We start from the raw sequence: 57,671 nt of genomic DNA on the forward strand, positions 1-57,671 counted from the left end.
AGGAACTGCTGTTCGTATTGGAACCGTCAAAATGTTCCGTCTGTAAAAAGTTCGGCACCGATAGGCCCGCATAGAAATGGTCCGTGTGGTAGTACACCCCCGCCCCGATATTGGGCGAGAACTTGTTATCGATATTGGGAAGGTTGCTCTCCGCACCGTAGTTCCTCAGCTTAGAGAAATCAACGTTCAAAAGATGGCCACCGGCCTTTAGACCGAAGGACAGCTTACCTTCGTCAGACGTCTTTACCGTATAGGAAAAGGCCGCGTCCACGTAGGTGTCCTGGTTCGTCCCGTTACCGATCTCATCGTTGACCACCGACAGCCCCAGGCCTACACGCTTGGAGACCGGCGTATGGAAATTGAGCGTCTGCGTCGTGGGCGCGCCGTCAAGGCCCACCCACTGAGAACGGTGCAGCGCAGCGATACTGAATACCCCGCGCGAACCCGCATAAGCTGGGTTCACAGAGATCGTGTTGTACATGTACTGCGTATACTGCGCGTCTTGCTGGCCGAAGACAGAGACGAGCCCCGCAAACATCGATACGACTGTTATGATTACTTTTTTCATGGTTATTTGGTTTTTTGGGAAACGTTTTTTTATCTGTTGATGTATAAGTAGCCTGCCTTGTTTAGGTTATCTCCTTTGTTCTCATATTTGATCACATAGAAGTATACACCAACCGGTAGTTTCGAATCTGTTTGAATTGTTACTCTTCCGTTAGAAACTCCTCTAAAGGTGTTCGTAACATTATCGTAACCGTTCATTTCATAAACTATGATACCCCATCGGTTATAAATCTGAACCGTGTTATTAGGGTAAGACTCAATATTATCTATTAAGAACTCATCATTTGTACCGTCTCCATCTGGAGTAATGACTTCGTTGATAACAGAAATACCTGTCTCTACCAATTCTGGATCACAACCAGCTTCTAACGTTGGTACACCGTTCAATGAATCACAAGGATTAAGAGGATCTGTTCCGTCTTCTATTTCCTGTCCGTCTAGAATGGTATCGCCATCCGTATCTGCAACATCTGGATCAGTACCTATAGCCTCTTCTTGAGAAGTGGTTAAACCATCTTCATCACAATCAGAGATTAAATAATCACCACCTTGTTCTAAGGTTATGCTACGCTCAATGTAATCACAAGGATCTTCTGGGTTGGTATCATCATCAATCTCTTGACCATTAATTACACCATCACCATCACAATCAGCAACTAAGTAATCACCAGAGAAAGCCAAAGTAACATTCTCTATTACGTAATCACATGGGTCATTCTTATCTGTCCCGTCTGCTTCTTCTTGCGTATCTAATACACCGTCTCCATCACTATCACCTATTTCTCTAAAGTTTACTTCTGGTGTAGTATCATCGTCATCATTATCCGTACCATCGGCACCTGTATCTAAATCATTGTTTACATCTAGACCTGGTGTATCGTCAAAGCCGTCATCTAATCCGTCATTATCAGAATCGACACCTGTAAAGGTACCTTGACCAGCTTCATCAATATCTAGAACACCGTCATCTTCAGAATCAAGGTCTAAGTAATCTGGAGTTCCGTCACCGTCCGTATCTTCTGGAATCAATCCACCTGGGTAGTTTGTATCCAAGCCTACTTCATCAAAAGCATCTGCTGGAACAACATACGCTAAGGTAGGCTGCGCTTCTACGTTATCTGGAATACCATCATCATCAGCATCAATATCTAAGTAGTTAGCTCCACCAGTTCCATCTGTATTTGGTGGTACTGTTCCTTCTGAACTATCTGCTTGACCATCAGTATTTGCATCTGCAAAACCAGTATCATCAGCGTCAATAACACCATCACCATTTGTATCAAGTGCACCGTTACCGGCTTCCACTACATCTGTAATACCATCATTATCTGCATCAATATCAAAGTGATTAGGAATTCCGTCACCGTCAAAATCAAACGCTGGTTCTGTTGTTCCGTTTACATCACCTACTAATGGATCGTTAGGATCATCATCAGAATGGTTAGGAACACCATCATTATCATCATCTGCACTTGGGTCGATTCCGTTGGTCTCCACTAAATCAGCTATACCATCATTATCGTCATCAAGATCTATTGTATCAGGAATACCATCTTTATCGAAATCTAGGATATCTCTAAAATCTACCTGAGTTATATCAGCATCATCTTCGTTATCCGTTGCAATGGCACCTGTATCCAAATCATTGTTTACATCGTTACCAGGAGTATCATCATAGGCATCGTTAAGACCATCTCCGTCAGCATCTGCCAATGGATCAGTCATTGTACCTTGACCTGCTTCTAAAGCATCTTCTACTCCATCAGCATCTGAGTCAGAATCGATATAATCAGGAATACCATCCATATCTGTATCTGCTGGCTCTATACCACCTGGATAATTAGTATCCAATCCGGTTGCATCAAAAGCATCTGCTGGTACTATATAAGCATCAGTAGGTTGTGCTTCCACATTATCTGGAATACCATCATCATCTGCATCTATATCCAAGAAGTTAGCTTCACCTGAACCATCTGTATTTGGTGGTACTGTTCCTTCTGAACTATCTGCTTGACCGTTTCCGGTTGTATCTGCAAATCCGTCATCATTACTATCAATAACACCGTCATTGTTTGTATCAAGATCTCCGTTACCTGCTTCCACTACATCTACGATACCATCATTATCAGCATCAATATCAAAGTGGTTTGGAATACCATCACCGTCAAAATCAAACGCTGGTTCTGTTGTTCCGTTTACATCACCTACTAATGGATCGTTAGGATCATCATCAGAATGGTTTGGAACCCCATCGTTATCATCATCTGCACTTGGGTCGATCCCGTTAGCCTCATCTAAATCTGAGATACCATCGTTATCGTCATCAAGATCTATTGTATCTGGAATACCATCTTGGTCAAAATCTAACATTGACCTGAAATCTACCTCAGCCACATCTGCATCATCTTCGTTGTCAGTAGCAATTGCTCCTGTATCCAAATCATTGTTTACATCTATACCTGGTGTATCATCAAAAGCATCGTTCAATCCGTCATTATCCGCATCGGCTAAAGCATCTGTTAAAGTACCTTGACCAGCTTCTAACATATCAGATATACCATCTGCATCAGAATCATCATCTATATAATCTGGAGTACCATCGTTATCTGTATCTTCTGGCTCTAATCCGCCTGGATAATTGGTATCTAATCCTGTTAAGTCAAACACATCTGCAGGAACTATATAAGCTGCTGTTGGTTGTGCTTCTACATTATCTGGAATACCATCATCATCTGCATCAATATCCAAGAAGTTAGCTTCACCTGAACCATCTGTATTTGGTGGTACTGTTCCTTCTGAACTATCTGCTTGACCGTTACTGGTTGTATCGGCAAAACCAGTGTCGTTACTATCAATAACACCGTCATTGTTCGTATCAAGGTCACCGTTACCAGCTTCCACTACATCTACGATACCATCATTATCAGCATCAATATCAAAGTGGTTTGGAATACCATCACCGTCAAAATCAAACGCTGGTTCCGTTGTTCCGTTAACATCACCTACTAATGGATCATTAGGATCATCATCAGAATGGTTTGGAACACCATCGTTATCATCATCTGCACTTGGGTCGATCCCGTTGGACTCATCTAAATCTGAGATACCATCGTTATCGTCATCAAGATCAACCGTATCTGGAATACCATCTTGGTCATGATCTAATACAGATCTGAAATCTACCTCAACCAAATCAGTATCATCTACATTATCGGTATCTATTGCACCAGCATCTAAATCATTGTTTACGTCATTACCTGGCGTATCATCATAAGCATCGTTAAGTCCGTCTCCATCAGCATCTGCTAAAGGATCTGTTAACGTACCTTGACCAGCTTCTAACATATCCGATATACCATCATCCTCAGAATCCAAGTCTAAATAATCTGGCGTTAAATCACCATCTGTATCTTCAGGAACTAAGCCTGTTGGATAGTTGGTATCTACACCGTCTCTGTTGAAAGCATCCGCAGGAACTATATAACCTGTTGTAGGTTGTGCTTCTACATTATCTGGAATACCATCATCATCTGCATCAATATCCAAGAAGTTTGGATTACCTGCAGTGTCTGTATTTGGTAACGGTAATGGATTTGCTGCTGTATCATCATCAATACCATCATCATTAGCATCTGTAAAGCCATCAACACGACCGTCATTATCCGTATCGGTTCCACCAGCTTCAACAATATCAAGAATACCATCATTATCAGAATCTAGATCGAATGGATTTGGTATACCGTCACCATCAAAATCACATGATTGCGTTAATGTAATACCATCAATTCCAAAATCGTTTCCGATACCTCCGCCTGTGTTATTATCAATAGCGAAAGTCATATTTGTATCCGTAGCCACGAAGACTAAAGAAACTTCTTTCCATTCACCATCGTTAGGAATATCTCCCGAATCAAACTGATCCGCAACAATACCTCCACTATTTAGTACTATCATTGAAACATTTGGTGCAATAGGCGTGTTGCCTAAGAATTGTTCCGTACCGTTATCTGCATATCCAGGATTGAATAAGTTGATAATTGCCGTTTTAAACTCATAGGTTTCTCCTACCGTTAAACCTGTTATGGTTTGTTCGTAGAAACGACCTGCTGTACCATCTGCGTTGAAAAGAGCAAAGTACCCTATCTCTCCAGGAGCATCAGTTGTGTAGTCTTCTATATCTAACCAGAAGTTAGGAATAGGCTCACCTGCTACATATGAAAGACCCATTGAGTTCGTAACCAATGCATAGTTACCATCTGATGGTCTAGGCGCATCATTACCATATGTAGTAGTAATACTAGCTGGCATTGATTTGGTATACGTGTTATAATTATCTGGGTTACCAGCACCGTCTCCAGCACCGTTAAAATAAGTGTCGTTAGCAATATCTGCTACTCCAAAGTCTCCATCAGGAATTAATGATACACTTCCCATACCGCTACACTCTTCCAAATCTGGAATTCCGTCGTTATCATCATCAAGGTCAACGATATCCATAATACCATCTTGGTCACGATCTAGTATAGATCTAAAATCAACCTCAGCAGTATCAACATCATCTTCGTTATCCGTAGTGATGGCACCTGTGTCCAAATCATTGTTCACATCATTACCAGGAGTATCATCAAAAGCATCATTCAACCCATCTCCGTCAGCATCTGCTAAAGGATTTGTAATTGCACCTTGACCAGCTTCCACTACATCTGTAGTACCGTCACCGTCAGAATCTGAATCTATATAATCTGGAGTTAAATCACCATCTGTATCTTCTGGTCGTAAACCGTTAGGGTAATTTGTGTCTACTCCATCTCTATTGAAAGCATCCGCAGGAACAATATAAGCTGCTGTAGGTTGTGCTTCTACATTATCTGGAATACCGTCATCATCTGCATCTATATCTAAGAAATCTGCATTACCGGTAGTATCTGTAGTTAAAGGTATTGTACCTTCTGAACTATCTGCTTGACCATCGTTATTAGCATCTAGAAAACCAGCATCAACACTATCAATAACACCATCGTTATTAATATCCAAAGCATCGTTTCCGGCTTCGTATACATCAAAGATTCCGTCATTATCCGCATCTATATCAAAATGGTTAGGAACACCGTCACCATCAAAATCAAAAGCTGGCTCAACCGTTCCGTTTACATCACCAACAAGTGGATCAGTAGGTGCATCATCTAAATAGTTTACGATACCATCGCCATCATCATCGGCACTTGGATCAACTCCGTTGGACTCATCTAAATCAGAAATACCATCATTGTCATCATCCAAATCAACAATATCCATAATACCATCTTGGTCACGATCTAAAATAGATCTGAAATCAACCTCAGCAGTATCAACATCATCTTCGTTATCTGTAGTGATTGCACCTGTATCCAAATCATTGTTTACATCAGTACCCGGTGTATCTTCAAACGCATCATTTAAACCATCTGCATCTGCATCAGCTAAAGGATCTGTGATTGCACCTTGCCCTGCTTCCACTACATCTGGCGTACCATCATCATCAGAATCTGGATCCAAGTAATCTGGAATTAAATCACCGTCTGTATCTTCCGGTGTTATACCACCTACATATTGAGTATCTAAACCTTCAGCGTCAAAAGCATCATCTGGAGCAACATAAGCTGCCGTTGTTTGTGCTTCTACATTATCTGGAATACCATCATCATCTGCATCAATATCTATGTAGTTTGCACCACCTGTTGTATCTGTATTTATTGGCGCCGTACCTTCTGTAGCATCTGCTTGACCATTGTCATTTGCATCTACAAAGACATCATCATCACTGTCAATAGCTCCATCATTGTTTGTATCTAAAGCACCTGTACCATTTTCAACTACATCTAGAATACCATCATTATCAGCATCTATATCTAAGTGGTTAGGATTAGCATCACCATCAAAATTATCTATTGGTAAAGCTGTACCTGGACCATCTGTAGCTGTTGGTGTTGTATTATCATCTGTATCTACGATATCTGAAAGTCCGTCACCATCTGCATCTATAATAAGTCCTGTACCAATAACACCATCGTTATCTGGGTCTGAACCACCAGCTTCAGTTACATCTGGAATACCATCATTATCAGAATCTGTATCTATTCTATCATCAAATCCGTCACCATCAGTATCAGGATTCTCTAAAGGCGTACCAGGAGTTGTAGCATCTGCAGGATCTACACTATCTGCCAAACCATCACGGTCTGTATCTGTAGCGAAAGTATCTATAACACCATCGTTGTCTGCATCTGGACCACCAGCTTCTGTTACATCTGGAATACCATCATTATCTGAATCTAAATCTATTCTATCTTCGATACCATCACCATCTGAATCTTCATCTGGTAAAGGAGTCGTTGCAATTTCATCTGCAAGACCATCATTATTAGTATCCGTCATAGAAGTTGGGTCACCCGCAATTGGGTAGTCTATATGACCATCACCATCTGTATCCGTACCACCAGCTTCTATAGAATCTGGAATACCATCATTATCTGAATCCAAATCAATACTGTCTGGAATACCATCACCATCTGTATCTCCTGTTTCATCAACATCTAAGATTCCGTCATTATCATCATCAATATCAACCGTATCCATGATACCATCATTATCAGAATCTAATATGGATCTAAAATCAACCTCTGCAGTGTCTAAATCATCTACATTATCTGTAGCAATTGCACCTGTATCTAGGTCATTGTTTACATCATAACCAGAAGTTGTATCATCAAAAGCATCGTTCAAGCCATCAGCATCAGCATCAGCTAAAGGATCTGTGATTGTTCCTTGACCAGCTTCCTCAACATCACTAACACCATCGGCATCAGAATCTGCATCCAAGTAATCTGGAATTAAATCACCATCTGTATCTTCTGGAGTTAATCCAACAGGATAACTTGTATCTAATCCGTTAGCAGCTTCAGCATCTGCAGGGGCAATATAACCCGCTGTAGTTTGTGCTTCTACATTATCTGGAATACCATCATCATCTGCATCTATATCTAAGTAATCTGGACCACCTGTGGTATCTGAGTTAGGAATTGGAAGCGGAGAAGCAGCTGTAGCATCATCCCAACCATCTGTTGTAGCAGTATCATCAAAACCATCTACTATACCATCTCCATTAACATCAAGACCACCAGCTTCTGTAGTATCTGTAATACCATCATTATCTGAATCTATGTCTAAGTGATTTGGAACACTATCTCCATCAAAATTATCTATTGGTAAAGGTGTACCTGGACCATCTCCTAAGGCAGGATCTGTATTGTCATCTGGATCTACAATATCTGAAAGTCCGTCACCATCTGTATCTGTAATTAAACCAGAACCAATTCTACCATCGTTATCTGGATCAGTACCACCAGCTTCTATAACATCTGGAATACCATCGTTTTCAGAATCTAAATCTATTCTATCATCCAAGCCATCATTATCCGTATCCGGATTTGGAATTGGCGTACCAGGAGTAGCAGGACCAACTGGGTCAACGCTATCTGCAAGTCCGTCATTATCGGTATCAGTCATGAAAGTGTCAATAATACCATCACCGTCACCATCCATACCACCAGCTTCAGTAGTATCTGTAATTCCATCATTATCAGAATCTAAATCTAATCTATCTAGAATTCCGTCATTATCAGAATCTTCATCTGGTAAAGGCGTAGCATCAACACTGTCGGCAACACCGTTACCATCTGCATCAACAAAACTATCTACAGCACCATCGCCATCAGCATCTTCGCCGCCAGCTTCTAAAGTATCTGTGATACCATCATTATCTGCATCTAAATCTAAGTAATCTGGATTACCATCACCATCAGTATCAATTGGATCAATACCATCTGTATCTGCACCAACTGCAGGTATACCTGTTAATGGATCAATAGCACCAGGAGCAATAAAGCCACTTGTAGTTTGTGCTTCAACCGTATCTAAAATACCGTCATTGTCACTATCTAAATCGTAAGCATTAATTATTCCGTCGCCATCAAAATCTCCACTATCATCAGTAGTACCATCACCATCTGTATCAAAAACATTTGAAGTTGAATTAATTTGTACACAACCATTCTGTGGTGTACAAGGTGCACTACCTTCTGGACCATCTGTAGTATCATTATCTACTACATCTGCAAGTCCGTCATTATCTATATCTGTAATATTATCAAGAACACCATCACCGTCTGCATCTATATTACCAGAACCACTCTCAACAATATCAGTAATACCGTCATTGTCAGAATCTAGGTCTAATTGATTTGGAACACCATCACCATCTGTATCAAAATTAATACAGATACCGTTAGCATTTAATCCCCCACAAGTTGGGAAATCAGCATCATAATAATTTGGAGTACCATCGCCATCTAAATCATCATCTGGATCAGGTAAGCCCATTGTTGCACAATCCCATCCGTTAACACCATCAAAGGTTGCAGCACAGAAATCTGGATCTTCATAATCTAAAGTTCCGTCACCATCTGCATCGCCATTATAAACTTCAATAACATCCGGTATACCATCATTGTCATCATCTAAATCTAACGGAGCTCCTGAAGCTACAGCAACGGGAATTAAGATAGCCTCGCACTGACAATTGGTACTAGAAGGTAAAAACTCTACTATAAAATTAGTGCCTGAACAAGCAGCACCAACAGTAGTGAATATAATTTCATCTGTAATTGTAGACGAATTAGGAATAGCATCAGCTATAGTACCTGTTGAGATAGCAACACCATCAATATCTCCATTTACATCTGCACAGTATACACTATAAGCATAACCGGCATCTGCATCTACAAGAGCTGTATTTTCAATATCTAACGATAAATGATATTCGTAATTATTACTAGTATCTACCGAAAAGAAACTATCATTTGGCGTTCCAACCAAAATTGGTTTTTCTAATGGCATTATCTCATAAGAAGAACCTGTAGCTACTTGAAAATCTGAACAGCTAGCAGCGGAACAAGTTACCCCAGAAACCGTTACATAGTTTACTATCTGAACTTCTGCCTCATCATCACAAATACCTTCATTGGTAGTGATAAAATCAAAGTCAAAAGTTATAGTAGACCCTGCAGTAACACCTGATGGATAGTTTAATATAAGCTCTTCGTGGTCTCCCACAGTAGCTATACTATTAAACGTTGCTCCGTCTGCACTAGCAAAAGAAGAAGGTACATATTCTATACCCGATCTTAAAGTTACCTTACCAAAATCAGAACCTCCTGTGGTACCGCCAGTAATTGTAGTAACTACATTAATATTATCTGTAACACCACACCCTTGAATTGGCGCACCAAAACCAGGTAAGTTAATTGTGCTTAAAGCATTGTAAGGCGATACTGCACCTTGCGCTTCTATAGAATTAGAAACTATTCTAGAACCATTACCCGCGGCAATATCGCCACACGGTTCTTCTCCGTAAACCTTAAAGGTGAATTCAGAATTGGATATAAAATCGCACTCCAATTGAATTTCAAGATCAACATGTGCGGTTCTTTCATCTATAGAGTTCACAGCAGGATTACCAGCAATACCCTTTAAAGCAAGAATAGCCGTATGTTCCAATAAATTTACTTTAGCTATACCATTTTCTATGGTTACAGTTACTGGCTGAGTATCAGCAGACCCTTTAGGATAAGTAACATCTGTACTTACTATAGTAATACCACCAGCTCCACCAGGAATGGCAAACTGTAAGGAAGGGTTTATTAAATCTCCCAATTGTGCACTAATAACATCAACTCCTATATCAAACGGAGTACATAAATCTTGTGCCGTACTAGGTTGATTCGTAATGCCTACCTGTACTTGTGAACCTTTTGGCTCTAATGTTATAGAAGTAGAATTCTGATAACAGGTAGCTCCCACTCCTAGAAAATCTGAAGTATCTATACTTGCATCTGGATAGCCAGGGTAACCTGAACAATCCCAACCATGCTCAACAAGTACGGTCAAATTTTCACACTCATCAAAATCTGCTTTGAATCGTATAGATTTTGTGGCACCTGAAGCAACAGAACCTGCTTCAATCCACGTTTTATCTCCAGATTGATAAAAATTAACTGGAGTTTCTAAGCCACCAGATACACTAGACGCGCTTGTGATGTTTATACCAACTGGAGCAGTAACTTGCAACCAGTTAAAATCTACTGCTTCTGGACTGGTGTTACTTATATTCGTATCAAAATCTACCGTATAGGCATCACCATTAATAGTAGGTAGTGGTGATTGTACAATAAATGTAGGTTGTGTATAACTAAAGGTATTCTTATAGCTATAACTTGAAGGTACAGGCGTTGCATATGCAAAATCGTCATAATTAACGGTAAAGTCATATTGCGTTGACGCAGGTGACTCACAAGTTCCCATAAATTCTACATATAATCGTGGTATTATTGTACCACTTTGATCTCTATTTCTAAAATTAGGACCAGGAGTAATGGTTATTTGACCACCACTTTCTGTCGCTATAAATTCGCCAGTAGTTGTTGAATATGCACCTTGAAATTGTATTGATGTAACATTTCCTGTAAATCTAGCCCCTTCAGGAATATCTATTACAGTAGAAGTCCATAATGTCAAAGGTCTGTATTCATCAGCATGCATATCAGCCGGTGCCATATTTTTTACCATATTATATATGACTCCATTAGATGGCGTACAACCATTAGTAGCATGAGCTAGGTTACCTCCATAAATTCTAGGTCTAGAATAATAGGCTCGATCTCCCCAAGTGTCGCACCCTACTCTATTAGGTGCAGTGTTTGCCGGGTAATCAGTAAAAGCAAAGAATTCACCTCTTAAATTGGTAAGTTCAAAGTAAGCTATATCTTGAAAATCTTTACTAAACTCAAAAGTCAATTCAACTTCAACAATATCTCTATTTGTAGCGTCTCCTTCAAATAAGTATGCTGCGCTTATTAAATCTTTTTCATCGCTCAAATCAAAACTTAACATATGCTCTGTAGAGCCATTGGTAGTTAAAACCGGTGCTGCATTAATTACACCAGAACTAGAAGTGCCAGCACTATTATCATTAATAGTAATTTTAGTATCTATCAATGTAATGATATCCGAACCACCAGCAGCTAAACTAGCTGTATCATAAGTTAAATCGAAATAAAGGTTATCTAATGAAATACTATTTATAGAAGCTGTAGTGGTAATCTTCATTTGATCACCTGCTAAATATTTATTGATACCATCTGTATTATCATCTAAGACAACTTTAGTGGTCATGGTATCATCTGTCCAACCAGCGGTAAGTCTTCTGGCAGTAAAGCCTTCAATTGCAGGACCAACACAACCACCTGGGCAATGCGTATATATATTTACTGTACCGCAATGAATATCTTGTGTCCAACAAACACCAGCAGCACTTGTTGCCGTATAGTTCGTTTTATAAGGTATTGCTTGATTACCATTTGGACCACATGTAAAAGTCATAGGAAAATCTACCCATTCTTTAAATCTTCCTGCATACATGTCTGTTGTTGAATACGTTACTTCGTTCCCGCTTTGCGTAAAACCAGCTGGTAATGGTGTTTGTAACGCCATACCTGTAGGTACTGTAAGGGTTATACTCCATACTGAAGAGGCATCATTAGAAAACATAGCAGTACCGTCTATAGTAGGTAAACCTGCTCCACCCGCATAGAATGCCGGGGCAATACTCACAACAAAATCCTCATTATTTACGATGTCCGTTGGTGCTTCAACTTCTGTAACATCTTGGTAATCTCTAATAATATTGAAATATCCAATATCGATACGTTCAGGAATGCGATCACTTTTACATTGATCTTTAAAATACGTATCTATATAGGTATGCTCCCAAGCCATGTAATCAAATCTAGCCACACCACAATTATCTTTAGGTGTTACTGTAAAATCGAACGAAAACTCTGTAGCTTCCCCTGGTGGTAAATCATCAAACCAACCATCATTATCTAAATCATCAAAACCTCCCGGTCCATCAGGATCGGAAGCAAAAAAGTTTGGTGGTATAGAAACTGTATTACCAGAACCTCTTGTAGCATATACTGTACTTGGTCTATCTTGAGGTGTAAAAGAAATACCGGAAGCAAACCTAAAATTAGAAACATCTCTGGTATCATAGAAGTCAAAATCCCAAAGCGGGTTTGTAGCAGCAGTACTCACAGGAGAAGCATTTGCGCCACTACCAATATTAACACCTAAATCTAAGGCCATAGAGCCTACAGTAGTATTCGTATTTTCTATTCTAATCGTATAGGTAACTGCACCACATAAATCTGGTGTAGTAGAACCTACTTTTGAAATGGCTATATCCGGTACATTGGCACCAAAATTTAAAGAACCTGTTTGTGGTTCTGCCGCTTGGCACGTTTCGCCAGGGCTACAACCCCAATAGGTATTGTGTACTATAGCGGTATCTAAACAGTCATCTACCCTAAAGGCTTCTTGAAGAATAATTACTTCGCCATTATCAAAGCAATTATTTCCATCACCAACAGTCCCTGCAAAAGGAGCTGCGTTTAAATCTATATTATAAGTCAAAACCTGACCTGTTGTGTTAACTGGCGTTAAAAGCGTACCATTATAAGATAAGGTATACAGGTCATCTACATCTTCACCTAAATCTACATAATAGGTAAATGTTTCCGTACAACCATTACCACCTTGTGCTAGAGTAATATCTCTAGTGTACGATTCGCCAACATTTGCATCTACAGTTGGTATGGCAGAAATATTTAAAGAAGCGGCCAATAACGGATAAGAAGCTATAGTTACTTCCGTATCCGAATCTGAGTTAGCTCCACCGGCATCTTGAAAATTAATAGTATGTGCATCTTTGAATAACCCACCTGAGTTAGAATGCGCCACCGCATCACAATTTGCACTACGTTCAAAAGTAAAAGTTACTTCATCACCAACATCCCAATTTGCATCACTAGGACGCAAAATAGTAAAAATAGGGTCAGAAGGCGTACCACCCTCCCCTATTGAGTATTGATCTGAAGCAATTGGATTACCAAATGAATCTGTTTGCGAAGTTATACTTGCCGTCCCTGAGACATATTCCACACCGGGCGGAAGGTCAAAAGTAATACTGAAGTCATGACAAGTAGCATTCTGACCTCTAATAAGGACTTCTTCAAGAGAATTGTTGACTCCTCCACAGGTAGCCAAATTTTGAGGTGTCAATAGAACCGTGTATCGGTTACTATCGATTTGTGCGTTCGAATTGATAGCATAGAATAGTACAGCAATCAAGGTAAGAACACTGGTTTTAATGGAAAAATTCATAGTGCGGTGGTTAGTGTTAAAAATATAGGTTTACCTTAAAAGTAGGTAAAAGACTACATATAAATAGTTAATGTTATCAAATATATCATTAGAAGAAAAAAAAAACCACTATTTGTTGTCTGCCAAGTGATCATTGTATGTGAAAACCACTTTTTTGTATATGAGATAACGAAGGAATCGTGCACTTAATCGATAACCCCAATAATAACAATACTTTCAAGAGTGTGTATTTATAAAAAAAAATGAGAATCAACTATAACGTTGTAGTAACTTACTTTATAATTCTAACTTTAAGTCCATAATTTGCGTTATTATTTAACAGTGAAAAAGTCTGTGAGCAAGTGTGAACGTCAGGCTGGGCAATAAATTAAGTTTTAAATAAAATGTAAGAATTTTTAATGCGATAATAGCCATATCTGCCCACCTCCTTTTAAAATAATTCTATACATTTACTTCTCTTATATTCCCACAATTGTATTATTTGTAGTTATGACCACAAGCTATCCTAGTGTACTTACCATAGCCGGAAGCGATTCTGGTGGTTGTGCCGGTATTCAGGCAGATATTAAAAGTATTAGTGCCAATGGCGCTTTTGCAGCATCTGTCATTACAGCTACTACCGCTCAAAACACGCAGGGCGTTTTTGATATTCACCCCATTCCTGTTACCCATATACGCAAACAATTAATTGCGGTTCTTGAGGATATTGATTTTGGCGCTATTAAAATAGGAATGCTCCACTCTGCAGATGTTATAGAATTGGTACAGAAGACCCTTAGGGAATACCCTATTAAGAAAATAGTTTTGGATCCTGTCATGGTGGCTACCTCTGGAGATAGACTTCTCAATAAAGCTGCACTAGGGAATTTGAAATCTTTTTTAAGCGATGCTTACCTTATTACTCCTAATATTCCAGAAGCTGAGATTTTAATCGATAAAAAAATAGATGCTCAGAAGCTTGGTGAGGCCGCAAAAGAAATAGGGAATACATTTAAAACTTCTGTTTTATTAAAAGGAGGGCATTTGGAAGATTCCGAACAAATGACCGATACCCTATTTTTATATGACACCCAAAAAAGCATTTCCATTTACAACAAAAGGGTACAAACAAAGAATACCCATGGTACAGGATGCACTTTATCTTCTGCCATAGCCGCACAATTAAGTTTAGGTCTTCCCTTAGAAGAGGCCGTAAAGAAAGCCTGCTCCTATTTAAATAAATCCATTACACAGGGTAAAGACAAAACTTTGGGTAAAGGCAACGGTCCGGTACAGCATTTTCCTAAATAAAAAAATGTTAAATCTTAAACTACATATCGATAAATACCGATATTTGCATCTATGGATGTAAAAGAAGCAGTTGAAATTAGTAAATGTTTATCTAATCAGACTCGAATGCAGATAATGGAATGGCTGAGAGAACCTGAAAAGAATTTTCCTCCTCATATTAGCATAGACCATTTTGATGATGGCGTCTGTGCTACATACATTCACGAGAAGTCTAAACTATCGCAATCTACCGTTTCAAATTACTTAACCAATATGGAAAAGTGTGGGTTATTGGTTATGACCAAACACGGAAAATGGTCTTATTATAAAAGAAATGAGGCTATAATTACTGATTTTGCAAAATATTTATTATAAAATTATTAACCTACAAATCGATATATACCGATATTACTATTTAAGATGAAGTTATTAATTGATGTTTTCGGATGGACGGGCTCGGGGCTCATCATCTTGGCCTACGCCATCACAATGATGGAGAATAGAAAGTATTTAGGCTACAGTAAGTACTTAAACCTACTTGGTGGATTATTAATCGCGGCAAACTGTTATTACTACAGTGCCATTCCCCCATTTGTATCCAACTTGTTGTGGAGTATTATAGCTACCCTTACTATTTATAAGACTCGAAAAAAAAGACCAAAGCAGAATAATAGAAAACGTTTGACCTAAAACAAAAGAGCTATGAGAATCTTGATTATTGGAGGACACGGAACCATCGGAAAAAAAGTAAGTGCTCATTTTTCTGAAGATAATGAGGTACTAATTGCCGGCAGAACCAATGGTGACTTCTTGGTAGATATAGAAGATATTTCCTCTATTTCTAAAATGTTTGAGAAAACCGGCCAATTAGATGCTATTATTTGCATAGCCGGCGAAGCCAAATGGGCCAATTTCAACGACCTTTCTGAAGACGATTTTCATATTGGATTAAATAGTAAATTAATGGGGCAAGTAAACCTTGTTCGTCTAGGTCAAAATGTTCTTAACCCTAAAGGTTCCATCACCCTTACTACTGGTATTTTGGCAGATGACCCTGTGGTTATGACTACCAGTGCAGCTATGGTAAATGGTGGCATTCATAGTTTTGTACAGGCGGTAGCTTTAGAATTAGAAAATGAAATTCGAGTCAACGCTGTTTCTTCCGGTATGGTAGAAGATGCTTACGAAAAGTATAAAGATTATTTTCCTGGGCACAATCCTATTCCCATGAAAAAAGTAGTTAATGGATACGTTCGCAGTGTGAACGGAAAAGGCAATGGCGAGGTCATTCGCATCTACGATTAAAACACCTTTTTTTTTATTACCCCCTATTTTGGCAACTAAACCTCGTTTATTTGCCAAAATCAACTCGTTTAAAACATATGTGGTAGTTTAAAAAATGTCTGTTGTCCTAGTTAAGGCTATAAATTTAGAATTTACGGCCTCATTAGAACATGAGAACAGATGAAAACTAAAATCACTCCCGTTGTAACATTACTGCTTTACTTTTGTGCCTTTTTTTTATTTTCTTCTCAAAAAAATGCACCCGAAAAACCATCTTCAAATTGGGTAAATCCTTTTCCTAAAGATGGATTAGGCAAGAGTTATTCAATTACTCCAAATGACCTGCCCGATAATCAACAATTATTCAATATAAAAAAGAATAAAATAGAGGTTCTCTATGCTTGGAAAGGAGACGAAGCTCCCTTTGGAATGATTACCACTAATAAAGAATACAGCCACTTTAATTTTGAGCTAGAATACAAGTGGGGAGAGCGCAAATTTGCCCCTCGCTTAGAAGCAAAAAGGGACGCTGGTATCGTCTTTCATATTAAAGGAGAAAAAGTTGTCTGGCCCACATGTCTTGAATGTCAAATTCAAGAAGGTGACACTGGTGATTTATGGGTTATTAAAGGCCCAAAAGTTAATTGGTTCCAAAAAGATGGTTCTACTTTATTATTAGATTCTAGTGGTGAAAAAGACTATCTAGAAGGTGATAAATACAGTAATCATGAAGTTGATGGTTGGAACAAAGTACGCGTAGAAGTAAGAGGTTCAAAAAGTGCCAAATTCTTTGAAAACGGACAATTGGTTAATGAGCTAAAGGACTTTTTAAATGCAGATGGCACTCCGTTAGGAAAAGGAAACATTGCACTGCAAGCAGAAGGCTCTGAAATAATCTATAGAAATATCAGGATTCAAGAAGTAAAATAAGAACAAGCATACTTTATTCAAATGAAAAACAAGATTGCCCTTCTTTTGGTATTGGGCCTTATAGGTGTATCCTACGCTCAAGAAAAATTTGAGCCAGAATGGGAAAACCTCAAACAACATAAAGCTTCTCCTGAATGGTTTGCAGATGCCAAGTTAGGTGTCTATTTTCATTGGGGCGTATACAATGTTCCTGCCAACGGAAATGAATGGTACGGCCGTTTTATGTACGAGAATGACCGGGCAAAGACTTGGGGTAAAGATGTCTATGATTACCATACCAAAACCTATGGAAGAGATGTAGATTATCATGATTTTATACCCCAATGGAAAGCCGAAAAATTCTCTGCTAAACGTTGGGTGGATATGTTCGAAAACATGGGTGCCAAATTCATAGGAACCATTGCAGAGCATCACGACGGATTTTCCCTTTGGGAGAGTGAAGTCAATCCTTGGAACTCCTTTGATAAAGGCCCTAAAATTGACGTGGTAAAGCAAATTGGTGACGAAGTAAAGAAGCGCAACTTAAAATTTATGACTACTTTTCATCATGGATTTCACATGCATTTTTATCCTAAAAAAGAGAACAGTTTTCTTCGTCCTGTAAGCATGCATGCCGTAACTTATGATAACCCAGAAGTTCCTCAGGAAGATGAATACCGCATTCTTTACGGAAATACTACCTATAAAGAAGAATGTGATATCTGGCTAGGAAAATTGAATGAAGTAATAGATACTTATTCTCCTGATTATATTTGGATGGATTTTGCCCAAGGATATGTTCAAGAAGAGTATCGAAAACAATTTTTGGCCAACTATTTTAATAAAGCGAAAGAGCAAAATAAAGAGGTGGTAGTAAATACCAAAGGGTCATTTTTTCCAACGGATTTGGCTGTGGTGAATTTAGAAAGAGCTACGGTAAAAGATATTGCTCCAGAAGTTTGGGTAACGGATTTTCAGTTGGGTAGCTCATGGGGCTATAATAAAGATAAACGTACTGCTTTAGACCCTAAAAAAGCCATTCGGATTTTGGCCGAAGTGGTGAGTAAAAACGGAGTAATGATTTTAGCCGCTGCCCCAATGGCAGAAGGTATTATTCCTGAAGAACAAGCCAAGGCAATGGAGGGAATTGGAGCTTGGTTAAAACTATACGGAGAGTCTATTTACAAAACACGTCCGTTTGTTGCGTATGGTCAAGGACCAACCGAATTGCAACGAAATCCAGAAGACGAGTGGAATGATTATGGAGCCATAAAAGCTGGTTTATATGACTTGAATTCAGCTGATATTCGCTACACCAAAAAGGACAAAACAGTCTACGCCATTCAATTGGGTTGGCCGGGTGAGAATACAGAAACGGTGCTGACAGTTTTTGCTAACAAAGCCAAGGATATGGAAGTTAAATCGGTTTCTGTATTGGGTAGCAAACAAAAAATAAAATGGAAAAAAACAGCAGAAGGCCTTTTGGTTACTTCTCCAAGAAAAATGCCTGCCGAAGCGGAAGCTGCACTAGTCTATAAAATAAATTTAAAGTAATAAGAACACAGATACAACTATGAATACAAAACTCATCTTTACATTAGCCATGGGTCTTATGACCACTTTACCGAGTATGGCACAAGAAAAAAAACCTAACATTATAGTAGTCTTAACGGATGACCAAGGTTGGGCAGATGTAGGCTTTAACGGAGCTACGGATATTCCCACTCCAAATCTAGATAAATTGGCCTCGCAAGGGGTAATTTTTGATAATGCTTACGTATCACATCCTTATTGTAGCCCGTCTAGAGCCGGACTTTTAACGGGCCGTTATCAGGCGCGTTTTGGTCATGATTGTAACATGCCTTACAAATCTGAAAATGATGCTACCGTTGGTACACCACTTTCTGAAAAAATGATTCCAGAGGCCTTAAAAGAGCAAGGTTACCGAACTAGTGCCATTGGTAAATGGCATTTAGGCGATCACCCTAGCCTTCATCCTATTCATCAAGGTTTTGACCATTGGTTCGGTTTTGCTGGTGGTGGAATGAACTATTGGGGTATACCAGATGGTCCTATCAAGACTATCGTAAGAAATGGCAAACCGGTTCCTCAAAATGAATTACGGTACCTAACCGATGATTTTACAGATGAGGCAATCGATTTCATTACTAAGAAAGATGATAAGCCCTTTTTCATGTATTTAGCTTATAACGCGCCACACGCACCTGACCAAGCTACTAAACAATACCTTGAGCACACCAAACATATAGAATATGGTGGGCGTAGCATTTATGCCGCTATGGTAAATGCAGTAGACTCTAATGTTGGTAGAATAGACTCTACGTTAACGGCAAATGGTATGAAAGAAAATACAATTTTGGTTTTCTTAAGTGATAACGGAGGTCGCGTGGAACACGCAGATAACAGACCGTACCGTGGTCATAAAGGCATGTTGTTTGAAGGAGGAATTAAAGTTCCTTTCTTTATTACCTGGCCAGAAAAACTAAAGGCTGGGCAACATTACGAAAAGCCTATTAGTTCATTAGACCTTTTCCCTACATTTTTGCAAGCTGCAGGAGGTAATATAAAAGATGAATCTCAATTAGACGGCACCACTCTCCTACCCTATATTTTAGATGGCAAAACAGATACACCTCATGAACAATTATTCTGGCGTTCTGTTGGCGGATTTGAATATGCAGTTAGAATTGGAGATTTTAAACTTTACAAAAGTGCCTACAAGCAAAAAACACTACTTTTTAATCTTAAAAATGACCCTTGGGAAAGAACGGATGTAGCTGACAAACACCCTGATGTAATTGCTCAATTAGAAAAGGCTTACACAGCTTGGGATTCTAAAAACCTTGTACCAGGTTGGTTTGATCCTCATAGCGAAAATGTACTCAAAGAAGAAAAAGCTTTTGAGTCTATGCGTAAAAAAGCTGAAGGACCAACTGGTAAATAAGACTAAAAAGAAAGTATTAAAATTCTTATAGAAGATAAAATGAAACAATCCAAATGGTTTAAATCTTGGCTCATTGTACTGGCTATTTATGCCTATCCAACGGTTCAGGTTTTAGCCCAAGAGCAACCCAACTTCATATTCATTTTAACCGATGACCAACAGTATGGGCTTATGGGGTGCACGGGCAATACTATAGTTCAGACGCCTAATCTTGATAAATTGGCTGCAGATGGTGTATTGTTTACCAATGCACATATAACCAGTGCTATCTGTACGCCAAGCAGAGCCAGTATTCTCACTAGTCAATTTGAGCGGAAACATGGGGTTAATTTTAATTCCGGCACCAGTATGTCTGAAGAAGGTTGGGCTAATACCTACCCAATGGTCATGCGAGAAAATGGTTACTATACAGGATGGGTCGGCAAGAACCATGTTCCTGTTGGCAAAGGCGGCTATGATAGTGGCCTTATGGAAAAAAGTTTTGATTATTGGTATGCCGGACACGGCCATTTAGGCTTTTACCCCAAAGACCGTCATGAGATTTTTAAAGATGCTAAATATGATACTCAAGTTGAAGTTGTAGACGAGGGAATCCAAGACTTTTTATCTAACGAGCAAAAGTTGGGCGGTGCCATAAAATTCCTTGATCAAAGACCAACGGAGAAGCCTTTTATGCTTTCCGTTTGTTTTAACCTTCCTCACGGTGCGGGTACCGGTTCTATGCAAATGCGAGATTCTGACGATGAGATTTACAAAACGCTTTATCGCGACCAAAATATTCCGTTACCAGAAAATTATATCGCTAGAAAAGATATAAAAACTCCAAAGCTACCGGCAGAACTGCTTCACGCAGAAGACCGTCAACCAGGTTATGATTATGTAGATACACCTGAAGGTTTCAGAGAGCGATACATAAGGCAAATGGAAGCCATGACAGGGATAGACCGTCTTTTAGGGAAGCTTAGAAAAACCTTGAAAGACCAAAAATTAGATAAGAATACGGTAATTGTATTTACTTCTGACCATGGTCTTTTTATGGGGCAATTCGGTCTTGGCGGAAAAGCTTTGTGCTATGAAGAAACTACCCATGTACCCATGATTATCTTTAACCCAAACACCAAAAAATCTAAGAGAGGAAAAACATCCGATGCTTTGGTACAGAGTATAGATATTGCCCCAACTATGATGGCCATGGCCGGCGTAGCTATTCCTGACAGTTACCAAGGCAAAAACTTAACCGGACTTTTAGCTGGTGAACAAGAAGCTGTGCGCCCATACCTTTACACTGAAAATTTATGGTCTACCCAATTTGGAAATCCAAGATGTGAAGCTGTCCAAGACCATGAATGGAAATACATTCGCTATTATAAAAACGAGAATTTCTCGGCATTGAAAAAAATAGCTACTGCTAAAGAAATGGGTATGAATACCAGCGCAATGTTGTACAAAGTTCACGACCCAGATATAGCTGTTTACAGAGATTATGCAGACGGACCACTAAATGGCGAACCAGCTGTCTATGAAGAGCTTTTTAATCTTAAAAATGACCCCAAAGAAACGACAAATTTAGCTATAGACACTGCAAACACTAGTAAACTAGAAGAATTAAGAAAAATATGGAAAACAGAAATCACCAATGCTAGAGGCACAGATTTTCCAAAAGTTCTTAGGTATACATCAGATAGTGAAGTAGAAAGAGGGGTTATAATAGAGCCTAAATAATAGGTTATATTTTATTTAAAAGAGGGTACAAAAGGCAAAAATACTATTGCCTTTTGTACCCTTCTTCAATTGAACGCTCTTCAAAATAGCCCAGTTGGAGTTGAAACCCAACACGTTCGAAATACACGGAATCATGAGAATTTTCCTTCGACTTTACTACTTACTGGTAAAAACATGATGAAACCGCAATTTTCCATTTTGGTATAACGGAATTTGTATTGGTTATCCATTAGCGGTAAAAACCAAAATAATCAGATAGTTGTAATACCTAGAATTATTAAAGTTAGGCCGATAGTTAGGTGTAGATTATCAATTACAAGTCCCCTACTGAGTGCAAACATGCGCACATTCAACTTTTTATCAATTCATTTTCTGTGCTTCTCATTGAATTCCACTAAGTGGTCAATTTAAACTATAGACCGGACAGATTTATTATAGACACTCTGTAACCTATGTTCTCATTAACGGTTCGTTCTAAAAAAAAGAAACCGCCTCAATTTACCAGTTTGAGGCGGTTTTACTAAACAATCAAAACACTACTAACAATTTTAATTAAGGCCGATTATCATCTATTTGAATGGTATAATCGTCATAATAAACATCACTTACACCAGCTGGTACTGGTTGAATACGTACGGTTCCGTTTGAAGTTGCTGCGGCGATAAAGGTAAATTCTACCAATTGCCATTTGCCCAACTCGTCTTCTGGATCGTTCCACTGATCATTTATATTTTGATCACCAAAGAAGTGTTTGGCGAAAGCTGTAGACGTCGTGCTACCTAAATATCTTTTATATTTTACCCTGTAGGCAGTTCCCGCTTCAAAAGCAAATGTACCGCTGGTAATAGTATTAGGCTTATTGCCATCAGGAGCAAACAAATGCATAACGTTACCAGAAGGCACTACATCAGAAACTATATCTGGTATTGGTGCCGCAACTATTTCTGCTGCTCCGGCTCCGTTAGAACCCGTATTTAACCAATCCGTATCAAGGGCGTTTTCAAACATCCCTACATCACCTAATATATTATCCTCATCAGGTACCACGGTAACCGGACCAAAATCTACCAACTCTCCCGCTCCTATGGAAAGAATGTCTCCTGGGCCAACATAAGAAATAGTAATCTCATCATCTCTATACAATTCTTCGCTAAGCATTATTCTTAAAACAGTAGCATCCGCAGCATCTACCTCAACAGAACTTACTACCGAAGCAACACCATTAACCATTGCAGAAAAGCCCATAGTGGCATCTGCAGAGGCCATAACCGAAGCAGGATCTAACTCTTGATCAAACATTACTAAAATGGCATCATCTTCAGTCACTTTTTGAACAGTTCCCACATTATTAACCGGAATTGGAACGTATACCTCAACAGGCACAGCGCTAAAAGCTTCAAGAACACGCTCATCTACTGATTTTAATGTGGTGCTACCACCATCATAAGAAACCGTGACCGTATTGGCTGCATCCGTACCTTCTAATTGCGTTTCTAATACAAGTATTAGCTTATCTACATTAAGTTGATTTTGAGATACAGAAGCAACTGGTCTTGCCACACCGTTAACTTCTACCATGAAATTGGAAGACACATCTTCCGTAAGTTCTACCAATTTTGAGCTTAAAGAAACTTCAATTGAATTATCTGCCATTTCAATCACATCACCTGCTTGCTCCAAGGCCTCGTCCAAAGCGGTAACATTAAATGTTACAGGAATCTCATACGTCTCTTCGTCTGCTTGTACAGCTTCGGTTCTATCTCTTTTGGAAACCAAACGACCTTGAAACTTTCCTATCCGCTTGTTGAAAACCAACGTATCTATTGTCTTTTCTTCGTTGACATTTATGATGTTTTCCTCATCTTCTTCATTTTCCTCAATAGTATGAATTGTCCATACGGTAGAGGTTGGTCTAGATGTATTATTCTGGCGACTCAAGTCTTCAAAAACAAGTGCATCACCAAACTTTAAATCAATTACATCTTGACTTTTAAAATCGATTTTACTTCCGGCCAAGTTTCTGATTTCCATATCTGCCACGATAGTATCGTACACATCCACAATAATGGTATAATCCAAAACCCAAGCTGCACCTTTTTGAACCGTTCGCAGGGTGTCAAAAATGGATGAGTTGGTTTCTGTGTCCCATCCTGTTGGCAAAACAAACTCCGTATATTCTTCATACTCGTTATGCAACTTTATAGGCGTAAGTGAATCCCCTTTCGTAAACAATACATGTACCGTTCTTTCGTCAGATACCATACCGGCACCCTCAATAATACTAGATTCAAAACTATCTGCTTTTGTAGGCAGAGGGCCCTCTAGAAAAAACGTTCCTTCCGGAATGGTCCACTCATGTTTAGTAGTACCATTGGATAAGTCCATAAAGGACCCATAATTGTTTATATCTACATCTTTATCTACCGATGTACCCCAAGTTGTGGTAAAAGCGGCATCAACAAAGGTGTTTGGTGCTACGTACTCGTCATCATCTTCACAGCCAACAATAATCAGCAGTAAAAAAAGAAACCTAATACTATATTTTATATCTCTCATGTTCTTTTATTTAGGTTTGATTTATTGAACGAACTCGTCCCAGTTAAGGTTGGAATCGATTTCACTTTGTGGCATTGGCAGGTATGCATGTAAGCTTTCATTAAATTTCTGAGCTCCTACCGTTGCATCTTGAATTTCTGGCGGCTGATTGAAAACCTTTACACCATCATAAGTTGTTGGCTCTTCTCCTGAAACGGTTAGATAGCACTTGTACCTTGTACCATGCTTACCGTTCAAGTTTTTTTCATAATGCCAGTAATCATACTTAATAGATGCCAAGTTTTCCAATTGCTCTTTGAACTTACCCCAACGTCTTAAATCAGTAGCACGATCACCTTCTAAAGCCAATTCTAAAGGTCTTTCCGTAAAACGTAAATGTTCCATCAAATTCTGAAGAGTAACGGGCTGTGTGCCATTTGAGGCATCAAAATCTATATCATCCATATACGTGGTTTCTAGATTATTGAACTCCGCTCCCGCTTCAGAAGCTTTTCCTAGTAAAATTAAGTGCGAACGTTTTCTTACCCTGTTAATGTATTTTAAACCTTCGGAAAGATTACCAGATTCAAGCATACATTCCGCATACATTAAATACACGTCTGCTAGACGAATAACAGGAATATTAATTCCCGATCTGTTGTTCATTAAAGTTGACCTATCTTCTCCTGCTCCACCACCAATGGTGTTCCAATGCAAGAATTTTTTGAACATAGTAACCCGGTTTCTAGCGAATGGGGCTACTCCTGTAGCGTTACCATACTCTCCATTAACTGCTCCGTACATAGGTGAATCTGGATCATCTACTTGACCCATACAATCTCCCATTCTTTTGCTGTACAAACGCATTCTATCTTCAGTACCTATTATTTCTCCGTTCTCATTGTATGCATCTGCACCAATGTTCATATTAGCAGGGTCTGCAGGGTCTGGCTTCTCTGCTCTATACTTCATGGACAACCATGAACTTGGCTGAATATTAGCATTAAAAACTAGGTAGGTAATATTCTGTGCCAATGATTCCTCTCCCGAAGTTTCTAAATTGATATTAGTAGTATAGTTGATTTCAAAAATAGACTCGGAATTAAACTCAGCTATACCCGTTACAGTGGTAGCAATATCTTCTGCCAACGTATAATTGTAATTTTCCATTACATTTTTGAAATAGCCTTCAGCAGTTATAAAGTCATTTTCCGCTAAGTAACTTTTACCCATAAGTGCTTCACATGCCCCAGCTGTAATACGACCTAAATTATTGCTTCCAAGTGACTCCCACTCTGAGTAAGTTTTAGGAAGATTATCAATCCCATACTGCAAATCATCACGATAAAAAGCTTGCACGGCATCAGAGGAAGACAAGGCTTTCTGAAATTCTTCAAAATCTTTAGGTACCTTAATTACCAATGGTACATTACCATCATTAAAGCTGGTATTCAATACATAATAGAAATAACCTCTTAAGGCGCGTGCTTGGGCATATACCTCTAACCCTTGCTCTTTAGCCGCTTCAGTGTTATAATCTTCGGATAGCCGTTCATAATTTTCTATTACCTGATTAGCTCTAAAAACACCTAGGTAAAGTGCATTCCATTTGTTCTCTACGTACTTTGTATTTGCCGTAAAGTCTTGAAAATACATCTCATCTGGTCTAGTAGCCTGCCTGTATCCACTGGGCACCGCTAAATCTGTACGTACAGATTCATTTTGAATACCTAATACATCATTATCTTTTAATGCACTATAGACCGAATTCAACCCCTGATTGAGTTGGGAATTATTTTTCCAAAAACTTTTAGTGGTCAAGGAATTTGGATTTGTCTGATCCAAAAAATCATCGCTACATGCCTGCGAAATTAGCATTAGCATGCACAACGCCATAGCTCTCCTGTAGAGGCTATTCGTTCTCAAATTTATGTTATGTGTTTTTTTCATCTTTCGTTGTGTTAGAATTGTAATTGTAGACCCACTTTATACTGTGATGTTACCGGGTATGTACCTTGGTCAATACCCCTACTACTAAAACCATTGTTACCTACTTCAGGGTCAAAACCGGAATAGTTGGTAATGGTGAATACATTTTGGGCTTGGACATAAAATCTAAGCTTAGCTATCTTCATCTTATCACTTAATTTTGAAGGAAAAGTATATCCTAGGCTAATATTCCTAAGTCTTATGAAAGAACCATCTTCTAGAAAATAGTCTGAAGCATCTCTGTACGAATTGGTATTTGGCGACCCATCATAATAAGGAATATTAGATGTTGGGTTAACCGTTGTCCATGAATAATAAATATCTGCATGGGTCCCAGTTTGGTAGGCATAGGCCTTACTACCATTCATTACCTCGGCGCCTTGCGAACCATACCAGTTCATAGAAAAGTCAACTCCTTTAAAATTGGCTCCAAAATTGAAGCCCATATTAAAGTCTTCTGAACCACTACCCTTATACACCTTATCATCTTGATCTATCTTACCATCACCTGCATCTGGGATACCATCATCATCTGTATCTACAGTAAGTTGATCTACATATTTTAATTGTCCCAAAGAAGCTGCTGGATCAATTTCTCTATAAGCTTCAAGCTCTTCTTCTGTTTTGATAATTCCATCTGTTTCACGCAAGAAGAAAGCAGCCGCTTCATAACCTTCACGAATAACACTCACCAATTCTCGAGGACCTCTTTGTGAGATATAACTATTATCTAAGAATATGATAGGATTGTTAGGACTTGTTTTAGTAACCATGTTTTCGTTTTTCGCATAGGTTAAGCTCAAGTTCCAGTTAAATCCTTTCTTCCCGTAATGATTGAATTTCAAAGCCATTTCATGACCTGTATTTCTCATATCACCAATATTCAGAATACTACTTCTGTTAGATCCAGAAACTCCTGTTGAAGGCGGGTTTACCACCCCAAACAATAAATCTTTCTTTTCACTCACATACACATCGTTAGAGAAAGTAAGCTTCCCATTAAAGAAGGCTAAATCAATCCCTAGATTGCGCTCTTTGGAAGTTTCCCATTTTACATTTTCGTTCGCATACCTTTCTTGAGTGGTTCCTAAAGCAGGGGTTTCTGTTGTAGAATCTAAACTTGGGTCTACATCTGCACTACCAAATACATAATCTTGTCCTAGATCAACAACGGCTTGGTTGCTATAAGAAGCAAACCTATCATTACCTGTTGTACCGTAACCCACTCTAATTTTGAATGAATTGACCGTTTCTTTAATAGGTTCCCAAAAAGCTTCATCGGAAACGTTCCATCCTAAAGAGGCACTAGGAAACCATCCCCATCTGTTTTGAGGACTAAATTGAGACGAACCATCTCTTCTTAAACTACCACTAAAGATGTACTTCCCGTCGTAGTTATATTGAATTCTACCTAGATAACCGATAAGTGTTCGTGTATAATCCCTTCCATCTGAAGTAATTAAATCTCCCGTAGTATATCCATCAAAAACGGTAACCGCTGCATCTGCATTGTCTCTCTTCTCTGCTCTGAAATATTCATTTTCAGTCTGTTCTAAAGAATTTACCAATAGTACGTTCACGTCATGCTTACCGAACTTTTTATGGTAATTCATCATACCCTCAAACGTTAACTTATTGTTGTCCGTAACAGCCGTCTGTATTAAAGAAATATCCCACGGGTTTGGTGGAATCAAATCTCCTGAGGTATTGTATACATCTAGTCTTGGAATGATACGCACACCTTTTTCATGCGAGAAATTAGCACCTCCCCTAGCTGTAAACTTCAATGATGGCGTTGCATCAAAATCAATCTGAATGTTGGCACCATTACTGGTTCCGTCTCTCACCTCTTTGGTGTTTAGGTTTCTAGCCACCCCACCAAGGGCTCTAATTGGTCCTATTCCACCAGGCTCATCAACTTCATCTTCTGTAACATCTGTAAGCTCCGTTTGCCCTAATTCAATAGATGGCTGAAAGGGCTTGTATTCCAATATTTTATTAAAAACACCATAATTAGGTAGCGTTTTCTCATCTCTTTTAAAAGTTAACCCCGTTGCTATTTTCCAATTTCCTTTTGTAAACTGAGTGTTGGATCTAATGTTAAACCGACTATAATCTGAATTGATCATAATACCAGATTGGTCATAAAAACTGGCATTAAAATTATAGGTCAAACCATCTTTACCACCAGAGACATTAATTGAATGGTTCTGTATAGGTGCTAAATCATTAAGTATTAAATCTTCTAATTGAGTGTCATTAGTAAACCAGGATCTATTTCTGTGAATTTCTGCATTTACACCACCTTGTACTTTACCGCTAGATAGTGCTCCACGAAGCATATCCATATATGTAAGTTGGTATGAAGACATAAGCGGCGTTCCAGATGTAATATCCTGTACCCCATACTCAGAGTTAACCCGAATATCCATCTTACCTACTTTACCTTGTTTGGTTGTAATTAGAATTACACCCCCGGCACCACGTGTACCATAAATAGAAGCCGAAGCAGCATCTTTTAATACATCTATAGATTCAATTTCACTAATGCTTAATTGAGGATCACTATTATAAGGAATACCATCTACTACATAAAGTGGACCGTTTTGCCCATCTAAAAGTGAGCTAAAACCACGTATAAGAATATTAGCCTCTTCACCAGGTTGCCCAGAACTAGCCGTAATATTCACACCCGCAATTTGGCCTTGTAGTGCTGTACCAATATCCGAAGTAGTGGTTTTAGCCAACTCTTCTGACTTTACCTGCACTACCGCACCTGTAAGTTCTTTTTTCCGTTGCGTACCATATCCAACCACAATAACTTCATCTAGCTCAGAAGCATCTTCTTCTAAACTAACATTTATACTCGTTTTACCGCTTACGGCAATTTCCTTGGTAGCAAATCCAATATAGCTAAAGATAAGTACCTCTGTAGATGCTGCACTTATAGTATACAGACCATCAAAATCTGTAACGGCTCCTGTTTTTGTTCCTTTCACTACCACACTTACCCCGGGTAATGGTGCTCCATCCGCAGAGACGGTTCCAGATACGGACTGCTCCTGCGCATTAGCAAAACCAAAGCATAAGCTCAACACGAGTGTCATGAGCTTTAACTTTGAAGTTCTGATTAATAGTAGTTTGTTTTTCATACATTCTCGTTGTTAAAATTTAGTTAAACAAATGTTGATTTTTTATTTCATTGGAATGATGACATATGATTTGATCCTTAGGCCAAATGATTAATGAAGAAAGTAAGGTGTGCCGTATATGGTTAATTGAGAAGACTTTAAGGTGATAATTTGCAATAACAAAAGCCTTGAAGTAGTAGAAATAAAGGAACATTGAACAAAAAAAAGCGCGTAAACACGAGCGCTACAAACGTTAATATTATGTTAGCAAAAGCCCATTCAAGCGAGGTTTTTTAAATTTCAAAAAATACAAACCATACAATTAGTTATAAAAATTCAAAAAAACACTCATTTTCGCAATCCACCTAATAACGGGGCTTTCCAAGAGGAAAAACACATATGTTTAATCATATGTTTTACTATCTAAACCATTTACTCCGTTTCAAATCTTAGTTTTATCTTACATTGTTATCTAAAATGCTAGAGATTACGATAGCATAAGTTTTACGTTGAATAACAACAGGCAACAAACTTAAATTCCGCTAAAAAACTCGTAGTTTATTCAAAGCGTTTACGAGTCAAATTAGATACTCTAAGAGGAAAAAACGTAACGTTTTTCTCTAAATTATAGACTGACCCATAACCACTAATTCATTTTTACAAATGATGATTGTAGTACCTAAAAAAATGAAATTATATTGCTTTCTTACTTTCTTTTGCCTGAACATGCTGACCAATGCATTTGGGCAAAACCAAATTTCATTTCAACATATATCTACAAAAGATGGTCTATCGCAAAGTGATGTCAACACCATTTATCAAGACAAATTAGGGTTCATGTGGTTTGGAACCCATGATGGCATAAATAAATATGATGGTTATGAATTTACTGTCTACAATCTTGATGATAATAATCCTGACAGTATAAATAGTAACCTAATTTTTGATATTGCAGCAGATGATGAGGGCAATCTATGGATTGGAACCACCGGAAACGGACTAAATTTCTTTAATGTAACTACGGGTAAATTCACCCAATACACACACGACAAAAACAACCCAAAAAGTATTTCTAGCAATCATATTACTAGAGTTTTTATTGATAGTAAAAAACGATTATGGATAGGAAACAGAAATGGTCTTGATAGATTAGACCTTAATACGGTGGTTTCTGATGAAATTGAATTCGAACATTTTAACTCTGAAATTAGCTCTCCTATTCCTAAGTATGACGGTTCTTTTATAAGCGCTATATATGAGGACAAAAAAGGCGGGCTTTTTGTAGGTGGTAAAGTTGGGCTTTACAAACTTAGAAAAGATGGAAAAGGTAAAGACTTCTTCGCAAATGTTACTGACGAAATAGGCTTACCAAAAACCACTATTAGAAGTATCGCCGAAGATGCTACAGGTCGTCTTTTTATTGCTACCGGCAGAGGCCTTTATTACCAAACTTTAGGTATAGAATCAGGTTTTGAACGATTTCACAAAGGTGGCTTCGGAACTATTCTCATTGATAAAGACAATCATATTTGGGCAGGATCAGACCGTGGTCTTTTCTATTTTGAAAATTTTACGGATGACAAACCTCCTGTGTTTTTAAAGCAATTTCAATATGATTCAAAAGACCCTTCTAGTTTAAGTAAAAACATAGTGAGATCTTTGTTCATGGATGATACAGGTATTATTTGGATAGGAACAAATGGTGGCGGTATTAATATTTTTGACCCTAAGAGAAAGCAGTTTAAAAACATTAGAAATACTTCTGACCCTAATAGCTTAAGCTATGATAAAATTAGGTCGATCTTTGAAGATAGTAATGGAACGTTATGGATAGGAACCGAAGGCGGTGGGTTAAACATGCTTAAAAAAGCCAATGATAACGGTTCCTATAAGAGCTTTAAACATTTTAACTCCCTAAAAAAAATATTTGCTATTTCAGAAACCAAGATTGGAGGAAAACCAAATTTAATGATTGGTTCCGAAGGGTTTCCCGGGCTTTACTTCTTAGATATCTCAAACCCCGAAAATATCTCTGAAGAGAACTTAACGGGAACAGATTTAAATAATGGTGTTTTTAGTCTATTATCTGATTCTAACGAAAATATTTGGGTTGGAACTTATAATACGGGCATACACCGATGGATGAAAACCGACACTATAGGCAAATTTAAAAAGCAATCTTTTGGACATTACCCCGGCAAAGCAAATTCTATTTCCAGTAATATTATCAGAAATATACTAGAAGACAGCCAAGGAAATATTTGGTTAGCTACTGGTGATGGACTTTGTGTGCTTAGCGCAAAAGAACGGTACAAGAAGAGGCCTAAATTCAAAGTATATAAGCATGACCCAGCAAATGCTAAATCCATTAGCCACAACTACGTTCTTTCTCTCTATGAAAGCTCAGCAGGAGTATTGTGGGCTGGAACATTTGGTGGTGGACTAAACAAATTTATACCAGGTACAGACGAACAACCTGATACTTTTGAGCACTATTCTTCATTAGACGGTTTGCCTAACAATGTTATAAAAGGAATCTTAGAAGATAGTAAGCAAAACCTATGGCTATCAACCAATAAAGGGCTTTCTAGTTTTGACCCTGAAAAGAAAACATTCAAAAACTACAATTCAAGTGATGGTCTTCAAGATAATGAATTTCAAGAGCTTGCTTGTTTAAAAAGACCCGATGGCGAAATGCTTTTTGGAGGTATTAACGGCTTTAACGCCTTCTACCCAGATGAAATTCAGGAAAACAAATATCCCGCAAAAACAGTAATCACAGATTTACTGATTTCTAATAAATCCGTAGAAATAGGAGAAGAAATTAACGGCAAGATTATTCTTGAGAAAAACATCAGCAAAAGCAAAGAAATAGAACTAAACTACGGCAATACTAATTTTTCATTTGAATTTGCAGCATTGCACTATGCAGCTCCTTCTAAAAACCAGTATGCATATAAATTAGAAGGATTTGATACGGAGTGGACGGAGACTACCGCCAAAAAGAGATATGCTACTTACACCAATCTAAAACCTGGCGATTATGTTTTTAAGGTGAAAGCTTCCAACAATGATGGTATTTGGAATTCCGAACCAACAATCTTAAACATACATATCATTCCACCATGGTACCGCACCAATTTTGCCTATGTATGCTATGGTCTTTTGTTCATGGGAATGCTATGGTTATTCTGGCGCTATACTTTTATCAGGACTTCAGAAAAACATCAATTAGAGCTGGAATCCGTTGAGCGGGAAAGGTCTGAGGAGTTACAGCGCATGAAGTTGGAGTTTTTTACCAATATATCCCATGAATTTAGAACACCGCTAACTCTAATAAAAGGCCCCTTGGAATACGTTCAAAAAAACGTATCAACTCTAGACCAAAAATCGCTAAAAGAGCAATTGGCCCTAATGCAAAAGAACACTAATTACTTGCTACGTCTAGTGACTCAACTTTTAGATTTTAGAAAAATCACACAAGGCAAAATGAGGCTTGTAATGAGACATGGTGATATTGTCGCATTCATTCGTGAGGTGGCTGAACCTTTTCAGTTTATGGCACATAAGCAATCTATAGACTTTGAACTAGATGCTGCTTCCGATACTTTGATTACTTGGTTTGATCACGAAGCTTTAGAGAAAATAATGAACAACCTACTCTCCAATGCCTTCAAGTTTACCCAGGCCGGAGGGCAAATAAAGGTTAAGATTTCGGAAGATATCGTTGACGGAAAGAATGAAGTCGTCATCAAAGTAAAAGACTCTGGAATTGGAATGCCTAAAGCAAAAATGTCAAAAATATTTGAACGTTTTAATTCCGCTAAAGAAGGAGAGAAAAACCATAAGATAAACCCCGAGGGTATTGGCATTGGACTTTCATTTACCAAGAACTTAGTAGAGCTTCACCAAGGTATTATAGAGGTTTTTAGTAAACCAGAAAAGGGTACAAAATTCGTTGTTAGATTGCCTATGGATAAGGAGGCCTATACCAATATTGATGAAATTAGCTGTAAGGATGTTTCCGACAATGACTTCCTAGTAAGGTCTTCCGAAACTGAATCATTTGCTATTGGCCTTAATGATGACCTTATTGACGAGGGCATGTCTAAAACCAGGCCTAAATTACCTGTTCTTCTGGTCGTAGATGATAATCCTGACATCCGTACATTTATAAGTAAAGTCTTGGGCAAGACATACACCGTTTATCAGGCTGAAAATGGACAGAAAGGACTTGAAAAGGCTAAAGAAGTAATGCCTAATATTGTTATTTGCGATATTGTTATGCCTATTATGGATGGTATTGAATTCTCTAGGATTATGAAAAGTCAACCAGAGACGAGCCATATTCCCATTATCATTCTAACGGCAAAATCTTCGCAAGAAAGTGAGCTACAGAGCCTAGAACTGGGTGTTGACGAATATTTGAGAAAGCCATTCGATTTTGAATTACTTAAACTCAAACTTTCAAATATTATTAAACGTCGTGAGCATCTAAGAAAACGATTCAACAAAAAGATTACGGTTCAGCCAAGTGAAATTGCCGTAACGTCTATGGACGAAAAGTTTTTGATCCAGGCCATTGCCATTGTTGAAAAACATATGATGAATACCGACTTTAACGTAGAAATGTTGGTAAAGGAAATGGGTCTGAGCCGAAGCACGCTTTACCTGAAATTTAAAGAGCTTACAGGCTTATCTTCTAGTGAATTCATTAGAAGTGTGCGCTTAAAAAGAGCTGTACAATTCTTTAATCAGAGCGATTATTCCGTAAAAGAAATCATGTACAAAACCGGTTTCAGTACTGCTTCATACTTTTCTAAATGTTTTAAAAAGCAATTTGGTGTAGTACCTAGTGAATATGTGAAACAAATTAGTAAACAGAAAGAGGCTGCAGATAAATAAACTTCCCAATCTCAAAATAGCAAATCCATACTACAAAACACAGACATGCAGCAGTATATGAATACTTCATAAAGAAAATAATGCAGAAACAACATTTTTAGTTTCGATCCAATAAATTTACGCTTACCATATTAACCAGAACACAAACAATTTAACCTAAAAATTAATCCTTTGAAAAATTTAACGCTTGCCCTTATCTCAGTACTGCTCTTCTCTTGCAAGGCTGAAAAAAAAGAAGTACCACCTTCTAAACCCAATGTAGTTTTCATTTTTGCCGATGACATGACCTATTCAGCAATAAATGCTTTGGGAAACAAAGAAATTCAAACTCCGAACCTAGATAAATTGGTACATAAGGGCACCACCTTTACCCATGCTTTTAATATGGGCGGATGGAACGGTGCCATTTGTGCAGCATCTAGAGCCATGATCATTTCCGGACGTAAGCTTTGGGAAGTAAACGAGTTCCGTGAAAATTGGAGCAACGGAAAAGAATTTGATAAAACATGGGGTAAACTCATGGAAGGCGCAGGCTATGACACCTATATGACGGGTAAATGGCATGTTGACGCAAAAGCTCAAAACGTCTTTCAAAATGTAGTCCACGTACGTCCGGGAATGCCTGGTGACGCATGGGCTGCCGAGAATACCGGTTCCAAGTTTAAAACATTAAAAGAACAAGGTAAAAAACCCGCAGATATTATGCCTGTGGGCTACAATAGACCTCAAAACGAAAATGATACCGTATGGACACCTACAGATATGAAGTTTGGAGGATTCTGGCAAGGTGGCAAACATTGGAGCGAAGTTCTAAAAGATGATGCTCTTGGCTTTATAGACCAAACTAAAACGAGTGAGAAGCCTTTCTTTATGTATTTGGCCTTCAACGCACCTCATGACCCGAGACAGGCGCCACAAGAGTTCGTAGACTTGTACCCTATAGATGATATTAGCGTTCCTGAAAGCTTTCTACCCCTCTACCCTTATAAAGATGGGATGGGTAATAGTCCAAGTCTTAGAGATGAAGCTTTGGCTCCTTTCCCAAGAACAGAATATGCCATAAAGAAACATACGCAAGAGTACTACGCGCTAATTTCTCACCTTGATTTTCAAATCGGGGAGATTTTGGATGGATTAGAGAAAACCGGTAAAATGGATAATACCTATATCATTTTTACTGCTGATCATGGTCTAGCAATGGGTAAACATGGCCTTTTAGGTAAACAAAGTCAGTTTGACCATAGTATACGTGCTCCATTTATGATTGTTGGGCCTAAAGTTCCGGAAAACAATAAAATTGATTCTGATATCTATTTACAAGATGCTATGGCCACAACTTTAGAACTAGCTAGTATTGAAAAACCCGAATATGTGTTCTTTAATAGCGTTTTAGACCTTGTAAAAGGAGAACGTAAGGAGAGCCACTACGACGCTATCTACAATGGTTATATAGACTTACAGCGTATGATTCGTAAAGACGGTTACAAACTTATTATTTATCCAAAAATGGATGTGGTTTTGTTATACGACTTAACAGCTGACCCAAAAGAAATGAATGATTTAGCAGCTAATCCTGAATACAAGGAAAAAGTAGATACCATGTTTGCCGAGTTAATGCAACTCCAAAAAGATATGGAAGACACGCTAGATATTAGCAGCGTACTGGAAAACTACAGAGCAAAGAAGTAAAACTCCTTTGCAGCTTGCCTTTATTAAAAACAGCCTTGTTCATCTGAATGAACAAGGCTGTTTCTTTGCATTCAACTTTACAATGAGCATCCAAAGCATTTTTATAATCTCTGGTATGAACATAAAAAAAGTGCATCGACTATTAACAATCGATGCACTTAAAACTAACACAAAAAAACAATCTTTTAAAAGAGATTTACTCTAAATTGTAATCTCTAATACGTGGGCATATTCACCCGATTTCTTACCTAAATCCTTAATTGTAAGGGCTTCTTTCGTTTGCTCAAAATCTATTTTAGCATCACTACCCAATAATTTTACTGCTTTGATATCCACGCCTTCTGCAAATGCATTGGTACTTCCCAAAGACTCTATGTCAATCTTACCATTCTCTGGCCAAGCCAACATAATAGCGTATAGCTTATCTCCTTTTTTGGTAAACCGAATATCTTGTCCTGTAAACTCTTTGTTTTTTCCTTCGGAATGGTGTCCTTTTTTAACCTCTGTAGGGCCTTCTCCAAAAGTTTTCCAATATCTAGTATCGTAGATAGCATCGCCGTTAACAGCTAACCAATCCCCTATTTGCAATAGAATTTCTTTTTGGTCATCAGGAATGGTTCCATCTGCTTTTGGGCCTACGTTTAGTAGTAAATTTCCGTTTTTAGAAACAATATCTACTAAATCATCTATCAATTGGTTAGGAGTTTTAGAATCCCAATTCGTAACATGAGACCAAGAATTTTTACCTATTGAAGTATCTGTCTGCCATGGCAACTCACGAATACCAGGAAGCTTTCCTCTTTCTAAGTCATAGATTACAGTTCCTTCAGGAAAGGCTTCATGCCCAAAATTCTTATCATTTATTAAAACCTCTTTACCCCATTCACGACCTTTGTTATAGTAGTATGCTGCCAATTTTGGTCTTAAGTCTGCAAAATCTTCAATATCTACATAGAAATCGAAATAAAGAATGTCTGGCTGATACGTGTCTACCAAATCAATAGTTCGCTTCCACCATCGTTCTTTAAACTCCTCCGAAACAGGCTGCGTTAAGTCCTTTCCTTTACTAGAATACAAATCGGCATACTCAGGGTCAACGGTATCAAACTTATCCTTCTTATTATAAAAAGACCAGTTAAAAGCAAAGTGAGAAGAAGCCCCCATTTTTAAACCCTGCTCACGACCTTCTTTAAAAAGTTCGCCTAATACATCTCTTTTTGGACCCATATCAAATGAATTCCAACGTGTTGTATTAGATTTATACATAGCAAAACCATCATGGTGGTCTGCAACTGGGACTACATATCTAGCACCAGATTTCTTAAAAAGGGTTATCCATTCTTTAGCGTCAAATTTTTCGGCCTTGAACATTGGGATAAAATCTTTGTAACCAAATTCCTTTTGGTCTCCCCACGTCTTTTTATGGTGCGTATAAGTTGCATTAGGTCCTTTCTTCCCTTTTTTAAGTGTGGCAGAAAAAGTAGCCGTATCCATATACATCTGTCTAGGATACCATTCTGAACCAAAAGCAGGAACCGAATAGGCTCCCCAGTGAATAAAAATCCCGAATTTATCGTCACTAAACCATTTAGGGTCTTTATAGTTTTTCTTGATAGATTCCCAATTAGGCTGAAAGACTTTAGTCGTATCAGCAGCACTTAATTGTGCTGTATCCTTTTGATTTTTCTTATCTGAACTGCCGCAGGAAGCTATACAGATAATGGCGACTGAAAGTGCCGCTAAATGTTTAAAATTCATAGTGTGGTTGTTATTGACGATACCATTTTATTTCGCCCTATTAGAAGTTGCTAAATTCTAATTTTATGCCCCATCTGCGAGCCACGAATGTGCTAAAGTTTATAACAAATGAACATTTACTCTTGCTGTTTTAAGCAACCTACATGCTTCTATTGGTTTATGATAAACCTAAAAACTAGACAAAACATTGACAAACCTTAATCTCTCATAAATCTCAATGTTTACTCTGTGACGCCCTAAACTCCAGACTCACTTATCTGAGCTTCTCTAAAAAAACCATCTGTTCTATTCTTTCAGCTGTACGTGGTCTTTTGCCTGAAAATTATTTTAGACTTTCACCACTATAATTATTAACGCAAAAATGATGTTGAAAAAAAGCTTTCTATTTATCCTTTTACTACAATTCAGTTTTTCTTTTGGTCAACTGAGTTCTGAAGCTACAAATGGTGATGTATCCTTTAATAGCGGTTGGCTCTTTCAAAAGGGCGACCCTTCTGGAGCTGAAAAGTCCACTTTTAAAGATGCCGATTGGCGCAAGCTTAATTTACCGCACGATTGGGCCATTGAAGGTCCTTTTGATAAAAAATACAATGCTCGTACAGGAGGTTTGCCCGTTCACGGTACGTCATGGTACCGCAAACATTTTACGATAGACAAAAAATATGCAGCTCAGCAAATAGCTGTGTTGTTTGATGGTATCATGAACAATAGTAAGGTCTATATAAACGGAACGTATATTGGTGAGCGTCCTTTTGGTTATATGGGTTTTGAACTGGATTTAACACCATATATTAAATTTGGGGAAGAAAATGTCATTGCTGTTAGAGTTGCTCCAGAGGATTTAGCTTCTCGCTGGTATTCCGGAGCTGGTATCTATAGAAATACCTATCTAAAAATAAATAACCCCGTCCACATTCCACTTTGGGGAACCTATATTACCACGCCTGAGGTATCCGATGAAAAGGCTACGGTAAAAATTGAGACTACGGTAAAGAATGCCGTTGGTAAAGTAGCTTCGGTTACTTTAGAAACCAAAATAATTGACGGACTTAATAACGTAGTGGCTTCTAGTAGTCAAAAAATCAAACTAGAAAAATCTTCTGATAAAGTAGTTATAGACGAAATAACAATGAACAATCCCAACCGATGGGGAATTGAAAATCCTTATTTATATGATGTTGTTACTCAAGTAAAAAAAGGAAATACAATTTTAGATGAGTATAGTAGTACTTTAGGAATTCGGAGTATTTCCTTCGATGCTAAAAAAGGATTTCTGCTGAATGAAAAACCAGTAGAATTTAATGGGGTATGTATGCATCATGACCTTGGGCCTCTAGGTGGTGCCGTAAATTACAGAGCAACCGAGCGCCAAATGCAAATTATGCAGAGTATGGGCGTGAACGCGTTACGAACCAGTCACAACCCTCCGTCTCCAGAAATGCTTCAGATATGTGATAAAATGGGCATTGTAGTATTAGACGAAGCTTTTGATGAATGGAAAATACCAAAGGTCATTAACGGGTACAACAAGTTTTTTGACGAATGGCATGAGCGTGATTTGAGAGATATGATCAAAAGAGATCGTAACCACCCTTCTGTAGTAATGTGGAGTATTGGTAATGAAATCATAGAGCAACGCGAAAAAGACGGCTGGAAAGTTGCTAAAATCCTTAGCGATATTTGCCATGATGAAGATCATACCAGACCAACTACCGCAGGTTTCAATAATTACCCAGGAGCATTTAAAAATAAACTAGCCTATCAGATAGATATTGTAGGTCTTAACTACAAGCCTTTTGATTATGGGGAAGTGATTAGAGAAAACCCTGATATGATTGTTTACGGTTCGGAGACCTCATCGCAGACCAGTAGCCGTGGTACTTACGCCCTACCTATTACACATGACCATAAGAAGGAAACGTTGGAAGTTTCTAGTTATGACGTAACTGTTGGTCCTCCATGGGCATATCCTCCAGATGTTGAGTTTGACGTACAAGCCGAAAACCCTACATTTTTAGGTGAATTTATGTGGACGGGCTTTGATTATCTTGGCGAACCTACCCCTTACGGTGGTCGCGATAATTCTACGGATGGATATTGGAATGCAGATTGGCCAGTACACGCCTCTTACTTTGCTCCAGTAGATTTATGTGGATTTCCAAAAGACAGATACTACCTCTACCAAAGCCAATGGACTACAGAGCCTATGGTTCATGTACTACCACACTGGAACTGGGAAGGAAAAGAAGGTGAAGAAATTCCAGTTTATGCCTATACCAATTGTGATGAAGTAGAATTGATCGTGAACGGAAAGTCAATGGGTAAAAAAGTAAAAGGAGTTGATACTACCGATATCCCAGCGGAATTCCGTGGATTTGAAAAAGGAATGTACACTTCAAAATATAGATTGAGTTGGAATGTTCCTTACCAACCGGGAAGCTTAAAAGTAATTGGTTATAAAGATGGTAAAGCTGTTGCTGAAAAAGTAATTAAAACAGCTAAAAAAGCATCAAAAATACGCTTAACAGCAGACCGTACGGAAATAACTGCCGACGGAAAAGACCTTTCTTTTATTGAAGTAGATATTACAGATGCGGATGGAAACCTTATTCCTAATGCCGATAACCAAGTACAATTTACCATAGAAGGCGCTGGAATTCTTGCCGCTGTGGGTAATGGAAACCCAGCTTCTTTAGAGTCGTTTCAAGATGCTAAGATCAAGGCATTTAATGGAAAATGTTTACTCGTAGTAAAATCTACCGAAGCTGCAGGAAACATTACAATTTCTGCTTCTTCTAACGGATTGGAAAGCACAAAAACAATAGTTAAAACAAAATGATTCAAATGAAAATATCTCGATTTTTCTGTTTTGCTATATGCTCATTATTTTATTTGCAGGCGGCAGCCACAGACTTTAATGTACTTGATTTTGGCGCAAAGGCCGATGGTGTTACTATAGACACCAAAGCCGTACAAAGCGCCATAGATGCATGTACCAAAAATGGCGGTGGCAGGGTTTTGATTCCCGCTGGTAAAACAGTAGTAACAGGTACCATTTACTTAAAGGATTTTGTTACCCTTCACGTTGAAAATGGAGCAACACTTCTTGGGAGTCCCAATTATGATGATTATGCAACGGACACCCATAAGAATATGTACAAGAACGAACCTCACATGGATCGTTGCTTGATCTTTGCCAAAGACGCACGTTCCATTGCCATTGAAGGTTATGGAACTATTGACGGGAATGGGCACAAAGAAAACTTCACCAAGAAAAAAGGTGGTAGACCAATGATGATCAGGTTTGTAAACGTGAAAGACATCCACCTTAATGATATTACCCTAATCAATCCTGCGGCATGGACGTCTGCTTGGCTCTACTGTGATAATATTTCTGTGAGCGGAATCAACATCATAAGTCGCGTAAACAATAACGGAGACGGGCTGGATTTTGATGGATGTACAAACGTGCGCGTAAACAATAGTAATTTTGATAATAGTGATGATAGTATTTGCTTGCAAGCCTCAAGACCGGACAAACCTTGTAAAAATATTACAGTCAGCAATTGCCATTTTAGTACCAAATGGGGCGGAATGCGCATTGGACTCCTATCTCGCGGAAATATAGAATCGGTTACCGTTACCAACTGTACTTTTAAGAATATTCAGGATTCGGGACTTAAAATTCAGCAATGCGAAGGTGGCGAAATGAAGAATATGGTCTTCAGTAATTTGGTAATGGAAAATGTACCACGCCCAATTTTCATGACTTTCGCACAACAAATTGCTTCCGTAGATACGCCTGAGGGCCAGTTTGAGCCGCTAAAGAGAATGCACAACTTTAGCTTTAGCAATATTGTGGTAGACAATTCCAAGCTAGATAAAAACTCAGCCTTCTTTCTAACAGGCTTCCCAGGGCATTCAATTGAAGATGTCACTATCAAAGATGTTCAATTTGTAGTTTCTGGTGGCGGGACTAAAGAAGATGCAAAAAAAACAGATATCAAAGAATACACCCCAGAAGTACTTAATGGTTGGTGGCCAGAATTCAGTTTAGTGGGTACCCTACCCGCTTCCGGACTTTATGCTCGTCACATAGATGGATTGATTGTTGAAAATTTCAGAATAAAGACGGTAAACGAAGACAAAAGAGCTCCAATTGTTCTAAAAAACGTCACAAATAGCGAAATAAGTAAGATTTACTTAAATAAAAAAATCGTTACTAAGGAACAAATCCAGAGAAACTAAAATGAAGATTCAACTACATTATATAGGTCTATTAATCACTCTTATTCTGTTTGTAGGCTGTAATACAAAATCAGATAGTTACAACGCTGCTGATTTTGGTGCCATAGCCGATGGAAAAACAGTAAATACAGAGGCTATTCAACAAGCCATTGATGCCTGTAACCAAGATGGAGGCGGTACCGTAATACTTGAAAAAGGAGATTATGTTTCAGGTTCGCTGCTATTAAAAGATAATGTTACGCTTCATATTGCCAAAGATGCTAAACTAATTGGGAGCTCCAATCCTTTAGATTACCAAAGTATAGATACGTTTACTGATGCTACGGGACAAAAAAGGGGCAATTGCCTTATTGGCGCAAAAAATGCTACAAACATTGCCGTAACCGGTAAGGGGACTATTGATGGAAACGGGGAAGCTTTTCTATCAAAAAACATAAAGGCAAAAATTAAGGAGCTGAACATTACCGAAACCGAAGGTTTTGGCTCAAACAGGCCTTTTCTTTTACGGTTCGTAAATTCTTCTCAAATTAAAGTACAAGATGTTCATTTACGCCAACCAGCTGCGTGGACTTGCCATTTTTATCAATCCAATGATATTTTGGTGGATAACGTTTCCATTTATAGTCACGCCCATAAAAACAATGATGGAATTGACTTAGATTCCAGTTACGATGCTGTTATTAAAAATTGCGACATCAACACAGGCGATGATGCTATTTGCATTAAGACCACGAGTCCAAAACCCACCTATAACGTAAAAGTTAGCGATTGTAAGCTCAGAAGTGACTGGGGTTCGATCAAGTTCGGAACCGAGTCTATGGGAGACATGTACAACATAGACATTAAAAACTGCCAGATTTATGACACCAAAGGAGGGGGCATCAAAATCTTAAGTGTGGACGGCGCCAATATTCACGATGTGACTATAGACGGCATTCAAATGGACCGAGTAGATATGCCTATTTTTATTAGGCTTGGAGAACGTTTGCGTACCTACCGCGATGCCGAAAAACAAGCGGTTGGCTCTATCACTAATGTAGTTATCAAAAATATTAAAGGCAATGCCCGGGTTTTGGATAGCTCTAGGGTAAAACCACCTTCGGGCATATTAATTACGGGAACTCCAGACCATAAAGTTGGTAAAATAACTTTAGAAAATATTGAATTGGAACTACCGGGCGGAGGCTCAGAAGAAGATACCATGGCCAAAGTTGTGGAAGATGTTGAGAGGTATCCAGAATTCAGCTTCTTTAAAATACTACCTGCCTACGGCCTCTACGGAAGGCATATAGAAAGTATACAAACCAACAACGTCGTGTTTACTTTAAACGGTGACGATAAAAGAGAATCTCAAGTTTTAGTGGACACCAATACAACTCAATCAGAATAACATTATGAATTTTAGAAATCGATTTTCCCTTTGCTTTTTAGTCGTTTTTAGTACGCTATCGGCTCTTCCGGTCAATGCACAAAAACGCAAAGCAAAAAAGAAAGACCAACCCAATGTACTTATTATCTATACAGATGACCACCGCTTTTCAGGGGTACATGCATTGGGCGGAATGCAAGTAAAAACACCAAATATGGATACTTTGGTTGCCGATGGAGTTTCATTTTCCAACAGTTATCTAATGGGAGCATTTTCCGGTGCCACCTGTGTTCCTAGTAGAGCTATGTTGCTTACTGGCAGAAACGTATTTGATTTAGAAGGGCAAGGACACAGTATTCCTCCTGAACATAAAACTATAGGCGAAGCTTTACAAGCCCAGGATTACAACACCCATATTGTTGGAAAATGGCATCAAGATAATGCTTCCTTGGCACGTTCTTTTGATTCGGGAGATAGGCTTATGTCCAGAGGTTTATATCTAGTCGACCATTTTCGTATGCCTTTGTGGGACTGGAAAAAAGATGGTGACTACAAATTTGAAGATGGCTACCTATTGGAATATGATGAAAACGGAAAAGTCGTTCGCAGACCAGTAACTAAAGATGAGAAAAGAGGTCCGTCTGGTACGGAGAAAAATGGCCCACACACCTCTGAAATCTATGCAGAAAGTGCTTCCGAATTTATTACAGACTATAGAAAGAAAGACCCGTTCTTTATGTATTTAGCTTTTCACGCACCACATGACCCAAGACAGGCACCACAGAAATACAAAGACATGTATCCTGTTGAAGACATCGTACTTCCTCCTTCTTATATGGCGCAACACCCTTTTGACAATGGAGATATGTTCCTTAGAGACGAAGAATTGGCCGTGTGGCCCAGAACACCAGAAGTTGCCAAACAAGAACTTTCTGATTACTATGCCATTATTACGCATCTAGATGACCAAATAGGTAAAGTCATTGCTTCATTGAAAGAAAGCGGTGCCTATGAGAATACGTTAATCGTTTTTGCTGGTGATAGTGGTCTTGCAGTTGGAAACCACGGCTTAATGGGAAAACAGAATATTTATGATGAAGACGGAGTTCATATTCCACTTGTCTTTTCAGGAAATCTTATAAAAGATAAGGGCAGTAAAAGAGATGCCTTTGCCTACAATTTTGATATTTTCCCAACCATATTCGATTTTATCGATGTTGACGCGCCTAGTTCTGTAACAGGCAAAAGTCTCTTACCTGTTATCAATAAAGAGAAAACAAGTGTTCGCGATTATACGTACCACGCCTACAAACAATTCCAAAGAGCGTATAGAAAAGGTGATTATAAATTAATTGAGTACGTACGTGCCAATAATTATGACAAAAAAAACGGAGAAACCGTAAAAGGTTCCCGTGTTACCCAATTATTCAATATAAAAAATGACCCTTGGGAAGTTTATGACCTTTCCTTCTTTCCAGAATATGCGCAGCAAGTGAAAACTATGCAACAAGAAATGAAAGAGAAAGCTAAAGAATTGGGCGACACCAAAGAAAATATTGAAGGAGAGAAATATGGTTTTTGGGAGTTTTATTAAGTCCATTCAGCATATAAAATCAACTTACTTTAAAACAGCTTCAAACTAGAAAAATGAAATTTACGAATCACAAAATCATATGGGCCTTAGTTGGTTGCTTTACCATTTCATCTGTTGGAACGGCCCAAGAAAAACCTAATATCATCCTTTTATACGCTGATGATATTAGCGCTCGTGAATTACCCATTTATGATTCTACAGTTTGGAGTCCTCCAAAGGGAGGTAATACCTCAGAGCCTCAATACAGAGCTGAAACACCCGTGCTTAACCAACTCTCTAAAGATGGGTGTTATATTAAAACGGCATGGGCAGCAACGGTCTGTGGGCCTAGTAGGGCAATGATGATGACGGGAAGGTATGCGCATTTACATAAATGGTGGCACAATAAGGATAAAGGCAAGGCGCCCAACGGCAAAGGCATTTGGGACTTATATGACAGTTCTCCGCACTCCATAGCTAATGTGGCTAAAGCTGGAGGCTACGCTACATTTTGGGCAGGAAAAACGCAAATGAATATTGAAGGGTTTCAGTTTGACGAAGCTTGTTTTACACCTGGTGAAGGCTCTTACAACAAAGCCATTCATACCACGGACTTCCGATTAGAAACTAGAAAAGAAGATGGAAAAAAGAAGATTTTCAATGCAGACACCAATAAAGAAATTCACAAGAAAAGTTATGTGCAATCCGGTTGGTACTGGAAACCGCATGTGCAGCTAAAGAATTATCCGGGAACGAACAAAGAATTTGTTTGGTGGCCCAATACTAAAAAAGCGGAAAAAGATTTTGGGTTAAACACCTTTGGGCCTGATGTGGAGTTAGATTTTATTTTTGATTTCATGGAAAGAAAGCAAAAAGAAAAGGAACCCTTCTTTGTATACCACACGAGCCACCTAGGTCATGACGCATGGGATTTTCTTAACCCTAATTCTGGAAACAAATGGCCAGGAACTCCAAAAATTAGTTGGGACGGCAATAAATATACTCGTGTTACACCCAATGTTACGGGAGATAATGGCAAATATGACACGCACGGAACTGTTACAGAAAGTGGTATTCACAACCATGTCAATTATCTAGATTATCAAGTTTGGAAGTACATGAATAAACTAAAAGAGCTTGGTATTGAGAACAACACCATTTTTATTTTCTGTGCAGATAACGGAACAAGTGGTTATGGAAAATCTAGTCCAGTTTCACAAAAAGGAACCCACGTGCCACTTATCATTTACGCTCCGGGTATGAACCTCACCAAAAAAGGTATGCAAGATGTACTCGCAAATATGTCAGACATGCTTCCTACCATTGCAGATATTGTTAATGTGAAAATACCGGACAGCTACGAAATCAACGGAGAAAGTCTTATTCCATTTTTAACGACGAATAAAAAAACGCATCGAGAGTGGATTTACGGGTATCACAAAGAGACCCAAATAGTAAGAGGAAACCTCGTACTTAAAGATGGAAATAATGTTTGGTATGATGTGAGCAAAACTCCTCAAGACCTAATCAGTTTTCCTGTAATTAAAGATTGGAGCAAGGTATCCGAAGCGCATAGAAAAGAACGCGATAAGTTATTGAAAACTATTCCTAAGTTTGATTTACATGAAACGGAGCACGATGCTCCGGTAAATGGTATAGGAAAGGTAGAACCGCTAAAGTTGAAAAAATAAAAAAATATTCAAATGATTCTAAAACCAGCTATTGTAATCTTCGCTTTTATAACCGGTAGTCTTTTTGCTCAAGCCCCACCCGAAGCCAAAGTTTCTCCAGAACAAGAAACGCGTCAAGGGCCACCTAAGCCTCCTATGGGTAAGCGATGGGTGCTAAACCCTGATTTTTCTGATGAGTTTAATGGAACCGAGTTGGATTCTACAAAATGGTATGACCACCATCCTAGTTGGATTGGTAGAGCACCTGGTTTATTTATGCCATCACAGGTTTCGGTTAGTGATGGTTTCTTGAAAATGGAAGGCAAAAAATTTGAAAAGGACACTATAGTCCATGCATACGGCAAAGACATTACTTTTAACATAGCCGGTGCCGCTGTGGTATCTAAAAAATCTACCAAATTCGGATATTATGAATGTCGGGTAAAAGCTGCAGCAACCACGATGTCAACAACATTTTGGTTTTCTAGCTCTAATAATTTTACAGGCCCTAACGATTGTGATAAATACGGATTGGAATGGGACATTCACGAATCGGTTGGTAGAGAAGGTGATTTCAGCGGAAGTTATTTTGCCAGTGGCATGCACTCCAATTCACATTTTTGGTATACGGATTGCGAGGGTAACAAAGAGGATTACCGAGCACCACAAGTCAAATTTGAAGACAGCAAACTTACTTCTGAAGACTTTAATATCTACGGCGGTTGGTGGCAAGACGAAAGTACAGCCAGCTATTATTACAATGACCGGACGCCAAAACACCAAAAGTTTTATGATAAAGTAAAAGACAAGCCTTTTGACCAACCTATGTTCATGCGTTTGGTTTCGGAGACTTACCCCTTTCCTTGGATTGAACTACCAACAGACAAAGAACTTGCAGACCCTACTAAAAATACAGTCTATTATGATTGGGTTAGGGCTTACAAACTGGTTGATAGCAACAATCCAAATTCCGATGAAAAAAATAGTATAAACCTTTACAATGAAAATGTATCGTTTGACAGTCCTATCATTGCCCAAAAACAGTCTACATCTATAGAAATACCTCTCACCTATCAAGCAAATAAAGACCGAGAAATTGAATTAAAATTATTTGATGATGAAGGTGAAAAAATAGCTGAATCTAAGTTTATCGCTTACGAGGGATATGCTAATCTAACTTCTGTTATTAAAGTCGATGAAAAATTATCTACAGACGCTCCTTATAAACTAACAGCTAGTATCCGCCCAGTAAATGGGGATAGCAAAAGCACATTGGATCAAAATACGTTATACATCAATTTGATAAATTAAAAAGACTTCGGTTTACACAAAAATCCAAAATGGTATGAGCAAAACCATCCTATCTAAAATAGTTCCATCAACCTTCTTTCTGATAGGAATGGGTGTCAGCAGGCAAGCTCCTCAAAAAAGTGATGCCTTTTTCAAGCGTCTAAAGACAGAAAAAGTAGCTTTATTACTCCACTAATATTAGAACAGAATTATGAAACAATTTATTTTAACCGTATTAAGTCTTAGCAGTTTTCTTCTTTCCTATGGACAAGAAAAAGCTTTTCCGTATGATTTACCAGAAGAGAAACCCAACCGTCCTTTGAGCGCTGCTTTAGAACGGAACTATGATAATTATTTAGGTGCCCGTCCTGAATCCAACGAATTATTTACCCAGTTTAAGTATACGGAACTTAAGGGTTTTGATTACCACGATAATGATGGTACTATATCTAGAAGAGACCCTTCTAAAGTGATTTTCGAAAATGGGAAGTACTATATTTGGTATACTCACCGGGAAACTCCTGTGGCTCCAGTAGGCATTCCAAGGGTTGAAGAATCTAATGACACTATTCCTTCTGCAGATTGGGATTTAGCCGATATTTTCTACGCGACATCAAAAGATGGGTTTACTTGGGAAGAGCAAGGTGTTGCAGTTCCTAGACCTCCAAAACCACAAGTAGGTTGGCGTTCTGTTACCACAACAGATGTTTTAAAATGGAAGGGCAAATACTATTTATACTACCAAGCTTTTTCTGAAGCTCCAGGAAAAAGTGGAGGGGACAATTGTCCCGTTGCGGTTTCTTATGCTGATTCTCCTAATGGCCCTTGGACACCTTTTAAGAAAGAAGTAATACCTAACGGCGCACCTGGCTCTTGGGACCAGTTTTCAATTCATGACCCCTACCCTATAGTTCATAATGGTAAAATTTACCTGTATTATAAGTCGGATTTTGGCAAAACCAAAACTAAAGGTAATGTCCGCATGCATGGGCTGGCCATAGCAGATGACCCATTAGGTCCTTTTGAAAAACACCCACTGAATCCAATACTAAATTCAGGACACGAGACTACTTTGTTTCCATTTAAAAAAGGGGTTGCTGCTTTTGCCATTAGAGATGGTAATGAACTGAACACCATACAATATGCCGAAGATTGGGTGAATTTTGAAATAGCTGCTATGGTAGAAATGATGCCCGATGCAGGTGGGCCTTTTGTTGCTGATGCTTTTACCGATACCAAAGATGGTCGCGGAATTACTTGGGGAATTTCCCATTTTGCGAACCCTACGCGCGACTGGAAAAAGAACCATGTAGTCTTAGTCCGTTTTGATTGCGACCTGAGCCTAGATGTTGATGACAAACAAATGAAACGCCACCACAACACGCCTAAGTTCGAGTATTTGTTGGAGCATGGACTGAATGCTAAACAACGAGAGCGTGCAATAAACGCTACTAAAAAGCTGAATGGGAACTAAAACTGCAAAGCAATGACCAACTACCTAAAATTAGTATTCTGTACCGGACTTTTATTTGCATTTGGTGCAAACCTTCAAGCTCAAAACACTTTTGGTGAAGACTTGAATTTTCTAAAAAAGCACCAAGAGGTAATCACCTTAAATGCAAATCAAGGCAAAAGCCTGCTTATAGTGTCTCCCGCGTTACAGGGTAGAGTAATGACCAGTACTTCAAATGGTCTAAAAGGCAATAGTTACGGGTGGATGCATTATGATTTGTTGGCCTCCGGAAAGTTTGAAAAGCATATTAACCCGTTTGGTGGCGAAGACCGTTTTTGGATTGGCCCTGAAGGTGGTCAGTACTCCATTTTCTTTAAAAAGGGAACAGAATTTTCTTTTGAAAATTGGTTCACACCCAAAGAATTAGATACCGAATCTTTTGATGTTATAGCAAAAAACGAAAGCACTGTTACTTTTCAAAAGAAGATGAATTTGGTGAACTACCAAGATTTCAAATTTGATATTGAGGTGAATAGAAAGGTCTCGATTTTCAATCAAAAAGAAATAGAAAAAGAACTGAATATCGACTTAAAACAAATCGACTTTGTAGGCTATCAGTCTGAAAATGAAATCGTAAATATGGGAACACAAGCATGGTCTAAAGACACCGGACTATTATCTATTTGGATTTTGGGAATGTTTATTCCTTCTGAAAATACTACCGTTATACTACCTTATAACAACAAACTGGCCCTGAACAGTTCATACTTTGGTACAGTACCCCCAGAGCGTTTGACCATTACGGACAAACATGTGCTTTACAAAGGTAATGGTACATATAGGTTTAAGCTGGGACTTCCGCCGCAAAACATCATTCCTTACATCGGCAGTTATGATTCAAAAAAGAATATCCTCACTATTGTAAAATATAGCTTTAAGGGAGATACCACTTATGTAAATTCCGTTTGGGCCGAACAAGAGCATCCTTATAAAGGTGATGTTGTAAACTCTTATAATGATGGCCCATTAGAAAACGGTGATCAACTCGGTCCTTTTTATGAACTAGAGTCATCTTCAAGTACCCGAGAATTAAAACCGAAAGAAGCTATTCAACACCTGCAAAAAACCTATCATTTTGAGGGTGATAAGGCCGCTTTAAATCGTATTTCTAAACACATATTGAACATAGACTTAAACGAACTTTAGTACCACAGTATTTACCGATACTTACAAACTTACCAGCAACACTATACCAAATGAAAACTAGAACCTTTCAATTTTTAGCAGTATCTTTTTTACTCTTTCAAACTGGGCTTATGGCTCAAGAGAATTTATTGGTACCACAACAGGCCAATGAATATGTACGAATCTATAAGCCTGATGGTGATTATTTTTTCGCCCCCGATACACCAAACCTAAAAGAAGGAAAATGGTATGATGAATGGGTTCCCAACGACCATACTTTTGTAAAGGGAGATGATGGTAAGTGGCATATATTCGGGATTACCCACCCATTGGTAGAAACAACCCCTCTCAATAATGGCATACACGAAGGCGAGCATGGTTCTTTTCATGCCGTATCAGAAGCAACAGATTTTAAAGAAACGGTAAAAGAACATCACTATAATGATCTCCCTAAAATATTGACTCCAAAAGACCGTCCTGGAGAAATAGCTGCTAACCACGCACCTTATATTGTTAGAAAAGACGGACTCTTTCAGATGGTTTATGGCCATAGCCCAATGCGATTGGCAGTCTCTGACAACCTATATGATTGGGAACCAAAAGGAGAGCTTTTTTCGGACCCAGATGGTGCACGAGACCCTAATTTACTTTTATATAAAGGCACGTATTATCTGACGTATTGCTCAATAAAAAGTGTCCGAATGGTAACTTCTAAAGATTTGATTAACTGGAGTAAACCTAAAATCATTCTTAAGACCAACAAGTTTGATCCTGAATCGCCATCCCTACTGTTTCACAACAATACCTTTTACCTTTTTGTTTGCGCGTGGGAAGGTGGCTGGGACGGCAAAGACATACAAGGTGCTTATACCCATAAAGCTTATGTATACAACTCCAACGACCTGAACGACTTTGGCTCGGACCAAGAGAAAGAAATTGCCGTATTAAATGCCCATGCTCCCGAGATTTTTCAAGGCGAAGATAACCAATGGTATATCTCTAGTGTAGAGTGGCCGTACCGAGGAGTGAGCATTGATAAATTAGAGTGGATTAAAAAATAACAACATCATAAATAAGCACAACTTAGAACACTGAGCTATGAAAAAAACAATAGTATTTCTCCTAACTATTTTCTTGGGACATAATCTACAGGCACAAGGAAAGTCAGATTTTTTTCAAGAAATTAAAACGGAAAAAATAGCATCCGACCCTTCCGTTGAATGGAAAAATTTTGGTCCTGGCATGTCCGGTTATTGTGAAGAATTTTGGAACCACCCTACTGATGAAACTGTAATGTTCATGAGTCCGGATATGCATGTGAGCTATGGCTCATGGGACAACGGAAAATCATGGCAATCGTTGAAAGACCCTGATGGTTTGGGTCATGACATGAAACGAGTTTTAGATATTGAATTTTCATTACAAAATCCTGATTACGGGATGGCGATTGATTGGAACGGTTGGGTTTTTGAAACTATTGATAAGGGTCATCACTGGAAAAAAACTAGGGAATTAGGCGGAAGCCATAAAGACGTAAACATTGACCCTAACGACCCTAAATCATTTGAAAAGGGTTGGTATTATGAACAACAGGGCACACGCTTAAGTGAACTTTCCGTAGACCCAACCAATGACAATATCTGGTATGCAGGTGCAGGCGATTTTTGGAATGTAAAGAGCAACCATAGATCAGCGGAAAATCCCAACGGCATCTTTTTTAAATATGCAGCTTACGGTTCTATCTATAGGTCTATGGACAAGGGAAAGACTTGGAATAAAATCACCAAAGGCCTTCCCGAAAAGACGGATGTTGGTAAAATCATTGTTAATCCTAATAACAACTTAGATATTGTAATGGTAACCAATTACGGATTAATGCTTAGTAACGATGGTGGACTTTCATGGACAAAAGGAGGTAATGGTCTTCCTAGCAACCTACCGCGTGACCTAACATCTTATTATGACCAAAAGACAGGCGAGTTTGTTCTGTTTGTGGTAGACCAAACGGTTTATGAAGAAAAAGGAACTACAATAACTTCCAAAGGAGGTGTTTTTAAAAGTACCGATGGTGGTGAAAACTGGAGTAACATTACAGGGAATCTATTTTTTGACATGACAGCCCTCCACTCCACGGCAGAAGTTGATCGTTTCCATAAAACGATGGGTTATTGGTTCGGTATCTCTAAAAATAAATCGAAAGAAAAATTCTCTTCTCTTCCTACTAAAATCCTTCCTGTTTTCAATAGATTGGTAGTTAACCCTTTGAACAAGAACGAAATCTATGTATCCTATAACCGTAAACACGATTTCACTTTTGGCCCAGGTGATGTATGGCGAAGCTTAGATGGTGGAAAAACTTGGGTTACATGCGCCAGATACGGTCCCTATTGGAAAGGAAATAATGATTTAGAGTATTGGAAAAACAGAAATAACCCCACTGGGACCAATATTGAATTCGCGCATTTACAGACCTATATGAATGGTACTTCAGGTTCTTCCGGTAACCGGATGATGTCTATTGACCCTAAAGGAAATGTTTACATTGGTATAGATCAGCAAACCCTAAAATCAACCGATAAAGGCAAGACATGGAAGCAAGTAGATGATTTTGAAACTTCTAAAGGCAGTAACAAATGGATTGGTAGAGGTGATAGTAATCTTCCTGGTAGGTTTATGCTTTTAGAAACGGGTATTAAAAATAGACGCATACTCTGTAGTGGCGAACATGGGTTGTGGCAAACTACTGATTTAGACGGGTGGCCAGACAAGCAAGCCGTTGCTGTGGAACAAATAGAAGGTCAAGTTCATGATCATAGCGGTAATCATGGTGCCCATTCCATCTCTACCGTAGCAGTACACCCAAATGACCCAAATACTATTTTCATATTAGCATGGCGACAAGAACACCGAGGTAAACTTCGCAAGACCACAGATGGTGGAAGAACTTGGAAAAACATTGCCACAATTTTTGACGCGGCCAATAACTCTTGGCAAAGTGTTGCGGCTCAAAACTCACTTCTGATTGATCCTAACAATCCTAATAACATGTATTTCTGTTCAACCACTAGAAAAATTTCAGAAATAGGCGGTGGAAAAGCTCAAGAACTCACCAAAGGCGGTTATGGTTTCTATCGTTCTTTTGATGGTGGATTTTCTTGGGAATTGAGCAATACCGGTTTTCACAAAAATGCCAGTGTGCGTCGCATTATTATGCACCCTGACCAACCAGAAACCTTATACGCTGCTTTAAATGATAAAAATGGCGGACTTTATATTTCTAAGAATAAAGGAAGTAACTGGAAGAAAATGACTATTCCATCCGTCATAAATTCGGTGAACAATGTATTTATTGACCGCAACACCAAGGATATACTTATTTCTACCGGGCAACGTGGTGGTACTTATGAAGAAGGCGGAGTTTGGCGCAGTACGGACAATGGTAAAACTTGGCAACAAATTTTTAAAGCTCCTTTTGTCTGGCAAGCAGAAACCTCACCAGTTGATTCAAAACTAATCGTAATCAGTGCTGCAGGTCAACAAGTTAGCATGTCTGGCGAATTCATGAATCCGGGTGTTTATTTGAGTCAAAATGGAGGAGACAACTGGAAAAAAATCAATAAAGGTTTAGGCCAACCAGATAAAATCGTAGACGTTAAACCTGACCCCTACAACAAAGATGTACTCTGGTGCGCCGCTTGGGGCAGTGGTTGGTTTGTAACCTATCTAAACGGAGCAACAGAAGGTTGGGCAGAATAATAGTTAAAACGAGAACAAAAATGATAACATACTTAAAAACGCTTTCTACATTTTGCTTTGCACTTTTGCTTCCTTTTATAGGCAGTTCACAGTCCAAAATATTTGAGAATCCAAAGGCTAATACGGTCATAGAATGCCAACAATGGGAAGTTATTGATTTAATCTTTCCTGTAAATAAAAAAGTAAAGGCTCCTTTTGAAGTTACTGCCACTGCTGAAGTTACCGACGGTACAAGAACGCAACAAATTCCTCTTTTCTATAATGACAACGGCACATGGGTTTTACGATATTCTAGTGCTATCATTGGCGAAAAATCTTTCGTAATAACTTCTGAACTCAAGGGTTTAAACGGTAAAAAGGGAAAGATTTCAATCTCAGAAAATAAAAAAGCAGAACGCCATGGAGGTATCGTACTTAATGAAAATAATCCTCAACATTTGTTTTATGAAGACGGTTCCCATTACTTCAATTTAGCTTTTGAGTGCGATTGGCTCTTTGCACTAGATTATGGAGAGAAAGATATTGCCAAGACTAAGCACCTCTTATCGCTAATAAACGAATATCGCTTCAATCAGGTGGTCATGAACGTGTATTCATACGACGTTTCTTGGCCAAAAGACAAGCGTCTGGCCGAACATCCTGAACATGAATATGGCGGGCGTGAAGATATTTTTCCTTTTCTAGGGTCCAACTCTAAACCGGACTATAGTTCTTTAAATATTGACTTTTTTAAGCATTTTGACAAGGTCATCTCAGAAATGCACGATCAAGAAATCGTTAGTCATCTCATGATTTACGTTTGGAACAAACTAGTGTCTTGGCCGGAAATGGAATCTGAGGCAGACAACAGATATTATGATTATGTCATAAAACGATACCAAGCTTTTCCGAATATAGTTTGGGACGTTTCAAAAGAAGCGCTTCACAAAACAAGGGCGACTGCCGGCTATATTTCGGAACGTATTGAACGAACTAGAAACCTAGATTCTTATGATAGGTTGGTATCCGTTCATGATTACGGATTCTGTAGAAACCATGCGGATGAAGTCGATTTTATTTCGATGCAAAACTGGCAACATACTTTATACCAAAATATGCTAAATGCTCGCAACGATTTTCCGAACAAACCTATTTTCAATATTGAACACGGCGGTTATGAAGAATCGCCCTATGTAGTTTTTCCTGGGGCTTACGCCAATGCAGAAGTTTGTTTGCGCAGAAATTATATGTGCCTTTTTGCAGGTGGCTACACCACGTATTATTGGCAAGGGGCTTCTTGGAATGCTCTAATCCACAACCCGTTTGAACAGCCTGATGATTTTGAAAAGCCTCATTTTGAGTATTTCACTCATATGCAAAAACTCTTTGATACGGCCCCTTTTGAAAACTTTGAACCTAATGCTCGCTACAACGGTAGTGGTTATAACCTGACCAATAAAAAAGACGGCATCATTATGATGTATACCCCAAAAGAGAATCATTATACGTCTGCTAAAGTTCAAATTTCAAAAGAGTTCAATTACGAAAATGCAACGCAACAATGGTTTAATACCATTACTGGAGAATTCACACCTAAAGAGAAATATAAAATGGTAGAACTTGGTTTTTGGGATTTTCGTCCATGGCGATACGAGGCAGACGCCATTCTTATCATTAGGAATTTAAAACCAAAGAACTAAATGAAAAGTCCAACCAAATCCATCCTTTTTAAGTTAAATACGTTCATTCTATTTTTCTTGACCGCTACACTAAGTTTTGCTCAAAAGTCAGCAACGATAAGTGAAAAAGTGGCTATGCCATATCAAGCAGATTGGTCGTCTTTACAAAAGCACACTACTCCAGATTGGCTTTATGGAATGAAATTCGGAATCTATTTCCATTGGGGTCCTCAGACCGTACAAGTAGCTTCTAAAAATCCAGAAATGACCGTTCTGGAAGCTATTGATACTTGGAAAGGTGAAAAATTTGATGCTGAAAAGTGGGCAGATTTAATGCAAGCAGCAGGTGCCCAATTTGGTGGGCCCGTGGCATGGCATGGTAGTGGTGTCGTAAATTGGGATAGTGATATAACGGATTGGAATTCCGTAAACAAAGGACCTAATGTAGATATATATGGGAGTTTAGCAAAAGAACTTCGCAAACGTAATATGCCCATAATATCCTCTTTCCATACAGGAGACTTTTGGAGTCGTATGTGGGGCCAATTATCCAAAGAAGACCCAACTTACCTTAATCCTTATGAAGATAATTCAAAGTACGCCACTGCTAATAAAGGTCGTATTTCAGATGCTATTTTCAAAGCTTGGTTTGACCGTATTTCAGAAGCTATCGATAAATACGAGCCAGACATGATTTGGTTTGATACTGGATTTGGCGGAACTGTAAAAGGAGAATTGAAAAACTACACAGACAATGGCCGCCTCTTGCCAGACGGAGCTAATGAACTAAATAGTGTTCCGGAAAGCTACCAACAAAAATTGATCAGTGATTACTTCAACAAAGGCTTGGACTTGGGCAAAGAGGTAGAAGTATTTTACAAAACTCATGATATCCCACCAGGAATAGGGCTTCGCGATATAGAAGATGGGAACTTACTTGGTATGCAATATGACCCATGGATGGCAGACATTAATATGCAACGTCATTTTGAGTGGCGTAGTACCTGGTTTTACAACCCTGTAAACAAGGTGAAGGATGCCGGTACATTAATCGATATGTTGGTTGATATGACCAGCAAAAACGGCAGAATGCTTCTAAATGTACCTCCCATGGCCGATGGTAGTTTTTCCGAGGAAACCAAGAAGGAATTATACGCCATGGGCGATTGGCTAAAGATAAATGGGGAAGCTATTTATAACACCATGCCATGGATATTTTATGGTGAAGGCCCCACAGAAGTAACCAATCCAGGCCATCACGGACAAGGAAAAGACCATGGTGAATTGATTCCAAAATATACTTCAGAAGATATCCGGTTTACTCAAAACGGTAAAAACCTATATGCCATTTGTATGGAATGGCCAGGAGAACAAATTACCATTAGAACATTAGGTAGTAAAGGGAAACTCTATCCAGGTGACATCAAAA

Annotated in this window: 29 protein-coding genes (1 of these 29 running past the window's edge); 23 read left to right on the forward strand and 6 right to left on the reverse strand. The window is 38.6% G+C overall.

Annotated features, from left to right (window positions below; genetic code table 11):
* Positions 1–568 (reverse strand): PorP/SprF family type IX secretion system membrane protein (locus tag HW347_RS08780; RefSeq protein WP_214611532.1); only part of this gene is annotated, 568 nt, incomplete at its 3' end.
* Positions 569–597: 29 nt separating this feature from the next.
* The gene (locus tag HW347_RS08785; protein WP_214611533.1) at positions 598–13,884 is read right to left on the reverse strand and encodes a T9SS type B sorting domain-containing protein; all 13,287 of its coding nucleotides are present in this window, start codon (positions 13,882–13,884) and stop codon (positions 598–600) included.
* 489 nt (positions 13,885–14,373) lie between these two features.
* Between HW347_RS08785 and thiD the strand changes: the two genes are divergently transcribed.
* The 8 genes from thiD (at position 14,374) to HW347_RS08825 (ending at position 22,033) form a co-directional block, all read left to right on the forward strand.
* Positions 14,374–15,174 carry a bifunctional hydroxymethylpyrimidine kinase/phosphomethylpyrimidine kinase gene (gene thiD, locus HW347_RS08790; RefSeq protein ID WP_214611534.1) on the forward strand — a complete coding sequence of 267 codons (801 nt, stop codon included), beginning with the start codon at positions 14,374–14,376 and terminating at the stop codon, positions 15,172–15,174.
* Positions 15,175–15,225: 51 nt separating this feature from the next.
* Complete coding sequence (locus tag HW347_RS08795) at positions 15,226–15,528, forward strand: ArsR/SmtB family transcription factor (RefSeq protein WP_214611535.1); 303 nt, start codon at positions 15,226–15,228, stop codon at positions 15,526–15,528.
* Between the two features lie 45 nt (positions 15,529–15,573).
* Positions 15,574–15,843 carry a hypothetical protein gene (locus HW347_RS08800; RefSeq protein WP_155596965.1) on the forward strand — a complete coding sequence of 90 codons (270 nt, stop codon included), beginning with the start codon at positions 15,574–15,576 and terminating at the stop codon, positions 15,841–15,843.
* A 12-nt stretch (positions 15,844–15,855) separates the two neighbouring features.
* Positions 15,856–16,458, forward strand: coding sequence for a short chain dehydrogenase (locus HW347_RS08805; protein WP_214611536.1), 603 nt, complete (start codon positions 15,856–15,858; stop codon positions 16,456–16,458).
* Between the two features lie 159 nt (positions 16,459–16,617).
* Positions 16,618–17,367 carry a 3-keto-disaccharide hydrolase gene (locus tag HW347_RS08810; RefSeq protein WP_214611537.1) on the forward strand — a complete coding sequence of 250 codons (750 nt, stop codon included), beginning with the start codon at positions 16,618–16,620 and terminating at the stop codon, positions 17,365–17,367.
* A 21-nt stretch (positions 17,368–17,388) separates the two neighbouring features.
* On the forward strand, positions 17,389–18,900 hold the full coding sequence (locus HW347_RS08815; protein ID WP_214611538.1) for an alpha-L-fucosidase: 1,512 nt from the start codon (positions 17,389–17,391) through the stop codon (positions 18,898–18,900).
* A gap of 19 nt (positions 18,901–18,919) precedes the next feature.
* Positions 18,920–20,311, forward strand: coding sequence for a sulfatase-like hydrolase/transferase (locus HW347_RS08820; RefSeq protein WP_225901879.1), 1,392 nt, complete (start codon positions 18,920–18,922; stop codon positions 20,309–20,311).
* A gap of 39 nt (positions 20,312–20,350) precedes the next feature.
* Positions 20,351–22,033: a sulfatase-like hydrolase/transferase gene (locus HW347_RS08825; protein ID WP_214611539.1), complete on the forward strand. Its 1,683-nt coding sequence runs from the start codon at positions 20,351–20,353 to the stop codon at positions 22,031–22,033.
* A 552-nt stretch (positions 22,034–22,585) separates the two neighbouring features.
* Here the strand turns inward: HW347_RS08825 and HW347_RS08830 are convergent.
* Genes HW347_RS08830 through HW347_RS08840 form a run of 3 tightly spaced genes read right to left on the reverse strand, consistent with a single transcriptional unit; the run spans position 22,586 to position 29,709 of the window.
* Complete coding sequence (locus HW347_RS08830) at positions 22,586–24,589, reverse strand: SwmB domain-containing protein (protein ID WP_214611540.1); 2,004 nt, start codon at positions 24,587–24,589, stop codon at positions 22,586–22,588.
* 21 nt (positions 24,590–24,610) lie between these two features.
* A complete protein-coding gene (locus HW347_RS08835; protein WP_214611541.1) occupies positions 24,611–26,518 on the reverse strand; it encodes a RagB/SusD family nutrient uptake outer membrane protein in 1,908 nt (635 codons plus the stop codon).
* Between the two features lie 11 nt (positions 26,519–26,529).
* Positions 26,530–29,709, reverse strand: a complete 3,180-nt coding sequence (locus HW347_RS08840) for a SusC/RagA family TonB-linked outer membrane protein (RefSeq protein ID WP_214611542.1) — start codon at positions 29,707–29,709, stop codon at positions 26,530–26,532.
* Positions 29,710–30,375: 666 nt separating this feature from the next.
* Between HW347_RS08840 and HW347_RS08845 the strand changes: the two genes are divergently transcribed.
* Together HW347_RS08845 and HW347_RS08850 are read left to right on the forward strand one after the other, a co-directional pair.
* Positions 30,376–34,593 carry a two-component regulator propeller domain-containing protein gene (locus tag HW347_RS08845; protein WP_214611543.1) on the forward strand — a complete coding sequence of 1,406 codons (4,218 nt, stop codon included), beginning with the start codon at positions 30,376–30,378 and terminating at the stop codon, positions 34,591–34,593.
* Positions 34,594–34,764: 171 nt separating this feature from the next.
* Positions 34,765–36,282 (forward strand): sulfatase-like hydrolase/transferase, encoded by a 1,518-nt coding sequence (locus HW347_RS08850; RefSeq protein WP_214611544.1) that lies wholly within the window; start codon positions 34,765–34,767, stop codon positions 36,280–36,282.
* A gap of 201 nt (positions 36,283–36,483) precedes the next feature.
* On the opposite strand, the gene HW347_RS08855 is transcribed toward HW347_RS08850, so the two are convergent.
* On the reverse strand, positions 36,484–38,040 hold the full coding sequence (locus HW347_RS08855) for an alpha-L-fucosidase (RefSeq protein ID WP_214611545.1): 1,557 nt from the start codon (positions 38,038–38,040) through the stop codon (positions 36,484–36,486).
* Between the two features lie 361 nt (positions 38,041–38,401).
* Between HW347_RS08855 and HW347_RS08860 the strand changes: the two genes are divergently transcribed.
* The 13 genes in view from HW347_RS08860 to HW347_RS08920 are tightly spaced (at most 53 nt apart) and all read left to right on the forward strand, a layout consistent with a single transcriptional unit that may run on beyond the window.
* The gene (locus tag HW347_RS08860) at positions 38,402–40,879 is read left to right on the forward strand and encodes a glycoside hydrolase family 2 TIM barrel-domain containing protein (protein ID WP_225901880.1); all 2,478 of its coding nucleotides are present in this window, start codon (positions 38,402–38,404) and stop codon (positions 40,877–40,879) included.
* A gap of 5 nt (positions 40,880–40,884) precedes the next feature.
* The gene (locus tag HW347_RS08865) at positions 40,885–42,288 is read left to right on the forward strand and encodes a glycoside hydrolase family 28 protein (protein WP_214611546.1); all 1,404 of its coding nucleotides are present in this window, start codon (positions 40,885–40,887) and stop codon (positions 42,286–42,288) included.
* 1 nt (position 42,289) lies between these two features.
* Positions 42,290–43,678 carry a glycoside hydrolase family 28 protein gene (locus HW347_RS08870; protein WP_214611547.1) on the forward strand — a complete coding sequence of 463 codons (1,389 nt, stop codon included), beginning with the start codon at positions 42,290–42,292 and terminating at the stop codon, positions 43,676–43,678.
* Between the two features lie 4 nt (positions 43,679–43,682).
* Positions 43,683–45,251, forward strand: a complete 1,569-nt coding sequence (locus tag HW347_RS08875) for a sulfatase-like hydrolase/transferase (RefSeq protein ID WP_214611548.1) — start codon at positions 43,683–43,685, stop codon at positions 45,249–45,251.
* Between the two features lie 53 nt (positions 45,252–45,304).
* Entirely contained in the window at positions 45,305–46,921 is a 1,617-nt protein-coding gene (locus tag HW347_RS08880) for a sulfatase-like hydrolase/transferase (protein ID WP_214611549.1), read from the forward strand.
* A gap of 12 nt (positions 46,922–46,933) precedes the next feature.
* On the forward strand, positions 46,934–48,211 hold the full coding sequence (locus HW347_RS08885; protein WP_214611550.1) for a family 16 glycosylhydrolase: 1,278 nt from the start codon (positions 46,934–46,936) through the stop codon (positions 48,209–48,211).
* 34 nt (positions 48,212–48,245) lie between these two features.
* Positions 48,246–48,386, forward strand: coding sequence for a hypothetical protein (locus tag HW347_RS08890; RefSeq protein ID WP_214611551.1), 141 nt, complete (start codon positions 48,246–48,248; stop codon positions 48,384–48,386).
* A gap of 15 nt (positions 48,387–48,401) precedes the next feature.
* Positions 48,402–49,664, forward strand: a complete 1,263-nt coding sequence (locus HW347_RS08895) for a glycoside hydrolase family 117 protein (protein ID WP_214611552.1) — start codon at positions 48,402–48,404, stop codon at positions 49,662–49,664.
* A 12-nt stretch (positions 49,665–49,676) separates the two neighbouring features.
* Entirely contained in the window at positions 49,677–50,849 is a 1,173-nt protein-coding gene (locus HW347_RS08900; RefSeq protein ID WP_214611553.1) for a DUF6786 family protein, read from the forward strand.
* Between the two features lie 50 nt (positions 50,850–50,899).
* Positions 50,900–51,889: a family 43 glycosylhydrolase gene (locus tag HW347_RS08905; protein ID WP_214611554.1), complete on the forward strand. Its 990-nt coding sequence runs from the start codon at positions 50,900–50,902 to the stop codon at positions 51,887–51,889.
* Between the two features lie 37 nt (positions 51,890–51,926).
* Positions 51,927–54,584, forward strand: a complete 2,658-nt coding sequence (locus HW347_RS08910; protein WP_214611555.1) for a WD40/YVTN/BNR-like repeat-containing protein — start codon at positions 51,927–51,929, stop codon at positions 54,582–54,584.
* Between the two features lie 20 nt (positions 54,585–54,604).
* Positions 54,605–56,263 (forward strand): apiosidase-like domain-containing protein, encoded by a 1,659-nt coding sequence (locus HW347_RS08915; RefSeq protein ID WP_214611556.1) that lies wholly within the window; start codon positions 54,605–54,607, stop codon positions 56,261–56,263.
* Positions 56,264–57,671: the 5' portion of an alpha-L-fucosidase gene (locus HW347_RS08920; RefSeq protein ID WP_214611557.1), read on the forward strand. It continues 125 nt past the right edge of the window; 1,408 of the gene's 1,533 nt are visible here — the first part of the coding sequence; its start codon is at positions 56,264–56,266; its stop codon lies off the right edge, out of view.

The organism is Zobellia barbeyronii (assembly GCF_018603515.1).
GTDB classification, from domain to species: Bacteria; Bacteroidota; Bacteroidia; order Flavobacteriales; family Flavobacteriaceae; genus Zobellia; species Zobellia barbeyronii.

Bases quoted from the DNA above. Each gene is read 5' to 3' on its own strand.
- HW347_RS08785 (WP_214611533.1), bottom strand. From the start codon at position 13,884: ATGAATTTTTCCATTAAAACCAGTGTTCTTACCTTGATTGCTGTACTA.
- thiD (WP_214611534.1), top strand. From the start codon at position 14,374: ATGACCACAAGCTATCCTAGTGTACTTACCATAGCCGGAAGCGATTCT.
- HW347_RS08795 (WP_214611535.1), top strand. From the start codon at position 15,226: ATGGATGTAAAAGAAGCAGTTGAAATTAGTAAATGTTTATCTAATCAG.
- HW347_RS08800 (WP_155596965.1), top strand. From the start codon at position 15,574: ATGAAGTTATTAATTGATGTTTTCGGATGGACGGGCTCGGGGCTCATC.
- HW347_RS08805 (WP_214611536.1), top strand. From the start codon at position 15,856: ATGAGAATCTTGATTATTGGAGGACACGGAACCATCGGAAAAAAAGTA.
- HW347_RS08810 (WP_214611537.1), top strand. From the start codon at position 16,618: ATGAAAACTAAAATCACTCCCGTTGTAACATTACTGCTTTACTTTTGT.
- HW347_RS08815 (WP_214611538.1), top strand. From the start codon at position 17,389: ATGAAAAACAAGATTGCCCTTCTTTTGGTATTGGGCCTTATAGGTGTA.
- HW347_RS08820 (WP_225901879.1), top strand. From the start codon at position 18,920: ATGAATACAAAACTCATCTTTACATTAGCCATGGGTCTTATGACCACT.
- HW347_RS08825 (WP_214611539.1), top strand. From the start codon at position 20,351: ATGAAACAATCCAAATGGTTTAAATCTTGGCTCATTGTACTGGCTATT.
- HW347_RS08830 (WP_214611540.1), bottom strand. From the start codon at position 24,589: ATGAGAGATATAAAATATAGTATTAGGTTTCTTTTTTTACTGCTGATT.
- HW347_RS08835 (WP_214611541.1), bottom strand. From the start codon at position 26,518: ATGAAAAAAACACATAACATAAATTTGAGAACGAATAGCCTCTACAGG.
- HW347_RS08840 (WP_214611542.1), bottom strand. From the start codon at position 29,709: ATGAAAAACAAACTACTATTAATCAGAACTTCAAAGTTAAAGCTCATG.
- HW347_RS08845 (WP_214611543.1), top strand. From the start codon at position 30,376: ATGAAATTATATTGCTTTCTTACTTTCTTTTGCCTGAACATGCTGACC.
- HW347_RS08855 (WP_214611545.1), bottom strand. From the start codon at position 38,040: ATGAATTTTAAACATTTAGCGGCACTTTCAGTCGCCATTATCTGTATA.
- HW347_RS08860 (WP_225901880.1), top strand. From the start codon at position 38,402: ATGATGTTGAAAAAAAGCTTTCTATTTATCCTTTTACTACAATTCAGT.
- HW347_RS08865 (WP_214611546.1), top strand. From the start codon at position 40,885: ATGAAAATATCTCGATTTTTCTGTTTTGCTATATGCTCATTATTTTAT.
- HW347_RS08870 (WP_214611547.1), top strand. From the start codon at position 42,290: ATGAAGATTCAACTACATTATATAGGTCTATTAATCACTCTTATTCTG.
- HW347_RS08875 (WP_214611548.1), top strand. From the start codon at position 43,683: ATGAATTTTAGAAATCGATTTTCCCTTTGCTTTTTAGTCGTTTTTAGT.
- HW347_RS08880 (WP_214611549.1), top strand. From the start codon at position 45,305: ATGAAATTTACGAATCACAAAATCATATGGGCCTTAGTTGGTTGCTTT.
- HW347_RS08885 (WP_214611550.1), top strand. From the start codon at position 46,934: ATGATTCTAAAACCAGCTATTGTAATCTTCGCTTTTATAACCGGTAGT.
- HW347_RS08890 (WP_214611551.1), top strand. From the start codon at position 48,246: ATGAGCAAAACCATCCTATCTAAAATAGTTCCATCAACCTTCTTTCTG.
- HW347_RS08895 (WP_214611552.1), top strand. From the start codon at position 48,402: ATGAAACAATTTATTTTAACCGTATTAAGTCTTAGCAGTTTTCTTCTT.
- HW347_RS08900 (WP_214611553.1), top strand. From the start codon at position 49,677: ATGACCAACTACCTAAAATTAGTATTCTGTACCGGACTTTTATTTGCA.
- HW347_RS08905 (WP_214611554.1), top strand. From the start codon at position 50,900: ATGAAAACTAGAACCTTTCAATTTTTAGCAGTATCTTTTTTACTCTTT.
- HW347_RS08910 (WP_214611555.1), top strand. From the start codon at position 51,927: ATGAAAAAAACAATAGTATTTCTCCTAACTATTTTCTTGGGACATAAT.
- HW347_RS08915 (WP_214611556.1), top strand. From the start codon at position 54,605: ATGATAACATACTTAAAAACGCTTTCTACATTTTGCTTTGCACTTTTG.